At 29.5% G+C, this 54,983-nt stretch carries 45 protein-coding genes; 36 read left to right on the forward strand and 9 right to left on the reverse strand.

The annotated features are described in order from the left end of the window. Positions 1 to 335 precede the first annotated feature (335 nt). The 6 genes from V6137_RS10825 (at position 336) to mnmL (ending at position 7,727) form a co-directional block, all read left to right on the forward strand. Positions 336 to 1,517: an ABC transporter permease gene (locus V6137_RS10825; RefSeq protein ID WP_425447948.1), complete on the forward strand. Its 1,182-nt coding sequence runs from the start codon at positions 336 to 338 to the stop codon at positions 1,515 to 1,517. Positions 1,518 to 1,575: 58 nt separating this feature from the next. Next, entirely contained in the window at positions 1,576 to 2,736 is a 1,161-nt protein-coding gene (locus V6137_RS10830; protein WP_425447949.1) for an ABC transporter permease, read from the forward strand. A 320-nt stretch (positions 2,737 to 3,056) separates the two neighbouring features. Further along, positions 3,057 to 4,304, forward strand: coding sequence for a sensor histidine kinase (locus V6137_RS10835; protein WP_425447950.1), 1,248 nt, complete (start codon positions 3,057 to 3,059; stop codon positions 4,302 to 4,304). Then, entirely contained in the window at positions 4,305 to 5,135 is an 831-nt protein-coding gene (locus tag V6137_RS10840; RefSeq protein WP_425447951.1) for a response regulator, read from the forward strand. A 104-nt stretch (positions 5,136 to 5,239) separates the two neighbouring features. Further along, a complete protein-coding gene (locus V6137_RS10845; RefSeq protein ID WP_425447952.1) occupies positions 5,240 to 6,640 on the forward strand; it encodes an alanine/glycine:cation symporter family protein in 1,401 nt (466 codons plus the stop codon). Between the two features lie 163 nt (positions 6,641 to 6,803). Then, the gene (gene mnmL, locus V6137_RS10850; protein ID WP_425447953.1) at positions 6,804 to 7,727 is read left to right on the forward strand and encodes a tRNA modification radical SAM protein MnmL/YtqA; all 924 of its coding nucleotides are present in this window, start codon (positions 6,804 to 6,806) and stop codon (positions 7,725 to 7,727) included. A gap of 236 nt (positions 7,728 to 7,963) precedes the next feature. Here mnmL and V6137_RS10855 read toward each other — a convergent pair whose 3' ends face one another. Both V6137_RS10855 and V6137_RS10860 read right to left on the reverse strand, forming a co-directional pair. Further along, positions 7,964 to 9,664 (reverse strand): ABC-ATPase domain-containing protein, encoded by a 1,701-nt coding sequence (locus V6137_RS10855; protein WP_425447954.1) that lies wholly within the window; start codon positions 9,662 to 9,664, stop codon positions 7,964 to 7,966. 313 nt (positions 9,665 to 9,977) lie between these two features. Continuing rightward, positions 9,978 to 10,145 carry a hypothetical protein gene (locus V6137_RS10860; protein ID WP_425447955.1) on the reverse strand — a complete coding sequence of 56 codons (168 nt, stop codon included), beginning with the start codon at positions 10,143 to 10,145 and terminating at the stop codon, positions 9,978 to 9,980. Between the two features lie 337 nt (positions 10,146 to 10,482). On the opposite strand from V6137_RS10860, the gene blaOXA reads away from it, so the two are divergent. The 13 genes from blaOXA (at position 10,483) to V6137_RS10925 (ending at position 26,722) form a co-directional block, all read left to right on the forward strand. Next, positions 10,483 to 11,259, forward strand: coding sequence for a class D beta-lactamase (blaOXA, locus tag V6137_RS10865; protein ID WP_425447956.1), 777 nt, complete (start codon positions 10,483 to 10,485; stop codon positions 11,257 to 11,259). 49 nt (positions 11,260 to 11,308) lie between these two features. Beyond that, positions 11,309 to 11,686, forward strand: a complete 378-nt coding sequence (locus tag V6137_RS10870) for a BlaI/MecI/CopY family transcriptional regulator (protein WP_425447957.1) — start codon at positions 11,309 to 11,311, stop codon at positions 11,684 to 11,686. 14 nt (positions 11,687 to 11,700) lie between these two features. Then, entirely contained in the window at positions 11,701 to 13,506 is a 1,806-nt protein-coding gene (locus V6137_RS10875; protein ID WP_425447958.1) for a BlaR1 family beta-lactam sensor/signal transducer, read from the forward strand. A gap of 301 nt (positions 13,507 to 13,807) precedes the next feature. Next, entirely contained in the window at positions 13,808 to 14,413 is a 606-nt protein-coding gene (locus tag V6137_RS10880) for a TetR/AcrR family transcriptional regulator (protein WP_425447959.1), read from the forward strand. Between the two features lie 36 nt (positions 14,414 to 14,449). After that, positions 14,450 to 18,733 (forward strand): acyl-CoA dehydratase activase-related protein, encoded by a 4,284-nt coding sequence (locus tag V6137_RS10885; protein WP_425447960.1) that lies wholly within the window; start codon positions 14,450 to 14,452, stop codon positions 18,731 to 18,733. 308 nt (positions 18,734 to 19,041) lie between these two features. Then, positions 19,042 to 19,644 carry a TetR/AcrR family transcriptional regulator gene (locus V6137_RS10890; protein ID WP_425447961.1) on the forward strand — a complete coding sequence of 201 codons (603 nt, stop codon included), beginning with the start codon at positions 19,042 to 19,044 and terminating at the stop codon, positions 19,642 to 19,644. Between the two features lie 23 nt (positions 19,645 to 19,667). Next, positions 19,668 to 20,105: a hypothetical protein gene (locus V6137_RS10895; protein ID WP_425447962.1), complete on the forward strand. Its 438-nt coding sequence runs from the start codon at positions 19,668 to 19,670 to the stop codon at positions 20,103 to 20,105. Positions 20,106 to 20,110: 5 nt separating this feature from the next. Further along, entirely contained in the window at positions 20,111 to 20,851 is a 741-nt protein-coding gene (locus V6137_RS10900; protein WP_425447963.1) for an EFR1 family ferrodoxin, read from the forward strand. 211 nt (positions 20,852 to 21,062) lie between these two features. Then, positions 21,063 to 22,049, forward strand: coding sequence for an ABC transporter ATP-binding protein (locus V6137_RS10905; protein ID WP_425447964.1), 987 nt, complete (start codon positions 21,063 to 21,065; stop codon positions 22,047 to 22,049). After that, positions 22,042 to 22,752, forward strand: a complete 711-nt coding sequence (locus V6137_RS10910) for an ABC transporter permease (protein WP_425447965.1) — start codon at positions 22,042 to 22,044, stop codon at positions 22,750 to 22,752. The genes V6137_RS10905 and V6137_RS10910 overlap by 8 nt, the downstream gene beginning before the upstream one ends. 13 nt (positions 22,753 to 22,765) lie before the next feature. After that, positions 22,766 to 24,139, forward strand: a complete 1,374-nt coding sequence (locus V6137_RS10915) for a GldG family protein (protein ID WP_425447966.1) — start codon at positions 22,766 to 22,768, stop codon at positions 24,137 to 24,139. Then, positions 24,136 to 25,062 (forward strand): DUF4340 domain-containing protein, encoded by a 927-nt coding sequence (locus tag V6137_RS10920; RefSeq protein WP_425447967.1) that lies wholly within the window; start codon positions 24,136 to 24,138, stop codon positions 25,060 to 25,062. The genes V6137_RS10915 and V6137_RS10920 overlap by 4 nt, the downstream gene beginning before the upstream one ends. A gap of 430 nt (positions 25,063 to 25,492) precedes the next feature. Further along, positions 25,493 to 26,722, forward strand: a complete 1,230-nt coding sequence (locus V6137_RS10925) for an FprA family A-type flavoprotein (RefSeq protein ID WP_425447968.1) — start codon at positions 25,493 to 25,495, stop codon at positions 26,720 to 26,722. A 143-nt stretch (positions 26,723 to 26,865) separates the two neighbouring features. On the opposite strand, the gene V6137_RS10930 is transcribed toward V6137_RS10925, so the two are convergent. After that, positions 26,866 to 27,120, reverse strand: coding sequence for a cysteine-rich small domain-containing protein (locus V6137_RS10930; RefSeq protein ID WP_425447969.1), 255 nt, complete (start codon positions 27,118 to 27,120; stop codon positions 26,866 to 26,868). A 187-nt stretch (positions 27,121 to 27,307) separates the two neighbouring features. On the opposite strand from V6137_RS10930, the gene V6137_RS10935 reads away from it, so the two are divergent. From V6137_RS10935 to V6137_RS10955, 5 genes are all read left to right on the forward strand, one after another. Further along, on the forward strand, positions 27,308 to 28,165 hold the full coding sequence (locus tag V6137_RS10935) for a DegV family protein (RefSeq protein WP_425447970.1): 858 nt from the start codon (positions 27,308 to 27,310) through the stop codon (positions 28,163 to 28,165). A 245-nt stretch (positions 28,166 to 28,410) separates the two neighbouring features. Next, positions 28,411 to 30,006 (forward strand): spore germination protein, encoded by a 1,596-nt coding sequence (locus V6137_RS10940; protein WP_425447971.1) that lies wholly within the window; start codon positions 28,411 to 28,413, stop codon positions 30,004 to 30,006. Between the two features lie 2 nt (positions 30,007 to 30,008). Continuing rightward, complete coding sequence (locus V6137_RS10945; RefSeq protein ID WP_425447972.1) at positions 30,009 to 31,187, forward strand: Ger(x)C family spore germination protein; 1,179 nt, start codon at positions 30,009 to 30,011, stop codon at positions 31,185 to 31,187. Between the two features lie 12 nt (positions 31,188 to 31,199). Then, positions 31,200 to 31,409: a hypothetical protein gene (locus tag V6137_RS10950; RefSeq protein ID WP_425447973.1), complete on the forward strand. Its 210-nt coding sequence runs from the start codon at positions 31,200 to 31,202 to the stop codon at positions 31,407 to 31,409. A gap of 9 nt (positions 31,410 to 31,418) precedes the next feature. Then, positions 31,419 to 32,507 carry a GerAB/ArcD/ProY family transporter gene (locus V6137_RS10955; RefSeq protein WP_425447974.1) on the forward strand — a complete coding sequence of 363 codons (1,089 nt, stop codon included), beginning with the start codon at positions 31,419 to 31,421 and terminating at the stop codon, positions 32,505 to 32,507. Between the two features lie 19 nt (positions 32,508 to 32,526). Here the strand turns inward: V6137_RS10955 and V6137_RS10960 are convergent, their stop codons facing one another. Further along, complete coding sequence (locus tag V6137_RS10960; protein ID WP_425447975.1) at positions 32,527 to 32,718, reverse strand: H-type small acid-soluble spore protein; 192 nt, start codon at positions 32,716 to 32,718, stop codon at positions 32,527 to 32,529. Positions 32,719 to 32,836: 118 nt separating this feature from the next. Beyond that, entirely contained in the window at positions 32,837 to 33,427 is a 591-nt protein-coding gene (locus V6137_RS10965; RefSeq protein WP_425447976.1) for a hypothetical protein, read from the reverse strand. Positions 33,428 to 34,056: 629 nt separating this feature from the next. On the opposite strand from V6137_RS10965, the gene V6137_RS10970 reads away from it, so the two are divergent. Further along, complete coding sequence (locus V6137_RS10970; protein ID WP_425447977.1) at positions 34,057 to 34,812, forward strand: (S)-benzoin forming benzil reductase; 756 nt, start codon at positions 34,057 to 34,059, stop codon at positions 34,810 to 34,812. A 211-nt stretch (positions 34,813 to 35,023) separates the two neighbouring features. Here the strand turns inward: V6137_RS10970 and V6137_RS10975 are convergent, their stop codons facing one another. Beyond that, on the reverse strand, positions 35,024 to 35,848 hold the full coding sequence (locus tag V6137_RS10975) for a tetratricopeptide repeat protein (protein WP_425447978.1): 825 nt from the start codon (positions 35,846 to 35,848) through the stop codon (positions 35,024 to 35,026). A 200-nt stretch (positions 35,849 to 36,048) separates the two neighbouring features. On the opposite strand from V6137_RS10975, the gene V6137_RS10980 reads away from it, so the two are divergent. From V6137_RS10980 to trhA, 6 genes are all read left to right on the forward strand, one after another. Further along, entirely contained in the window at positions 36,049 to 36,756 is a 708-nt protein-coding gene (locus V6137_RS10980; RefSeq protein ID WP_425447979.1) for a hypothetical protein, read from the forward strand. A 265-nt stretch (positions 36,757 to 37,021) separates the two neighbouring features. After that, the gene (locus V6137_RS10985) at positions 37,022 to 39,376 is read left to right on the forward strand and encodes an ATP-dependent DNA helicase (protein ID WP_425447980.1); all 2,355 of its coding nucleotides are present in this window, start codon (positions 37,022 to 37,024) and stop codon (positions 39,374 to 39,376) included. 4 nt (positions 39,377 to 39,380) lie between these two features. Further along, the gene (locus V6137_RS10990) at positions 39,381 to 40,250 is read left to right on the forward strand and encodes a patatin-like phospholipase family protein (protein WP_425447981.1); all 870 of its coding nucleotides are present in this window, start codon (positions 39,381 to 39,383) and stop codon (positions 40,248 to 40,250) included. A 2-nt stretch (positions 40,251 to 40,252) separates the two neighbouring features. Next, positions 40,253 to 40,783: a signal peptidase I gene (lepB, locus tag V6137_RS10995; RefSeq protein WP_425447982.1), complete on the forward strand. Its 531-nt coding sequence runs from the start codon at positions 40,253 to 40,255 to the stop codon at positions 40,781 to 40,783. A gap of 277 nt (positions 40,784 to 41,060) precedes the next feature. Next, complete coding sequence (locus tag V6137_RS11000) at positions 41,061 to 41,702, forward strand: deoxynucleoside kinase (protein WP_425447983.1); 642 nt, start codon at positions 41,061 to 41,063, stop codon at positions 41,700 to 41,702. 115 nt (positions 41,703 to 41,817) lie between these two features. Continuing rightward, entirely contained in the window at positions 41,818 to 42,468 is a 651-nt protein-coding gene (gene trhA / locus V6137_RS11005) for a PAQR family membrane homeostasis protein TrhA (protein WP_425447984.1), read from the forward strand. 71 nt (positions 42,469 to 42,539) lie between these two features. Here trhA and V6137_RS11010 read toward each other — a convergent pair whose 3' ends face one another. The 3 genes from V6137_RS11010 to V6137_RS11020 form a co-directional block, all read right to left on the reverse strand. Next, positions 42,540 to 43,214, reverse strand: coding sequence for a hypothetical protein (locus V6137_RS11010; protein ID WP_425447985.1), 675 nt, complete (start codon positions 43,212 to 43,214; stop codon positions 42,540 to 42,542). Positions 43,215 to 43,230: 16 nt separating this feature from the next. Then, the gene (locus V6137_RS11015; RefSeq protein WP_425447986.1) at positions 43,231 to 43,650 is read right to left on the reverse strand and encodes a T9SS type A sorting domain-containing protein; all 420 of its coding nucleotides are present in this window, start codon (positions 43,648 to 43,650) and stop codon (positions 43,231 to 43,233) included. 215 nt (positions 43,651 to 43,865) lie between these two features. Next, positions 43,866 to 45,959 carry an ATP-dependent helicase gene (locus V6137_RS11020; protein WP_425447987.1) on the reverse strand — a complete coding sequence of 698 codons (2,094 nt, stop codon included), beginning with the start codon at positions 45,957 to 45,959 and terminating at the stop codon, positions 43,866 to 43,868. A 258-nt stretch (positions 45,960 to 46,217) separates the two neighbouring features. Between V6137_RS11020 and V6137_RS11025 the strand changes: the two genes are divergently transcribed. From V6137_RS11025 to V6137_RS11045, 5 genes are all read left to right on the forward strand, one after another. Continuing rightward, positions 46,218 to 46,775, forward strand: a complete 558-nt coding sequence (locus V6137_RS11025; protein WP_425447988.1) for a hypothetical protein — start codon at positions 46,218 to 46,220, stop codon at positions 46,773 to 46,775. A 223-nt stretch (positions 46,776 to 46,998) separates the two neighbouring features. Further along, a complete protein-coding gene (locus tag V6137_RS11030) occupies positions 46,999 to 47,265 on the forward strand; it encodes a 2Fe-2S iron-sulfur cluster-binding protein (RefSeq protein WP_425447992.1) in 267 nt (88 codons plus the stop codon). 98 nt (positions 47,266 to 47,363) lie between these two features. Further along, complete coding sequence (locus V6137_RS11035) at positions 47,364 to 49,784, forward strand: M28 family peptidase (protein ID WP_425447989.1); 2,421 nt, start codon at positions 47,364 to 47,366, stop codon at positions 49,782 to 49,784. Positions 49,785 to 49,874: 90 nt separating this feature from the next. After that, entirely contained in the window at positions 49,875 to 52,319 is a 2,445-nt protein-coding gene (locus tag V6137_RS11040; RefSeq protein WP_425447990.1) for a M28 family peptidase, read from the forward strand. A 77-nt stretch (positions 52,320 to 52,396) separates the two neighbouring features. Next, on the forward strand, positions 52,397 to 54,847 hold the full coding sequence (locus tag V6137_RS11045; protein ID WP_425447991.1) for a M28 family peptidase: 2,451 nt from the start codon (positions 52,397 to 52,399) through the stop codon (positions 54,845 to 54,847). Positions 54,848 to 54,983: the final 136 nt, after the last annotated feature.

Raw genomic sequence — 54,983 nt, forward strand, 5'->3', positions numbered from 1 at the left:
ATAAAACATTAACTTAATTAATGTATATATATAAGAATATATCTTGCTAAAGGACACCTAGAAGGAAAAGCCTTTAGCAGTATTAGATATAAGGTTAGGGAGAGGTAACACTTCTAATTTTGTTGGGCTTAGTTACTATATGTAACTAAGACTTATCGAAAGATATGCGGAATTTGTAGTCAAGGGGCTACACCCTAGTAGCTGAATCCTGTGATGCTACCACTTTTATAAGAAGTGAAAAACTATAATTAATAATTTCTTATGATGTTATTTGATATAGTTTTAGAAACCAGGAGTAGGATTTGTTTTTTACACTATTACATAAAGACCTGAAAATGCTGTTGAGATATAAGGGAATACTGATTTTTTCCTTTGTTTTTTTAATACTTATATTAGCCCTATTGGGATTTATATTTGATGATGTAATGGAAAAAAATCAGTTAACTAATAAGGTAAGGATAGGTTTAGTAAGCCATGATAAATCAACAGCTACAAATATGCTAATATCAAACTTCGATAAAGATGAAAACTTTAATAGATTATTTGAGATTAAACAATATAGTATTAAGGAAGCTAAAGAAGAATTAAAAAAAGAAAATATAACGGGAATAGTTGAAGTACCTGGAGGATTTGCCAAGAGTTTAATGCGCTATGAAAACAATAAACTGAAAGTGACACTAAATAGTAATGACCCGTTAAAAAGTATTATGCTAAAGGAAGTAATGGAAAGCTATGCTAGGTTTGTAGTATCCACTGATGTATCAATCTATACTTTATATAATCAAATGAAAGAGATAGAACTATCAGATAAATCAATAGATCAGATAAATGAAGCATTCTCAATAGAGATGGTTTTTACTGCTTTGTCTAGGGGAAAACTTTTTTCCCGTAATGAAATAACCATTATTCCATCATCTAGCTCGATTCAATACTTCATTATAGCAATAGGGGTACTTATTATTATGTACATAGGACTCATAGGAACCAATGTAATAATATACGAAAGGGATAAGATGTGTTTATCTAGATATAAAGTATCTCCAAGTTCCATAATGGTGTTTATTTTTAGTAAAGTAGCTGCTCTATTTATACTAAGTTTAATTCAAATAACACTTTTAGTTCTACCAGTTAAATTTATACTAGATATTGATTTAAGTATTTTTACAATGAATAGTTTTCTGTTTTTATCTATTTCCCTTATAACAATTATTAGTTTATCTCTACTGTTTGGGACTTTTATAAAAACAGAAAAAATAGCTACATTAGTTGGGAACGTAGGCATATTTATTTTTGGAATACTAGGAGGTAGCTTTATCCCCCTTAAATTGATGCCAAAGTTAATACAAGATATATCAATGGTTACCCCTAATCACTGGATAATAAAAGGTTTTTTGTATGTGTTAAATGGACACAAACTTGGAGATATAAAAACAAGTATATTAGTCTTATTATCAGCATCTATAATTTTTATAATGTTATCTATATATAACTTAAAGGGAAGAAGGTGGTCTTATTAGTAAGATATTAAGCCTTTTAATATTACGGATAAAATTATTAATAGATAATAAATGGTTTTTGGCAATAAGTATAGTGTTACCCCTTATGTTTTTTTATTTTATAGGATTGATGTATGGCAGTGGAGATGAATATAGCAAAATACCAGTTGTTCTTATAGATGAAGACAATAGTGAATTCTCTAAGAGAATAATAGGAAATATAGAGGAAAATAACTTGATTAAGTCAATAAAGGTTTCAAAAAAAGAGGGTTTTGATCTATTAGATGATGATATGATTGAGGGTATATATATATTTAAAAAAGGATTAGAAGATAATATATTAGAGGAAAAAATAGAAGGAATTATAGGAGCTTATTATTTAGAAGATAGTTTTATAGCACCCGCCATAACAGATCTAATCGCGGCGGAGGTACTTCCTATTTTAGGAGAAATAAAGGCAGCAAATAAGTTGGTGGCTATATATAAAAGTCAAGATATAAATAATTATGAAAAGGCATTTGATAAATCATTAAGATACTCTGAGAAATTAAAGGAGAAAGAAAAGTTTAGGCTACCTATTAGCATAAAGACAATATCATCAGATAATAGAATTAAAAGAAATATAAAAATAGAAAATAGTATATTAACTAAAAAGTTTGCTTTAGGAATGGGACTTATTTTTACCAGTGTCTATTTGCTCTTTTGTTCCACAACAATAATTAGGGAAAGAAGGACAAGTGTATATAGTAGACTTAAAATCATAGGATATACTAGGTTTCAACTTACCGTTGCTAATCTTTTAGGAATTATGGTAGTAGGTGTGTTTCTTTTTGTAATTCAGTTTTTGATTATGGTTAGGTATTTTAGTGTAGAGGGAATATCAGATATACTTACAATTATGTTAATATATATAATATTTACATTCACCATATCAAACTTGGTACTGTTATTTACCAATATATTCAAGAGTCAAACAATATTACAAACATTTTCTCCATTGTTTATAACTGTTATGGGACTATTAAGTGGATGTTTTTTCAGTATAGATATATTTCCAGAGAAAATACAAGCAATAGCAAAGGTAATACCTATGTATTGGACATTAGATAGTCTAACGAAAATGACTATATATAGTCGAGGTTTTAATAGTATATTGGGGAGTTTAATAGCTGTATTCATAATGGGAACAATTATATTTGGAGTTAACTATATGGTTACTAATATAAAAACTTTAGAGTAATTATAAGTTCATTAATATATAAGCCATGAATATATTCAGAACGACTTTAGAACCATATAATACAGCCTTTGGCATAATAGGTCTTCTAAAAGAAGCCCTACATATAATTATGGGATCTCGAACTCCCTGATCTCTGCACTTTGTACTCTGAAAAGAACAAAGGAGCTCCAACAGCTCCTTTGTTCTTTTTCTTGCTTTAATAATATTTGTATAATAAAATATTATTAAAGATGAATATAATATAGATAAAATCTATTGGAAGAAGTGGTAATTTGTTTGCTAATACTGGGACTTTAAAAAATAGAGTATTAAAATTTTCTATGGCTATATTATATATAACATTAGCTTCCCAAATAGATATAGGACTTTTATTAACAGATTTTAGAGTTTCCCTTGGAATTGTTATGCTTACTATATTAATATATAAGGATAAAAGTTTAAATTCCCCTTTTTTAGGAGTAGTATCGGGTGTTTCTATTTATTTTTGGAGAATTATTTTATATTCTATGGCAAATGGAAAATATGGGGATGTTATATTAGCATATTTCCCGGAAATATTTTTTTATACTTTTTATGGGATGTTTTTCTGGATTTTAATAAGAAAGAAAAACATAGAGAATCTAAATAAACTATTTCTTGTTACATTTACTAGTGATTTTGTTGGAAATATTATAGAGGTTATTATCAGAACAGAAAACAATCTTGGGAATTTTAATATAAAGATTATAGAGGTACTAATATTAGCTGCTTTTATAAGGTCATCGATAATATGGCTTATATTAAATGCCTTTAAGCATTATAAAATACTACTTATGAAAGAGCGACATGAAAAACGATATAGGAATTTATTGCTCCTGACATCCCAACTTAAAACAGAAGCCTATTGGATGGAGCGGAATATGGACTATATAGAAAAGGTCATGGGAAATGCCTATGGATTGTTTGAGAAAATTCAAACTAATAAAGAACGGGAAAGTTGGGCAGAAACTTCAATAAATATAGCTAGGGATATTCACGAGATAAAAAAAGAGTATAAAATGGTTGTACATGGGGTAACAGAAATAACCGATGATAAGTTTAAAGATAAAGGAATGAGGTTTAAGGATATAATAAAGATTTTAGAAGATAGTATGAAAATACAGTTAAGTCATGAAAAATCAAATATTCAATTAAACTTTAATCTGGAAAAAGATTTTTATACAGATAAACATTATTGTTTAATGTCCATATTTAGAAATATTATTATGAATGGAATAGATGCAATAAAGGAGAAAAATAATAATGGCATTATAACATTTAATCATAACATTATAAAAGACAGACATGTGTTTAAGATAGCTGATAATGGATGTGGAATAGAGGAAAATAAAAGGGATCTTATATTTTCATCGGGATTTTCAACTAAAATAAATTATGATACAGGAGAAATAAATAGGGGATTAGGTTTAAGTTTAGTTAAAAACTTAGTGGATAACAAATTGAGAGGAACAATAAATTTAAAATCTAAAGTGGGAGCTGGAACTACTTTTATTATTTCAATTCCAAAAGAGTTTCTGGAGGGAAATTAAATGGATATTTTAATTGTTGAAGATGATATAAATATCATCATGATACTGGAAAAGATTGTTAAAGAAAGAAATTTAGGAAATGTGATAGATTATGTTCAAGATGGTAGTTTGGCTAAAGAAAGAATAAATACTTTAAATCCTAATGTAGTACTGGTAGATGTGTTAATGCCTGGTAAGGACGGAATAACTTTAGTAGAGGAAGTAAAAAAGGAAAACCCCGATATACAATTTATAATGATATCCCAAGTGACTTCTAAGGATATGATTGGAAAGGCTTATGAAAAAGGAGTGGAGTATTATGTAACCAAGCCGATAAATGCCGTTGAGATAGAATCGGTTATAAAAAAGGTCAAAGAGAAAATAAATATTAGCAGTACTTTAAATAAGATTCAAAACTTAATAGGTGATAATAGTAAAAAAGATACTGTTAATAAAGAAAATTATGAGGTGAAAATAAAAAGAATTATGCATAATATAGGCATAATGGGAGAAGCGGGTAGTAAAGATATAATAAATATAACCAAGTATCTATTGGAAACAGAAAAAAGTATTTCAAATATAACGATGAAAGAACTTTTAAAGAAGTTTTCTGATAATCCTAAGTCTATGGAACAAAGATTAAGAAGAGCAGCTAAAAATGGAATGACTAATATAGCTAATCTTGGAATAGAAGATTATATGAATGAATATTTTATAGAATATTCTAATGGTCTTTATAACTTTGAACAGGTAAAGGCAGAAATGGATTATATAAGGGATAAAAGTAGTAAAAAGGGAAAGGTGAATTTGAAAAAGTTTATAGATAGTATGGTTTTTTACTGTAAAAGATAAAAATTTAACAAAATAATTTAACATATTGAAGTTTAAAGAAGTTTTTTGTAACTCCTAGTTTAAAATTATAATAAATAAATTTAAACTAGGAGGTTTTAATTTATATGGCTAATGACCAGATTATAAAAATTATAGAGGCCATTAATGGAGTTTTATGGGGGCCAGTAATGCTTTTCCTACTTTTAGGAACAGGAATTATATTTACATTTAGACTTAAGTTTTTACAGGTTACAAAATTAAAAACTATATTTAAAGAAACTTTTAGTAAAGAGGAAAACGATTCCCAAGAAGATAATGATGAAGAAGGTTTATCTTCATTTCAATCCCTTGCAACAGCCATAGCAGGACAAGTTGGAACAGGAAATCTAGCAGGGGTTGCAACAGCCATAGCAGCCGGTGGACCTGGATCAATATTTTGGATGTGGATAAGTGGATTCTTCGGGATGGGAACAATATTTGCAGAGGCAGTATTAGCTCAGATTTTTAATAGGAAGAAGGATGGAGAATTAGTAGGAGGACCTGCTTACTATTTGAGAAATGGGTTAAAAAGTAAGTTTTTAGCAGGATTCTTTGCCATATCCATAGTTCTTGCCCTAGGAATCATGGGAAATATAGTTCAATCTAATTCTATAGCCCTTGCTGTTAATAATGCTTTTAATGTTCCTAAGATAGCCGTCGGAGTAGTAGTTGCTGCATTAGCGTCATTAATACTTGTAGGTGGAGTTAAACGTATAGGTAAATTTACAGAGAAAGTGGTGCCAATTATGGCAGCTTTATATATATTAGGTGGTATTACAATAGTTATAATAAACTTTGAGCACTTCTTACCTGCATTAAAGATGATAGTTTATGGGGCTTTTAATCCAAAGGCAGCAACTGGTGGATTTATTGGTGCAACTGTAAAGGAAACCTTTAGATATGGTATAGCTAGAGGATTATTCTCTAATGAGGCAGGTATGGGTTCTACACCCCATGCCCATGCAGTGGCTAAAGTAAAACATCCAGTAAAACAAGGTTTTGTTTCTATGTTAGGGGTTATAATAGATACTGGCATAGTTTGTACATTGACGGCCCTAGTTATTCTAACAACTGGAGCAATGGAAACCGGTTTAACAGGGGCAGAGTTAACCCAAGAAGGTTTTTATTTAGGATTTAGTAGCTTAGGTAATTTTGGAACATATTTTATTGCAATATGTTTATTCTTCTTTGCGTTCTCTACAATAATAGGATGGTATTTCTTCGGAGAGTTAAACATAAAGTTCCTATTTGGTAAAAAAGGTGTAAAAATTTATATGCCCATAGTACTTATAGGTATAGTGATAGGTACCATATTAGATGTGGAACTTGTATGGAGTTTAGCAGATACCTTTAATGGTCTTATGATAATACCTAACCTAATAGGACTGGTAGCATTAAGTGGAATGGTAATTAAAGCAGTAAATGACTATAAATCCAAATATGAAGATAATTGTGAAGAGGATGAATATGAAGAAAAAGTAAGTTAATTGTTTTGATTAAAGAATAAATAATAGAGAATAAAAAATAGATATGAAACTATGCACATATTGTTGTTGGGGGATTTGTAATCCCCCAACTTTTTTTTTATTTCTCTTTAACTATCTGATAAAATATAAACTGAGTCAAATAATATACTAAAAAGGTGATATCATGAGATGGAATGATAAAAGATACCATACATTAAACTACGAGCTAAGAAAGAAGTTCGGTTGTAAAGTTTTTAAATTATCATTAGATGGTGGATTTACCTGTCCAAACAGGGATGGTACCATTGGAAATAGAGGTTGTTTATTTTGTAGTGAAGAAGGTTCTGGAGAGTTTGCAGCCCCTAAAGAACTAGATATAAAAGAACAAATAAATGATCAAATAAAATTTTTAGCTCCAAAGTGGAAAACAGGAAGATATATAGCATATTTTCAGAACTTCACCAATACCTATGGGCCAATTGGAAAACTGCAAAGAATATATAATGAAGCTTTGGAGTGTGAAGGAATAGTAGGCATAGCCATAGCAACAAGGCCAGATTGTTTAACAGAAGAAGTATTGAACCTACTAGAGGAATTGAATAAAAAAACTTATCTTTGGATAGAACTTGGTCTTCAAACTATTCATGAAGATACAGCCAGATTAATAAGACGGGGATATGATATATATTGTTTTGAAAAAGCAGTAGAGAATTTAAGAAAAAGAGGTATAGATATAGTAACTCATCTGATAATAGGACTTCCAAATGAGAGTAAAGAAGAGATATTAAAATCAGTTAAATATATAGCAAATAAAGGTATACAAGGAGTTAAACTTCATCTTATGCATATACTAAAGGGGACTGACCTTTATAATTATTACAAAGTAAATCCCTTTCCCTTATTAGAAAAAGATGAATATATATCTATTATCGCAGATGCCTTAGAGTTACTACCACCGGAAATGGTTATTCATAGAGTAACCGGAGATGGAGCAAAGGATTTACTTGTGGGACCAAGATGGAGTCTTCATAAATTAGCAGTGATAAGTGGAATAGATAGGGAGCTTAAGGATAGAGATAGTTATCAAGGCAAAAATTATAATAAATAGTCGCCTAAGTAATAGAAAATATCCGGCAATCCCTTATTACAGTTGAGAATTGACAGTTGACAATGGAAAGTTAAGGTGCAAATCGGCTAAGGACGATTTGAATATAATATTTTACGAATGAAGTGAGTAAAATCACCTTTAACTGTCAATTCTCAATTGTCCACTGTCAATTATTTAATACTCTCTGCTCAGTCTAAAGTCATTTATAGTTGCTGGGAGCTTGGTAATCCCTGGGCTTATTTAACTTTCAAACTCCTAAGCCTGTTAATTGCCGATGCCAGTTCTTGTTTTCTAGGTAAGGCTAAGTTTCCTGGATGTTGTCCATAATAGGGTGATACCACATCTAAACCATTTTTATCTATCTCACTATAGAGTTTATCTATAAGTGCATTAATGGGAGTTCTTTCGTCATTTAGATTACTTGCAATATAATCTATCATATAGGCGATAGCATTTGTTTGACTACTATCTATAACTTGTTCCACAAAGGACAACTCTATTGAATCTCTACCATATATAATAGTATGGAGTCCCTTATTTGCAACCTTCTTTTTTCTACCTTTAAAGGGTTTAAAGCTATGTTTTGATAGTATACGGTTAGATAAATCACCGAAGCTTCCTCCACCTTCTTTTATTCTCTTATTATCTAACCTTTCAGATATGGATTTAGCTTTTTCAGTTACATCAATAGGTTTATACTCATCCATCATGATAATATTATCGGCCACATCAAAATAATCACCGGAACCACCTATAACCAATATAGTGGAAACCCCATAATCTTCATATAATTGTCTTACCTTATCAATAAAAGGTGTAATAGGCTCCTTATCCTTAGCAACCAGTTCTTGCATTCTTCCGTCCCTTATCATAAAGTTAGTTGCACTGGTGTCTTCGTCAATAAGTAATAATTTGCTTTGTACTTCCAAGGCCTCCATTATATTAGCTGCCTGGGAGGTACTACCACTGGCATCTTCAGAGGAAAATCTCTCAGTATCTTTACCAAAGGGTAGTTTTGAGATAAAAGGTGATATATTCACCTTTTCAACTCTTCTTCCATCTTCAGCTCTAATTTTAAAAGCACTAGATTCAGTTATAACATATTCTCTACCATCACCTAAAATGTGATTATATATTCCCCTTTCTATAGCTTTTAAAACTGTACTTTTACCATTATAGCCTCCACCTACTATAAGACTTACACCCTTAGGTATAGCCATGCCTTTAATAGGTTCACTATGGGGTATAGGAATCTCAATTTCTAAGGATTTTGGAGAAATAAAAGGTATAACATTATTCCCTTCTAAAGGTCTATTACTAATCCCACTTTTCCTAGGCAAAATAGAGTTGTTTGCTATAAATGATACATAATCATTTTCTTTTAAAAACTCTCTAATAGCATGCTGCTGGTCTATTAATTTAAGTTGCTTGATTAAATCATCTTTATTAAACTTTAGCACTCCACTTCTAACAATATTAGGTATATTGGTACAAAGCATTTTTATAGCTTCAGAAGATATTATTCTTCTTCCCTTAGCCGGTAAACCTAGGGATAATCTAATCTCTATTTTATTATCATCAACTTTAGCCGATGTCCTATTTAATATCTCTTGACCCGGGGAGTCTATTAAAATAAGTCCACTTTTTCCAGAACCCCGTCTACCTTTTTTTTCTTTTTTTATTTCCTTTGATATTTCCCTGGTAATGAAGTCCTCAAAGGCTATTTTTCTATGGGGTGAATCATACCATTCTTTATTATATTGTGCCACTTTTTTAGGAACTTCCACCCTAATTCTAGATGGATTTGCAAAGGGATCAGGCTGAACATAATCTATATGAAGGGTAAAATCCCTATCTTTATAAGTGCCTTGAATACTTTTATATGCCTTATATCCCCTTTTATCGATTTGTCTTAATCTTTCTTGTAAGTGTTTCAAAAAAATCCTCCTTTTAAATCTGTTGATATCATAGTTGCTGAGAAATTCCCAATCCCCCAGCTTATTAATATTATAACAAATAGACGGGGAATTATAAAAAATATATGGATATATATATACTTATAATTAAAAATTGTAACTGTTTTGTTACTATTTATATACAAATTAAATATATAATGGAGATATCCCGAGGGAAGATATATTAAAATTAATAAACTTTGTTACTTACTAAAAGAATTCTACTTTTAGAATTCCCTTAGTTTGATAAACCCCATTCGAAAACAAGGAAAACCAATTGGTTTCCCTTGTTTTTTTATTTTCTTTCTTCATATGTAACGGTAGCTGTATACATACTTCCATATTGTTGATAATCAATATCTATTACTTCTAATATCTCTTCTTCATGCTCTTCAATCCAGTTATTAATTAAATCATTTAAAGTATTCCCATCAGTATTATCCACTATGGTTACATGTTTCATAAGATACGCCCCTTTAATTTATTTATTAATATAAATATATGAATAATAGATGAAAAAAGTCATTATTTTTTATTATTGTTTAGAAAAGTTAAATTTTTTATAAAAATTTTGGTTGCTGGGGGATTCGTAATCCCCCAGCTTATTGAAGTCCTACATAAATTTATGGATTCACCAACTCACTGCATCTTCCATTCTCCAAAGAACAAAGAACGGGCAAAGGCTCCTTTGTTAAATATTTTAGAAAAATACCTCTTGACTTTTTAATATTACAGTTGTAATATTAAAACAAGATAAATATTACAACTGTAATACTAAAAAATATTAAGGGGGAAATTTGATGAAGATTAAACTTGGAATTTTATTTTTAGGAGTTTGTTTATTATGTTCATGTGGACAAAAGAACTTTATGGAGGAGTACTTTGATAAAAACGAGGTGGATGGAACAATAATTATATCTTCGTTAAAAACAGATAAAGAATATGTGTACAATTCTACAAGAAGTGAAAAGAAGTTTTTACCGGCTTCTACCTTTAAAATATTAAATACTTTAATAGCTTTAGAAGAGAATGTAGTTAAAGATGAATATGATATTATTAAATGGGATGGTAAAGATAAGGGATTAAAACAATGGAATAAAGATCAATGCATTTCTACGGCATTACCTGAAAGTTGTGTGTGGTTTTATCAAGAGATAGCTAAAGAAGTAGGGCTAGAAAAATATGGCGAATATTTGACAAAGTTACAATATGGCAATAGTAAAACTGGGGATAAAGTAGATACATTTTGGCTTGAGGGAGATATACGTATATCAGCAAGGGAACAAATAGATTTTTTAAAGAATATATATAATGAAAGCTATGAATTTGATAAAGAAAATTATAAAATATTAAAAAAGGCAATGATAGTGGAAGAAACACCGAAGTATGTTATAAGGGCAAAAACCGGTTGGGCTTTAAGGGTTAGTCCTCAAATAGGCTGGTATGTAGGATATGTGGAAACAGAGAATGATGTGTGGTTTTTTGCATGCAATATTGATATTGAAGATAAATCATATAGTAAATTTAGAAAAGAAATTGTTTATAATGGACTAAAGGAATTAAAAATAATAGAATGATATGGGAACACTTACTCCCTATTTATTATAAGTTGAGGAGGATGATAGGATGAAGAAGGGCACCCAGATATCTGATACAGAGTGGACTGTGATGAAAGTAATTTGGAAAGACTCACCTATAACTGCTAATGAAGTCATTGAAGGGTTAGAAGAGTCTACCGATTGGAGTGATAGGACTATTAGGACTCTATTAAATAGACTTGTGAAAAAGAAAGTAATATCCTACAAAAAAGATGGGCGAAGATATTTGTATTATCCTATTGTTACAGAAAATGAATGTATAAAAAAGGAAAACAAGTCTTTTTTAAATCGGGTTTATAGCGGAGCAGTAACTTTAATGTTTGCAAAGTTTTTAGAAGAGGAGTCCTTAAGTGACAAAGAGATTGAAGAACTTAAAGAAATTCTTGATAAGAAAAAAAAGAGATAAAGGGGTAGCTAAAAATGAAAGATGTCTCTATAGGGTTAATTTATTCTTCATTAATGGGAAGTGGGTTAGTAGTTTTTATTTTGCTAATTAGGAGAATATTTAAAGGTAAGTTTGGAGCAAGATGGAATTATTACATTTGGTTTTTGGTGTGCTTTAGACTTATAATCCCATATGCCCCCCAAACAAGCTTTAGTATATTTAATGTTTATAGGTACTTTAAAAACTTAATCACAATGAACAATCGTGGTGCTGGTATAAATAATGTTTTTAAAGGGAGTCAACAATCCAACATTAATACATATGTAGATAAATCTATGAATTTAGGACCTGACTATTCATTATCCATTGGCAACGAACAATCTATAGATTATTTGAAATTGTTTTTTATAATTTGGTTGTTGGGAACTATAACATATTCTATAGTTTTATTAGTACATAATATACGAATATATAAAGAGGTGGAGAGGGACAAGGGTAGTTTGGATAATAATATTATTAGAGTTGTTGAGAATTGTAAATCTAAAATGGGAATAGAAAAATACATAGAAGTAGCCTGTACTACCAAATTTAAAACACCTATAATATTTGGTGCTTTAAGTCCCATATTATTACTACCCAAGGATGCCATAAAGAAGTTGAATAGAGAAGAGTTAGAATATATAATATTTCATGAACTAGCCCACTATAAAAGAAAGGATGTATTAATTAATTGGATATCTATTATTATTCAAGTAATTCATTGGTTTAATCCAGTAATATGGTATACTTTTTATAAAATGCGACAGGATAGAGAAATAGCCTGTGATGCATATGTTCTTTGTTACTTAAAACCTAAAGAATACAAGAAATATGGTGAAACTATTATTACCATGTTGCAAAATATATCTTTTTCACCTTCTATACCCATGATAACGGGTTTTAGTAGTAATAAATATCATATCAAGCAAAGAATTAGTATGATTGCAAGTTTCGATAGAGAAATAAACAGAATAAGACCTGGTAAAATAATTGTTTTTATATTATTAGCATGTATTTTATTAACCAACGGCAAAGGCATGTCTGATGCAGCTATAGGAGAAGGTACATCAGAAAGTCCCATAAATGTTCAATATGAAGATTTAAGTAATTACTTTACAGGTTATGATGGAAGTTTTGTTATGTTAGATAAGAGAGAAAATAAATATAGAGTATATAATAAAATTAAAAGTGAAAAAAGGGTTTCTCCATGCTCTACCTTCAAAATAATAATATCACTAATTGGGTTAGAATATGATATTATAAACGACAAGGATAATAAACTAGAATGGAATGGTTATAAGTATCCCATTAAGCCTTGGAATCAAGATCATACTCTTTTAACTGCAATGAAATACTCTGTAAATTGGTATTTTGAAAGGGTAAGTGGAGATATAGGGAAAAAAATTATGAAGGATAATATTGATATTATGGGATATGGAAATAAAGATATTTCCGGTGGAATAAGGGAGTTTTGGGCACAGTCATCATTAAAAATATCTCCAATAGAACAGATAGATATACTTAAAAAGATATATAATTATAAAGTTCCTATTTCACCTGAAAACATTGATATAGTAAAAGAAACATTAAAAATTTCTGATGATGGAGAAACTATTCTATCAGGGAAAACAGGTTCAGGAACTATGAACAATAAAAATGTAAATGGATGGTTTATAGGTTATGTAGAAAAAAATAACAATGTATATTTCTTTGCTTTAAATATTGAAGGAAAGGATAGGGCTGATGGAGCTAGCGCTCGTAAAATAGCTTTAGATATTTTGAAAGATAAGGGATTATACTAGAATTACTAAAATTTTTTAGCCTCAACTTTGTAGTATGTTTATATATTATAGAGGAGAGGCTATGATACTTTTACTATCTATTATTTTTGACTTTGGGTATATTTGTAAATGTCTATTCATAGTATACAGTATATGTTGTCTGGTATTAAGAATATAAGTCTAACTAAACCTTGTACTTTGCATTGAACAAAGAAGGAAGAAAGTCGCCTTTGTTCTACTTGACATATGAACGAACGTTCACTATAATGGAATTATTATGAATTAATGAAATAAAATCCACTAGATTTGGAGTGAAAATAAGATGGAACAACTTAGTGACACTAAGCAAAGGATTTTAGATGTGTCCCTTAAATTATTTTCTCAAAATGGCTATAGTGCCACATCTGTTAGGGAGATAGCAAGAAATGTTGGTGTAAGAGAAAGTGCTATATACAATCATTTTAGAGGTAAGGACGATATAATAGAGACACTTTTTAATATTTATGGTTGGGGAAAGGCCCAAAGATATATAGATAAGTTAAAGGATGATAATAAACTTTTAGATGATCCTAAAAATTATTTTAAATCAATAATATTAGATGGAATTTTAGACATCGTATGCAATGAAGAAGGGAATAAATTCAAAAAAGTAGTTATGATGGAAATGTTCTGTACCGATACAGCAAGAAATATAGTAAATAAAGAACTATTTTCAAAAGCTAGAGAATACTTGTCAGAAATTTTTAATGAAATGATGTCGGCAGGGGTAATTAAAAGATGTAACCCATTTACATTATCAAATCAGTTTTTAGCACCACTTATGTTTATAAATTTAGAGTATTTACTTAATGAGAAAAAAGGAGTAAACTATTTTAAAAAGGAAATAGAAGCACATATTGATTTTTTCTGGCAAACTGTTAGTCTATAAATATAAAGTACGGAACTTTGTGGGGGTGCAAAATTAATGTATAATACATTAAAAGTTGGACTAGACGTTGGTTCAACAACTGTAAAGTTAGTAGTATTAAATCGAAATAATAATATAATTTTTAAAGAATATAAAAGACATTATTCAGATATTAAAAATGCTGTTATAAATATTTTTAAAAATGCAGAAAAAATTCTAAGAAATAGCAGTATTGATATAGTAATAACCGGTTCAGGAGGACTGGGTATATCGGAAAAATTAGGTGTAAATTTTGTTCAAGAGGTTATAGCATGTACCACTACTGTGGAAAATATTATTCCTGAAACCGACGTGGCTATAGAACTTGGTGGAGAGGATGCTAAAATAACATATTTTGGAGAGTCCATAGAACAAAGAATGAATGGAACCTGTGCAGGGGGGACTGGAGCCTTTATTGATCAAATGGCTGTATTACTTCAGACCGATGCAGAGGGGCTTAATAATCTGGCTAAGGAGTATAATACTATATATCCTGTGGCCTCAAGATGTGGAGTATTTGCTAAGACAGACATCCAACCATTATTAAACGAAGGGGCAAATAAAGAGGATATAGCTGTATCGGTTTTACAGGCTGTAGTAAATCAGACAATAAGTGGTCTTGCCCAAGGAAGACCCATAAGGGGAAATGTTGCTTTTTTAGGTGGTCCATTATATTTTATGTCAGAACTTAGAAAAAGGTTTATAGACACATTAAAATTGGAGGATCAAAATATAGTATTTCCAGAGAATTCACAGTTTTTTGTGGCATTAGGAGCTGCACTATCGGCAGATAAGGAAAATGCTATCAAGTTTAAAGATTTCTATAAGCGCATAGCAGATATAGATAAGGTAGAAAGTGATAATAAAACACTAGATCCCCTATTTAAAGATGAAGATGACTATAAAAGATTTAAGGAAAGACACAATAAGAATAAAGTAAAAAGAGTTGATCTATCAACTTATGAAGGAAATGCATTTTTGGGTATAGATGCGGGTTCAACGACTACTAAGGTTTCCCTTATAGATGAAAATGGAGGTTTATTATATTCATATTATGATAGTAATAAAGGTAGGCCTTTAAAATCTACAATTGAAGCTTTAAAGGAATTATATTCAAAACTTAATAATAAGACTAAAATAGTCAACTCTGCAGTAACCGGCTATGGAGAACATCTAATAAAATCAGCATTAAAGATAGACATAGGAGAAATAGAAACCGTTGCCCATTATAAGGGAGCAGACTTTTTCTTACCAGGGGTAGACTTTGTCCTTGACATAGGTGGACAAGATATGAAGAGTTTAAAAATAAATAATGGTGTGATAGATTCTATCATGTTAAATGAGGCTTGTTCATCAGGATGTGGTTCTTTTATTGAAACCTTTGCAAAATCTTTAAATATGGATGTGAAGGAATTTGCAAAGACTGGGATAAAATCTAAAAATCCTGTTGATTTAGGAACTAGGTGTACCGTTTTTATGAATTCCAAGGTAAAGCAGGCACAGAAAGAAGGCGCAACCGTTGCAGATATATCTGCTGGAATTTCAACTTCAGTTATAAAAAATGCACTATATAAAGTAATAAAGCTGAGAAGTCCAGAACAATTAGGAGAAAAATTAGTAGTACAGGGTGGAACTTTTTATAATGAAGCGGTGTTAAGGTCATTAGAAAAGATATCCGGTAGAGAGGTTGTACGTCCAGATATAGCAGGTATTATGGGAGCCTTTGGAGCAGCCCTTATTGCCAGGGAAAGATATAGAGAAGGATATGAAACTACATTGCTTAATAAAGACGAGTTAAAAGAATTTAAAACAGAAACGGATATGGAGCGTTGTGGATTGTGCGGCAATAATTGCCTTTTAACTATAAATAAATTTTCCGATGGACGTAGATTTATATCGGGGAATAGATGTGAAAGGGGAACGGGAGTAGAAAAGAAAAATAATGATGCTCCAAATATATTTGAATATAAATATAAAAGGCTATTTTCCTATAAGTCTTTATCAGAAAGTGAAGCTAAAAGGGGAACTATAGGGATACCTAGGGTATTAAACATGTATGAAGACTATCCATTTTGGCACAAACTATTTACAGAACTTGGATACAGGGTGGTTATCTCTAGGCGTTCTTCCAAAGGGGTTTATGAACTTGGAATGGAAACTATACCATCGGAATCGGTTTGTTATCCTGCGAAAATATCCCATGGGCATATACAGGATTTAATAAATAGGGGAGTAACAAAGATATTTTATCCTTCAATACCATATAACAGTAAAGAGGACAAAGAAGCTAATAATAACTATAATTGTCCCATTGTAATATCCTACCCAGAGACTATAAATGCGAATATGGACGTTTTGAAAGAAGATAATATAACCTTCTATCATCCATTTTTACCAATTGATGATGAAAAAAGGATGACAAAACGGCTTATAGAAGAGTTAAGTGTTGAAGGAATTTCTAAATCTGAAATAGTAGAAGCAACTAAAAAGGCTTATGGGGAACGAAATAGATATAAAGAAGATATAAGAAATAAAGGTGAAGAAATATTAAAATATATAAATGACAATAATATTAAAGGGATTGTACTTACAGGGAGGCCCTATCATCTTGATCCAGAAATAAACCATGGAATACCTGAGATGATCAATTCCTTTGGTTTTGCCATATTAACAGAAGATGCCATAAGTCATCTAGCAAAACCAGAAAGACCCCTTAGAGTTGTTGACCAATGGGTATATCATTCTAGGATGTATTCGGCGGCCACCTATGTGGCTAAAAGTAAAAACCTGGAGTTAGTTCAGCTAAACTCCTTTGGCTGTGGACTAGATGCTGTAACAACTGATCAAGTTGAAGAGATTTTAGAGGGATATGGAAAAATATATACATTACTTAAAATAGATGAAATTAATAATTTAGGGGCTGCAAGAATTCGTATCCGTTCCTTAATGGCTGCAATAAAAGAACGGGATAAGAAAGCTTTTGAACCTAAGAAACTATACAATCTACCGGAAAAAGTGAAGTTTACAAAGGAAATGAAGGAGAAACATACCATATTGGCACCCCAGATGTCACCGATTCATTTCCAATTTTTAAGAACTGCTGTGAAAAAGGCTGGATATAATATGGAGATACTACCTTCAGTTGATAAGAAAGCTATAGATGAAGGTCTTAAATATGTTAATAATGATGCTTGTTATCCTTCCATTATAGTTACCGGTCAACTTATGGAGGCATTAAAGTCGGGGAAATATGATCTAGACAATACCTCAGTTATAATAAGTCAAACTGGAGGGGGATGTAGGGCTACTAACTATATAGCATTTATAAGAAAAGCCCTTAAAGATTCAGGAATGGAACATATACCTGTAATATCATTAAATGCATCGGGACTTGAAAAGAATCCAGGTTTTAAAATATCACCGTCCATGGGAAGGGATATGCTTATAGCATTATTATATGGAGATATATTAATGAGGGTGCTATACAAGGTAAGACCCTATGAAAAGATACCCGGGTCTGCCAATAAGCTTTATGAACAGTGGGTTAAAAAATGCAAAAAATCTATGGAAAAATGGAGCATGAAAAGGTTTAAAGAAAATCTCTATGGTATAGTTAATGATTTTGATAACCTAGAGTTAGATAATAATATAGTGAAGCCTAAAGTGGGGGTAGTTGGAGAAATACTTGTAAAGTTTCATCCTACTGCTAATAATGATATTGTGGGAATTTTGGAAGAAGAAGGGGCAGAGGCTGTTGTTCCTGATTTAACTGATTTCTTCTTATATGGAGCATATAGTAAAGATTTCAATCATAAAAAGTTATCTGGGAGTTTTAAACAAAAAGTATCCGGTAGCCTTTCTATTAAGGCTATAGAATATTTTAGAAAGCCCATGAGAAAAGCTTTAGAGAAAAGTAAAAGATTTGAGGCACCAAAACCAATAGAGGAATTGGCAGAAGGTGCTAAAAGACACCTATCTATTGGAAATCAAACTGGGGAAGGTTGGTTTTTAACAGCAGAGATGGTGGAACTTATAGAAAGTGGAGTTAATAATATAGCATGCTTACAACCCTTTGCTTGTTTACCAAATCATATAACAGGCAAGGGTATGATTAAGGAGTTAAGAAGGGCTTATCCAAAGTCCAATATAGCTGCCATAGATTATGATCCTGGAGCCAGTGAAGTGAACCAGATTAATCGTATAAAATTAATGCTTTCCGTTGCATTTAAAAGCTTAGAGGAAGAGGAAAAGGATAGAAAGGAAATACAGGAAGCAGAAGAGAGTATAGCAGCGACTAGATAAAGAAGAAAGTAGAAAGAAGAAATTTAAAGGCAAAGAATAAAGAATAGAGAGTAAAGAATAGATAAGGTAACCTTCGACTGAAGTCGAAGGTCTCTATATTAAAGAAGATAGGGACTGGGCATGGCTAGTTTAAATTTTTAAAAGGACTGTAGATAGTTGAGTGTAAATCACTAACTTTCTAAGGTCCTTTATTTTACATATTTATTGGCGAAGAGGAATATAATAGAAATAAAAAATTGACTCTAGTCAGTTTTTATGATATTCTATAAATAACTAAACTGACTAGAGTCAAAATAGGAGGTGATATGATGGGTAAAAGTGATAGGACTAAGGAAGGGATAGTTCAGAGTGCCATTGAGCTTTTTAGAGACAAAGGATATTATAACACAAGTATAGATGAGATTGTTAATAGGGCTGGAATTGCAAAAGGGACATATTATTACTATTTTAAACAAAAAGATGATGTTTTACTAAAGATAATAAACAATGACTTTAATAAATATTTTGAGTCCCCAGAACAAATAGCTTTTTCAGATAAATATAATGCTGTAGAGAAATTAGAAAAGGTATTAAATAGTTTATTTAGTGCACCAAATAGTCCTTCAGGAATAGAGCACTATTTTTCCAAAGGGATACCAAGGCAATTCAAAGCTGCAATAGATGAAATAAGAGTGAATAAATTACTACCATTGGTAAATAAGATTATAAAACAAGGGAATTTTGAAAAAAAATTTGATGTTGTAAATGTTGAAATAGTAGCATCGATAATGACTAGGGGTATAACAGGTCATGTGGATAGTGTTTTTTCAGATTTTAATGAAATATGCTATTTAAAAAAAACAATAGAGGGAATAGAAGAGTTTATAAATAATACACTTAAGACTAAAGAACGGCTAAGAATTAAATTATAGGGGGTTAAAACATGAAGCACATTTTGAATAATTGTTTTTTATTATTAATTCCAATACTTATTTGGAATTTAATTTTTACACCAAAACTGACTGGAGTCGGTTATATGGTAGGGGCAAAAGATATAAAAAGTTTAAAGGTGTTTGAAGAGATTTTAAGAATGGCTATTTTTATAATTCCTCTATTTATGAGATTTGATACCTTTGATAAGTATTTTAAAAATCATATTTACTTATTTTTTATTGGAGTTGTAATTTATTTTGGCTCATGGTTAATGATCATATATTTTCCAAATAGCTGTTGGAGTACCAGCATGATAGGTTTGTTGGCACCAGGATACACACCTCTTATTTGGCTAATCGGAATTGGATTACTAGGAAATTTTAAAGCTTATAATTATTTGGCTGTATTATTTATTGCTATACATGTTCTGAGTTCGTATTTTAAATTGAAAGGGGTGTAGAAAAAATGAAAGTTAAGATATATTATTTTTCAGGGACAGGAAATACAAAAAAAATTTTAGAAAAAGTTCGAAAGGTGTTTGAAAACCAAGATGTTGATACTAAATTAACCCTAATTACCGATAAGACAAAAGTTGATATAGAAGAGGATAGTATTATGGGATTAATGTTTCCAGTCAATGCTAATGCAACTTCTCCCTTTATATGGAGGTTTATAAAAGGTCTTCCTAAAACAAAAGGTCAGCCTATATTTGTAATTTATACATTTAATGATTCAGCGGCAATTGGAAATCCGGTTATAAATAGCTTAAAAAAGAAGGGATATAGGGTAATCGGGATAAAAGGAATACAAATGCCTAATCATTTAGTTTCAGATATACAACAAGTAAAGGATAATGAGAAAAGATTTTATAAGGGTATGCTGGAAGCAGAAAACTTCGCCAATGATCTTGTAAAGGGGAAGGAAATAATTGATTATCAAAATAGTGGGTCAACATTATTATCATTTTTAACTCGGAACACAGGGATACCATGGTTTTTAATGAGGTTAGGGTTTAAGGTAATAACTGATCATAGTAGATGTGAAGGATGCAAAATGTGTATTAAAGATTGTCCAGTACAAAATATCGAGATGAAAAACAATAGGGTTACCCATAAGTTTAAGTGTGATTTTTGTATGAAATGTATGGCCAATTGCCCCAATAAAGCAAAGTTAATTAAAGGAAACAAAAAAATTAAAATAGTATAGTACATGTAAAACCCCTTTATCAATAACCGATAATATACATTAATTATATTAATTAAAGAAGGAATTATAACTAAAATATAGAACATAATAGAGTGGAGAGGGGGTTGTTCATAATTTGTTCATAATTTCGTAACAGTATTGTTATATACTGAGAAAGAGATATTATAAAATGGATATAATAAAATTTGTAAGTATGGAGGGGAAAGTATTTATGATTGAAATAAAGGGACTTACTAAACAGTACGGTAAAGTAAGGGGAGTAGAAGATATAAATTTTACTATAAACAAAGGAGAAGTTTTAGGTCTTTTAGGTCCCAATGGTGCCGGTAAATCCACAACTATGAAGATGATAACAGGATTTATGCCTTCCACGGAGGGTACTGTAATAATAGATAATCTAGACATTATAGATAATGATAAAGAGGCGAAAAAGAAAATAGGATATGTTCCTGAACATCCACCGTTATATCAAGATATGACGGTAACTGAATATTTATATTTTGTAAGTGAATTAAAGGGAGTTACTAAGAAAGAAAGAAAAGAAAATGTTGATTATGCAATTGAAAGATTACAACTCCATGAAATGAAGGATAGACTTATTAGAAACCTTTCAAAGGGATATAGACAGAGGGTTGGTTTAGCCCAGTCAATTATTGGAGAATCTCAACTATTGGTTTTAGATGAGCCTACAGTTGGTCTAGACCCAAGACAGGTGATAGAAATAAGGGAATTTATTAAAGAACTTGCTAAAGATCACACTATAATAATAAGTTCCCACGTATTATCTGAAATAAGAGCGGTATGTAATAGGGTGGTAATTATGAATAAGGGAAAAATAGTTGCCATAGATACTCCAGATAATTTATCTAAGACATTATCTAAATCATCAAGATTACATGTTAGAATTGCAGGTGAAGAAGATAAAGTGGTTAGTACTATAAAAGAGATACCAGGGATTCAAAGTGTTATAGTAGAAGGGGAAATTGAAGAGGGAACTGTTGATTATGATATATTAACAGATACAGATTATGATGTTAGAAAAAGGCTATTTTTTGATATGTCAAAGGCAGGTTTCCCTATATTAGAAATGAGAACTATAGAGTTAAGTCTAGAGGAGATATTTATTGAACTTACTGATGAAGATAAAGAAATAAAATTAAATAAAGAAGATGTTAAGGAGGGGCATAAAGATGAATAAAACCGCTACCATATTAAAAAGGGAAATTAAATCATATTTTGTATCTCCCCTTGCATATGTTATTATTTCTGCCTATTTAGTAATATGTGGATACTTTTTCACAACATCTATTCTTTTATCCAAGTTATCCACTATGCAGGAAGTTTTTACAAATATGATTAATGTAATGATATTTTTAACACCACTTTTAACAATGGGACTTTTAACAGAAGAAAGAAAACAGGGAATAGATCAGTTGCTGTTTACTACACCGTTGGGAGTTACAGAGTTTGTTATAGGGAAATATTTGTCAGCAATCATTGTATATATTACGATGCTAGTAATAACATTTTCTTATCCATTAACACTACAAATATTAGGGGATCCTGATATGGGGTTAATAATTAGTTCTTATATAGGAGTATTATTAGTTGGGGGAGTTTTCATATCAATAGGATTATTTGCATCCTCTCTAACTGAAAGTCAAATTATAGCTGGAATAATATCCTTTGGAATATTACTATTTTTATGGATTTTAACTTTAATAAAGAGTACTTTTACAGGAGCAATAGCTCAGTTTATATATAATATTGATTTATTTGTATATTTTACCGATTTCCAAAAAGGAATAATTGATACAAGGGCTATAATGATATGTTTAAGTTTTATTTTTATATTCCTGTTCTTAACAACTAGAGTAATAGATAGAAGACGTTGGAGTTAAGGGGGCGATAATTGTGAAAAAGCGAAGGTTAAAATATGGTAGTAATTCTATTGTTCTAACTATATCAATAATTGGAATAGTTATTATATTGAATGTATTGTTATTTAATAATAATGCCAGACTGGATATGACAAAAAATAAACTAAATTCATTATCGGATCAGACGGAAAAGGTACTTTCCGATTTAGATAAGGAAGTAAAGATAATAGGATTTTTTAAAGAGGATTCGAACTTACTTCCAGATATAGCTTCACTATTAAAGGAGTATAAACATGAAACCGGGAAAATAACATATTCTTTAATAGACTTAGATGCAAATCCCATTGAAGCTAGACAATATGGAGTTACAGAGTATGATACAGTTGTTGTAGAGAGTGGAGATAACACTATAGAAATCCCAGCAAATAACTTTTATCAAGTAGACTTTAGATCTGCTCAAAAAGTATTTTCAGGTGAAAAGATATTAACCCAAGGGATTATAGATGCAACAAGTGAGACACAAAATAAAGTGTATATGATTGGTGGCCATGGAGAACTATCAAATGATAAGACCCACTGGTTTAGAAAGTCTATAAAGGGAGAAGGCTATAAGTTGGAAGATCTAAATATAGCTGAAGCAAATGGAATCCCCGAGGATACTGATCTTTTAGTTATACCAGGACCTACTAAGGACTATACACCAGATGAAATTTATCATTTGATTCAGTATGCAGAAAAGGGTGGTAGAATATTATTATTAATGCAACCCTTTGAGGAAAAGGAAAAGATATCTAATCTAGCGATGTTTGTTAGTACATTAGGTGTTGACTTAAATAGTAATATTGCCATAGATGCACAAAGAAATGCATTTCAAGATCCCTTTAGTATAATACCAGAATATAAGATTCATCCAATTACCAATGAACTAAAAGAAGCTGGTCTTGCAGTTATAATGCCCTTTTCTCTAGGACTTGAACAAAGTGATAATATAAAGAAAGGCTTTGTACCAATGTTGTCAACAAGTTCAAACTCATGGGGAGAGACTAACTTTAAAACAAAGGAACCAAAATTTGATGAAAATGATGATAAGGGCCCATTAACAGTTGCAGCTTATGTGGAAAAATCAGGGAAAGAAAAGCCCATGAAGGCCATTGTTATAGGAAATGCCTTTATAGCTACAAACGAAATAATAAACTTAAATGGTAATGAAGATTTACTAATGAACTCTATAAATTACTTGCAAGATAAGGAAGATAAATTATCAATAAGACCTAAAACGAGACAAAGTGAACCCCTAACTTTAAAGGGCAATGAAGGTAATTATTTATTCGGTATCCTTGTAATAGGTATTCCTGCTATAATACTTATAATAGGAATGGTTATATTCATAAGGAGGAAGAATAAATGATGAAGAAGTTTAAGGGCACAATTATTATAGCAGTTATATTTGTATTATTTTTAGGTGGATACCTTTTATTAGGGAAAGATGAAAATGTGGAAGATGATGTCCTTGATGAAATGATTAGTGATATATCTAAAGAAGAGATTAAGACAGTAGATATTAGATTAGAGGATGAAGAATTTGATATAGTAAAGGAAAATAACAAATGGTATATAAAGCAGGAAAATAAAAAATATATTGGCTATCAGAAAAAGGTTGATGAGGTTATAAGAAAACTTGCAGAATTATGGTCAATAACAACAATAGACAGGAAAGAGAAAAGTTTAGAGGATTTTGGTTTAAACAAACCTAAATATAAAATTACCATTAAGACCGATAATAAATCAAAAGAAATAAACATAGGTAACGAAACACCTGCTAAGGATTCCTATTTTGTTGTTATGGATGATAAGGATTTAATATACAAAGTAGGTAAAGGGAGATTTAGTGAGTTAATAAATGGAGTAGATGGATTAAGACAACCTCAGATATTCACAGGAAATATTGAAGACATTAATAAGATAGAACTAATAAAACAGGGAAAAAAGGTAATCTCACTGACTCAAGATGAAAAGTGGAAATCAGAAGATAATTTAGTTATTGATGAGGAAAAAGTAAAGGAATTTGTAGATAACATAAGGGAAATAAAGGTTGCAGATGTATTTCCTAAAAATGAAGACTTAGAACTTGACTTTTATGGCTTAGATAAACCTTCAATAGTTTTAACAGTAACATATGATGATAAAGAAGAGAAACTTATACTAGGTCAGTCAGCAGGAGCTGGTCAAGTATACGGTATAAGAGATGAGTCGGAATGGGTAATAGCAGTATTACATGAAAAAGTTAATTTCTTTAATGGATTTACAAAGGATTTCTTTGTGAAAGAATAAGTTGAAGTTTGAGTCTGAGTTTAAGTAAAAGAATTTTGCCAAAAGGCAAAATTCTTTTTTTGGTGTGTAGAGAAAAAATATATTTATCTCTACAATCTCTGTACCCTGAACAGAACAAAGAAGGGGCTTTAGCCGCCTTTGTTCTTTCTAAAGTGCAATAAATAATGCTATTAATATTACTATAACTGCTATTACGATATATAGTATCCTTTTACGTATGAAGAATATCTTTGACATACTTATCACTCCTTAGTCCTATTGCCAGTAGAAAGAATAGTATTTCATATTATAATCTATTTAAAAAAAACTATATATATGCTAATATTTTAAATTTGATTACAATCAATTTATTATTTGACTCCAATCATAGTGATAAAGAAAATAAAGTCATATAATTAAATTAACAAAACACAAAAGGGAGGAAATAATAATGATAAAGAGAAAAGAAATAGCAGAAAAATCATATTGGATAGGAAAAGTAGATGATAGAAAGGTTCCATTTCATAGGTTAACATTAGAAAAGGGAACAACTTACAATTCATATTTGCTAGATACGGAAGAGCCTACTATTATTGATACAGTGGATATATTATACGGAAGAGAATATGTGGAGAATTTACAAGAACACACCGATTTAAACAGTATAAAATATATTGTAATAAATCATGTTGAGCCAGACCACGCAGGGGCATTACCAGCTTTAATAAATAAAACAAAAAATGCCACTATAGTAACTACAGAAAAGGGAAAAGAGTTATTAAAGGATATGTTTAGGTTAAAGGATAAAAAGTACTTGGTGGTTAGGGATGGAGATAAATTAGATATTGGAGGAAAAATATTACATTTTTATGAAACACCATATTTACACACAGAAGAAACAATGATTACCTATTGTGAAGAAGACAAGATACTTTATCCATGTGATATATTTAGTACCCATATAGCAAATGAAGAGTTATTTAACGACCTAGCTACCAATGATATCACAGAGGATTTTAAGGTATACTATAAGCTTATAATGCATCCCCATAGACCATATGTAAGGGATATGTTAAAGAAACTTAAAAATCTAGATATAGATATGATAGCACCATCCCATGGATATATATTAAGAAATAATCCCGAAAAATATATTAAACTATATGATGAAATGAGTGATGTAGGAAATATAAACAAGAATGGATTAATATTATTTACATCCATGACGGGAAATACTGCTAAAATAGCACAAAATATATCAAAGGGACTTGAAAACTTAAACATAAATACAGATATTATAAATGCTAAAAATACAGATATGGAAGTAATAAAAGAGAAGGCAGAAAAAGCAGATGTCATTTTTATAGGAACATCAACAAGATATGCAGATATGATTGGTAATATTGAATATATATTAAATGAATTAATAAAGTTAGACTTATCAGATAAATTTGGTGTGGCATTTGGTTCCTATGGATGGAGTGGTGAAGGTGTTGAGATTATCAATGATTATATTAGAAAAAGTAATATGACCCTTTTAGATAAATCATATTTAATAAAAACAACTGGAGTAGATGATGTAGACCTACCACTAAGGGTTAAATTTACACCTAATGAAGATAGTAAGGCTATTTGTGTAAAAGTAGGTAAAACAGTGGGAGAGGTATTATTAAGTAACTAGATATTATAAAAAAATACTGATAAAAAGAAAACCATGCCAATAGGTTATTGGGGGATTCGTAATCCCCCAATTTATTAATCTCTGCTCTCTGTACTTTGCCCTTTGTACAGAACAAAGAAGAGCTAAGGGCACTCTTGTTTTAATTATTTTTTCGCCAGCTCCATAACCTTTTCCATTTTTGACATAATATGATCATATCCCCCCTTACTATGGGGTATGAGACAATCACTACAGTCTTTAATTCCATTTTTATATTTAAAATTTCCACCGCAATCTTCTTTTAATGTATATAAAGGACAATAACAAAATAGGCAATTAAAATTATCGGGAGTTTTAATATCATGACATGGGAAAAATTCACACTTTTTATGTTGGTTAAATTTATAATTTTCAGTCATACTTTCATCTCCTTAAAGATTATTTCTATTTAGATAAATACTTCTCTATTTATTATATATTAAATAGAAATAATATCCAATATATATAATGGAATTGTATATGATACAATAGATGTAGATATTAGTTATTTACATGGTAGACATAATTATAATATAATTATATAAAATGGGATAGGAGTGATATTTAATGACTATAAAGATAATTACCGATAGTGCATCTGACTTGCCACAGGATATAATAAAGGAATATGATATAGATGTAATGCCATTATTAGTTTATTTAAATGAAGAAGAATATCTAGATGGAGACACTTTAAAGTCAAAAGAATTGTTTGATGGTATGAGGGATGGAAATGTATATAAAACAGCCCAAATATCTCCTGCAGTTTTTAAGGAGAAGTTTACAGATATTGCTAAGAAAAATCAAAGTTGCATATATATTGCCTTTTCATCAGGACTATCAGGTACATACCAAACTGGGGAATTAATGAAAAATGAAGTATTAAAGGAACATCCCAATCTGGATTTAGATATAATAGATACTAAATGTGCATCTACAGGTTTTGGGTTAGTTGTACATAAAGCTGGGAAAATGGCTAAAGAAGGTGCATCAAAAAAAGATATTATTAACACAGTTAAATTCTACTCTGAACATATGGAACATATATTTACAGTGGATGATTTGGAGTATCTAAGAAGAGGGGGCAGAGTAAGCCGAGCTGCAGCATTTATGGGGGGATTATTAAATATTAAACCGGTATTAGATGTAGAAGATGGTAAACTTATACCGATAGAAAAAGTAAGGGGTCGTAAAAAGGTTCTAAAAAGAATGATCGAAATCATGGAAGAGAGGGGCACTGATCTAAAAAATCAATTGATAGGAATAAGCCATGGTGATGATTTAAAGGGAGCAACTAAATTAAAGGAAATGATGGAGGAAAGGTTTGGATGTGACAAATTTTTAATTAATACAATAGGATGTGCAGTTGGAGCCCATTCAGGTCCTGGAACTCTAGCTATATATTTCTTAAACGAAAAAAGGTAGTGTGTCTATAGACACACTACCTTTTTTATGCTCTGCACCTTGCTCTTTGAACCTTGCACTCTGCACAGAACAAAAGAGCGACAAAGTCGCCTTTGTTCTTATAGCATGTGGACGATAATATTAGTATTTCCAAATAAATAATATTTAAAATAATATTATAAAGTTTTAAAGGTTTATATTATGAAGTATTGGTTATACTCATTAGAAGGATGTATCATATAGCGTTTTAAAGGTGGACGGTTCTAATGTTTAAAAAGATAAATAATTTAATAAAATATCTAAAAACTGAAAGGACGAGATCAAGAAAAGACAAAATAAATAATTCTAACTATAATAAAGAAATAATACCTAAAAAATTAGAGGTTTTAAATGGAGAACTAAAGGTATTATTTGAAGATAGTAATGACTTTGTATTAAGAAATATAACTTTAGGTAATGACCATGGGATAAAAATAGCAATATCCTATATTGATGGGTTAGTTGATAAGCAAATAATAAATGATAATATTCTGAGACCTTTAATGATTGAATCAAAGAACACAAGTTCCAAGAACAATATAGATAAAACTTTTTTAATGGGAATACTTGAATACAATATCATAACATCATCGGAAATAAAAAAAACATCAAACTTTAAAGAAACTATAGAAGCTACTTTATCAGGAGATACTATTATATATATAGATGGGTCAAGTCAAGCCTTCATGGTGTCCACAAAGGGGTGGAAGGCTAGGAGTATAACTGAACCAAAGACAGAATCAGTAATAAGGGGACCAAGGGAAGGCTTCGTTGAAACATTAAGAACAAATACATCTATGTTAAGGAGAAAAATTAGAAATCCAAAGTTAAAGTTTGAAAATGTAGAGTTAGGAGTAAGAACTAACACTGAAGTATGTATATGTTATATTAAGGGAATTGCAGACGAAGATGTTATTAAAACTGTAAAAAGAAGATTAAGTTATATTGATACTGATGCAATATTAGAATCGGGATATATAGAGCAATTTATAGAAGATGCCCCATTATCGATTTTCCCTACTATCGGTAGTAGTGAAAAGCCCGATAAAGTCGCAAGTAAGCTTTTAGAGGGAAGGATAGCTATATTATGTGATGGTACTCCATTCGTATTAACTGTACCATATTTATTTATAGAAAGTATTCAAACAAGTGAAGATTATTATAATAGAACTATATTTGGATCTGTTAGTAGATTTTTAAGATTTATAGCACTCCTTATAACCACGTTGTTACCAGCAATATATGTTGCTTTAATCTCATTTCATACCAATGTGATACCAGTAAAACTTTTATTATCTGTGGCGGAATCTAGAGAAGGAATACCATTTTCCCCATTATTAGAAGCCCTATTTATGTTGATAGTCTTTGAATTATTAAGGGAAGCTGGATTGAGGATGCCAAGACCTATTGGCCAGGCTGTAAGTATAGTCGGAGCTTTAGTATTAGGTGATGCAGCAGTTAAGGCTGGATTAGTAAGTAATATAATGATAATTATAGTAGCATTAACGGGCATTTGTAGCTTTATAGTTCCTGCAATATCAAATTCAGTATTCACTATAAGAATCTTAATACTAATAGGTGCTAATATTTTAGGGTTTTTAGGAATGCTTCTTGTTTTATTATTTCTATTACTTCATATGTGTTCATTAAGATCCTTTGGAGTGCCTTATATGGCTCCGTTTGCCCCTTTTACCAGCAATGATTTAAAAGATACACTGATACGTTTACCTCTATGGTTAATGCTAAAAAGACCAAGGGCATTAACATGGAAAAACTCAGATAAATATAGAATGGAGAAAAAAACTGTAAAGAAAGAGGATTAACAATGATAAAGTTTAGAAAAATAATATTTTTAATAATTATAAACTTGATGTCAATGTTTATATTGGCAGGGTGTTGGGACAATGTGGACTTAACGAAACAAGCTTTTGTTGTAGGGGTAGGGTTAGATAAAACTAAAGAAGGGAAGTTAGAACTAACTTTACAAATAGTTAAACCAAGTACAGTAGCATCAAAGGAAGGACCGAGTACAGGGGATAAACCTGTGTGGGTATATTCTACAGAGGGGCATACTATTTTTGAAGCAGTAAGAAAACAATTAGAAACAATTAACAGAAAGCCCTTTTATAGTCATGCTCAGATAATAGTAATAGGAGAATCCTTAGCTAAGGATGGGATACAAGAGTCCATAGATTTTTTTGAAAGAGATGTAGAGCCAAGGTTAACATCTAGTGTACTAGTGGCTAAGGGAACTACAGCTAAAGAAATTTTAAAAGCTAAAAGTGGTCTTGAAGACATTCCAGCTATGCATTTTAAGGAGATATTACAAAATGAAAAAAATAATTTAAATATATTAAATATAAAACTAATTGATATTTTAGAAGATTTAAGCTACCCTGCTGCAAATCCTGTGATTGCTTCAATTGATATTGTTAAAAGAAATAAAGTTTTAAGTATTAAAGATACGGCAGTTAAGGGGTGCGGAGTTTTTAAAAGGGATAAACTGGTTGGTTGGCTGGATACCGAAGGAACTAAGGGAATGAAATATATAAAAAACAAATCTAAAGATGGAATAATAAATGTAGAAAATCCTCTTAATAATAAATTAAAAGTTGCAATAGAACAGTTAGATTCAGAAACTGAAATAGATGTTAATATTGATAATGAAGGTTTGAAGTTTACAATTGGTGTGGAAGGTAAAGGTAATATAGGGGGACAACAGGGAACAGAAGATTTAACATCATCAAAACAATTAAAGTCTTTAGAAGAAGAGGTTCAAAATAAAATAAAAAGCCAAATAGAGCATGTCGTTAATGAAGCACAGAAAAATTTCAAAAGTGATATTTTAGGGCTTGGTTTAAAGGTTAGTAAAAAATATCCTTATTATTGGGATGAGTTAAAAAAAGATTGGAGCAAGGCATTTGGTAAAGCAGATATAAAGGTGGATGTAAAGTTTAATATTGTTAGAACCGGTTTAATTAGTCACCCAACAGATATTAAATAAAGGGGAAATCATATGATAATTGGCTTAATAGTATTGTTTATAATAGCTATAATTATAGGCTTACCCTATATATTAAAAACCAATAAACCCAAAAGAACAGCAATAGTATATTCATGTCTTATTGTTATAGGGTTTGTAATGAGTCTACTACAAATAATAGATAAAATGCCCCCTAGTCCCGTCATTCTTATTGAAAAAATAGTAAAAGGTGTATTTTATTGAGGTGATAATATGTTAAAAAAGGAAAAAATATCTAGCACCCAATTATTTATATTAGTGACAGGATATTTATTTGGAGATGCAATTATAATAAGTCCTGGCTCGGGAGCAAGGCAAGATGCCTGGTTGGCTTTTTTATTTGGATGGATAGGGGGATATATTTTAATAGGAATGTATGTATATATAGCAAAGTTAAATCCATCTAAAACGTTAATTGAAATATCGATAGATATATTTGGCCAAATTATAGGTAGGATAATAGCTATTATGTATATATGGTATTTTTTGCATTTATCAGCTTTGACATTTAGAAGTTTTGGAGAATATATGGTGGTTGTGAATTATGTTAATACACCTAGGATTTTTATTGGTATAGCTTTTGCGGTCGTAATTGCTATTGGATTAAAATATGGGATTGAAGTTATAGCTAGGACCATTACTATAATGTCTTTAATAGTTCCATTTACAATAACTCTAATGACAGTAATGTCAATTAAACATGTAGACTTTAGTAATTTATTACCATCTTTAAAAAACGGGGTTAAGCCTATAATCAAATCAGGCTTTGGTGTTATGACATTTCCCTTTGGGGAAACTATAGTTTTTCTTATGGTTTTCCCAAATTTAACAGAAAAAAAGTTATTTAAAACCTCTTTTAAAGCTGTTACTATTGCAGGAATAGCTTTTATTCTTATAATAATAAGAAATATAGTGGTTTTGGGGCCAAATATTTTAGAGAGATCTTACTTTTCTTCCCATGTAATTTCAACTATTATAGAAGGTACAATAATAGACCCCTTTATATCAGTTAGTTTAATAATCCTTGGAGGGATTGAGTTATTTATACTTATATATGCTACTTTAGTAGGAATAGCCCAAGTATCTAATCTGGATGATTATAAACCTTTAATATTACCTGTCATTATAATAAGTTTATCACTATCAAATTGGATTTATGATAATCTACCAGATATGTTTAGAGTTGCAAAAGAAATATATCCATATTATGCAATTCCATTTCAAATAATAATACCATTGATAGTATTAGTTGTATCTATAATTAGAAATAAAAAGGGAAATAAAAAAGTTTTAAATGAATAAACCCATAAAAGTTATGGGTTTATTTTAATTCTCTACCGGTTTCATAGAGATCTTCTAAAGGAACTTCTATGTTTTCTAAAGTTTCTAGAACTTTAACTATTGCAGTATTACTATCTTCTTTTATATGTTCAATCCAAACCGAGGTTCCTTTATATAATACTTCCACATTTTCTGACATATCAATTACTTCATTTGCTTTCAAACTATTCATAGAATCTTCCTTTCAAGATTTAAAAAGTATAAAAGTAGTTTGCTCAAAATACAAGAAAAAAATGTAGGACTAAATATATTCAGTCCTACATTTTTAGGAATAAAGAGGATAGTAGCAACTATTCAGCTTTATTTATATTAGTTATAACCGTTTGACTGTCAGTATTAACATAATAATCTAATTTAATCTTCATTCCTCTTTTTAGGGAATCTAACTTGCTCTTATCAAGCTCTTCTCCTAATTTGAATGAAAGGCTGGTATCATTAATTTTAACTTCTATGAAGTTGGAATCGATTTGGCCTACATATTCTCCCACAATATTTTTACTTTCCCAAGTTAAGGTGTTTAACAGTAATTGTTTATTATCTGTGTCTTCATAATCAATAGAAACCTGCTGATTAGATTCAGGTTCTATATAGGGTAATAAATTTTTTAATGGTTCAGAAAGTCTAAAGGACTTAGCTTCTCCATTTACTAAGATCTCTGCAGAATTATTATCGATTAAACCTACATATTGATATTTGACTTTAGTATTAACATTATCTTCATTGTTTTCACCATTGTCAGTGTCATTTGAAATATCTCCATCCTTATCTAGATTATCAATATTGTCCTGGGAAGGTTGGTCATTATCTTCGGAATCATCACCACAGGCAACTAACGAGAAAGTGATAAGTAATATTAACATTAAGACTAAAAATCTTTTCATACAATCATCCCTTCTTTATATTAGTTTTGTATAAGACTTTATTAATTAGATTAAAGAAATAAAACTATCTATAAGATTATTCTAATATAATTGCAAGAAAATATCCAACATTATTATATTAGGATTTCAATTATATTTAAATAATACCCATTCTTTTTATTAATATTAGTTAAAGGGATATAAAATATGAAAGGTAAAAGAAATTTAAACTAAGAAAAGTTAGTTTTTTATAAAAAAATTAGGAGATCATGACTTATGGTCTCACCAATTCCTTGCTCTCTGTACCTTACACTTTGAACAGAACAAAGGAGCGCCTAAGACGCCTTTGTTCATTTATGGAGTGTTTATAGGTTTTATAATATATCAGAAAGATAGTAGAAAAAAGCTAATTATTAAGCTTAATCCACCAATGACGGAACTGTAAATGACAATATTCTTTTTATAGGAGTTAAATGAACTCATGACTTCATCTCCTTTCAATATTTATTATACTTTAATGATATTTGATAAATATAATGGTTGTGTTAAGGATGTGAAAATAACATGTTAACTATATTGTCACTTATTTATATTGATAAATATTTTAATATGGGTATAATATCACTATAACTAGAAAGGGAGATGGTACTTTGAATTATATTATTATAACGGGAGCATCTAAAGGACTGGGAAAGGCTCTAGCTGAGAATATGATGGATGAAAATAATCATTTATTTTGTATTTCTAGAACTGTAAATGAAGAATTAGTGGAAAAAGCTAGAGAAAACTGTACAAATCTAGATTATATTAAGTATGATTTAAATAATGTTACAGGAATAGAAGGATTAATTGATGATATTTTTTCAAAAATAGATGGAAAAAACGTTGAATCTATATACTTAATAAATAATGTAGGTATTGTTACTCCAGTGAAACCCGTTGAGAAATGTAGTGCTGATGAGATTATTAGTAATGTTAATATTAATTTAATGGCACCTATGATAATGACCTCAGCTTTTATCAGAAAAACTAAAGATTTAGAGGCCAAGAAAAGAATTATAAACATATCTTCTGGGGCAGGAAAGAGACCTATATTTGGCTGGGGACCGTATTGTACATCTAAAGCAGGTTTAGATTTATTCACTAGATGTGTAGGGTTAGAACAGGAAGAAAATAATTATCCTATTGAAATACTATCCTTTGGACCTGGTATAATGGATACTGATTTACAAAGAGAGGTAAGGTCATCTAAAAAGGAAGATTTTGTACAGTTAGATGATTTTATAGGATTTAAAGAAAACGGGAAATTAGCTACACCGGAATCAGTAGCAAATATAATTATTGATTTACTTGAAAAAGATGAGTTTCAACAGGGTGGAGTTGTTGATGTGAGTGATTTTAGATAAAAATAATAGGGAGCTCCCTATTATTTTTTTTGCTCAAAAAAACATGATATGGGTATGAGAATAGAAAAGGCCAAGCCTACACTTTAAAGGGTAACACCGATGTAGCATATTATAAGTTGTTTAAGCCTAAATATAGAAGATAAAATAAGTGTAACAGACTTAAAGGATCCCTTTAGCGGGCAGTGCTGGTTGCTAAGGAATACATAATCATTTAATCTATAAAACTCTCTAACTTCTTATTATTAGGAAATTTTTTTCTTAAACCTTGTAAATACTTTTGCGTATACTCATATCCTTTTGTTGAATTATATATAAGAGCAGTACCTAAATAGTGCTTTAATTTATCTGGTTCTATTTCTTTTAGTTTTTCATTAATTGTAAATGCTTTATCATAATTTTCTTTCTTAAGATAACAATCAAGTTTAGTTTCATATAAAAATACTAAGTAGTCTTTGTCATGGTCTTTTTTCAATTCTAATAAATAATCTACTTCTTTAATACACTTATCATATTCCATAGCCTCAAAATAAGAATTCAGTAAATAAGAACTTGATAATTGAATAAATGCTGAGTTGTTTTCTTTTTTCTTATATTTTTCCAAATGCTTAATGGCCTTATCATAATCTCCTGTTTCAAAATATGAAATACCCAAATTCATATATATCCACTTTATTTCTTTACTATATTCATTCTTTTTATTACTTTCTGCAGACTTTTTTGCTAAAGTAAAAGTATTTATTGCCTTATTGTAGCTAAGAAGTTTTCGTTCACAAATCCCTTTTCTAAGCAATGTAGGTACATCTAATTGTCTTTTAGTTTGTATTTTATTATAAATTTTCAGAGCCTTTTTATGTTTTCCATTTTCGTAGTATATATTAGCATCTTCTAACGTAAACCTTTTATTATCTTTTATTGTAATATCTTTATCATCCTTCATAGCAACTTCTTTATAAAAAGGGTTAAAGTATATAAAAGCACAACTTATTAATACGAATATTGATATTAAATATATATAATTCTTGTATATTTTACGCATTGTTTACCACCTTTCATCTTTTTGTTTTTTATTGTTGACAAATATATTATATTATATTATATTATATTATACTCTTTGTTGTCAACAAATGGTTTAACATATTATTTTTTCCTTTCATTTATTGTAATCACTATATAATATTTATATAATATCAGTACCTAAGTTAACTTATGGAAGTAAAATAAGGGAGGAGTTTAAAATTGAAAAAAGCATTTAAAAAATTATTTATTTTGAGCATGATTTTTTGTATCACAATAGTTCCATTCATAGTAAATGCAACTTCTATCTCAGTATTAGATGATCCGAAAGGAACACATTCTATTAAAACAATTTTTCCTAGAAAATCAAACTCAAATAGAAATACTATTATGCCTATGATAGATGGATTTGGTACAGAGGTAAGAAAGACAGATTCTGATTCGGATCCTTTGTATGTATGTGGTATAAGAACTAATGCTTCATTAGAGGTAAAAGTTATAGATGGATTATTTAGAGAAAACTATAATCCTAATACTGGTGAAGTTTATGATACTCAGTTGTTTTTGGATGATAGAGGAGACATATATATAAACACTCTTAATTCTGAAATAATAAACACTCCTAAATGGGAGGAATATCGTAATAATACAGAATTCAGTACAGTTGCAAAGATACAGGGTGAAGAATATTCTAGTGAATTTTCAAGAACTTTAACTTATGAAGAAGCTCACGACTTTCTGCTAACAGGAGGTATAGATATGTCTATACCAGGATTTGGTTCTATTAGCAGTACTGCTGAGTTAAAAGATGCTTATAAATCTTCTGAAACAAAAAGAGTCAGTGCCAAAATGACTCATAACTTTAAAGCTTACTTTGACGTAGATATGGAGGTAAGGGGATTAGGTAAGATAAAAATATCTGTTAAATAATATATTTTTTTAGTGACTACAAAATGAAAGGAATCAAGCTGTCTTTGAGTATAAAGTACTTTATACTCAAAGACAGCTTTTTTATAAGAAAGAAACCTTGGAGATGATGAATGTATATTATTGAAAAATAAAGGATCAAAATCAAAAAAATATAATAATATAATTTAAGCTTTAGGGGAATTTTAATTAGACACATATTATTTTACTTAGAAATACAAAATATGGTATCATAGTAGTTAGATAAAAAAAGTAGAGGCTGATTAAAATGGAACAAAATATAAGGATAAAGATGTCAGTAAGAAACTTAGTAGAGTTTATAATGCGTTCCGGTGATCTAGATAGTAGGTTTATGAGTGCTTCTAGAGCAGTGGAAGGAACCTTTGCCCATCAGAAGGTTCAAAACTCGGGTATAGAGGGATATACTCCAGAAGTGACTTTAAGATATAATGAAGAATACAAAGGCTTTTTATTTAGTATTGACGGAAGAGCAGATGGTATAATAGAGAGTGATGATAATATAACAATAGACGAAATTAAAAGTACTACTAGACCGTTAGAAATTATAGATGAGGATTATAATATGCTTCACTGGGCCCAGGCGAAATCCTATGGATATATATATTGCAAAGATAATAACTTAGATAATATTGATATACAGTTAACATACTTCCATCTTGATACAGAAAATATAAAATATATAACTAAGACCTTCACAATAGAAGAGCTAGAGAACTTTTTTTATGGATTATTAGATAAATATCTTACTTGGGCAGAGTTTACAAGGGATAGACAACTGGATAGAAATAATTCAATAAAAAATTTAAAATTTCCCTTTGATAAATATAGACAAGGACAAAGAGAATTGGCAGTGGCATCCTATAGAACCATAATTGAAAGCAAAAACCTATTTGCACAAGCCCCAACAGGAATAGGGAAAACAATATCTACAGCATTTCCATCTATAAAGGCAATCGCAGAAAATGAAACTTCTAAAATATTTTATTTAACAGCTAAGACAATAACTAGACAAGTTGCTGAAGATACGGTGGAGATTATGGTGGATAAAGGCTTAAAGGTCAAAACCATAACCATCACAGCTAAGGATAAGATATGTTTTAAAGAGGAAAGTAATTGTAATCCAGAATACTGTGAATATGCAAAGGGACATTTTGATAGGATAAATGATGCAATATTAGATATCTTAACAAATGAACATATTATTACTAGAGATAAAGTAGAAGAATATGCTTTAAAACATAGGGTATGTCCATTTGAGTATTCTCTAGATTTGGCTATATGGGCAGATTTTGTAATATGTGATTATAATTATGCCTTTAATCCCACAGTGTATTTAAGACGATTTTTTGATGATAATGAAGGGGATTATGTATTTTTAATAGATGAAAGTCATAATTTAGTTGACAGATCAAGGGAAATGTTTTCTACTGAACTAAATAAAGAAGACTTTTTAAATTTAAAAAGAATAATGAAGGATAAAGATAAAGAAATAACAAAAGTACTTAAAAGATTAAATAAATTTATGTTAGATATGAAAAAGAAATGTGGCGATGAGTATAGTTATATACAAAAGGAACATCCAGAAAAGATCTGTGGTCTACTACGAAGATTAACCTCAGAAGCTGAGGACTGGTTAATAGATAACGAGAAGACTGAAGGGTATCAAGAATTATTAGACTTATATTTTGATGCTATGGCATTTTTAAAGATATCTGAATTTTATGATGAAAGATATGTAACTTACGTTGAAAGGGATAGAAAAAATGTATTATTAAAACTATTTTGTTTAGATCCATCTTATCTTCTTAGGGAAGCAATAAAGCGAGGAAAATCAGCTATATTTTTTTCGGCTACATTAACTCCCTTAGAATATTTTAGCAATATACTAGGGGGAGATAAAAAGGATTATAAAATGGCATTGGCTTCTCCCTTTGATAGAAATAACTTAGGTTTGATAATTGCTGATAATGTATCAACAAGATACAAAGATAGAGAAAAAACATATGATATTATAGCTGATTATTTATACAATATGGTTTCTAGCAAGAAAGGAAATTATATAGTTTTCTTTTCATCCTATAAATATATGAATACAGTGTATGAAATTTTTACAGATAAGTATAATCAGATAGATACAATAATACAAAATAAGGACATGACAGAGATTGAAAGAGAAGAGTTTTTAATAAATTTTAAGGCAAATAGTGATACTACATTATTAGGATTTGCAGTATTAGGTGGCATATTCTCAGAAGGAATAGACCTTAAAGGGAAGAGATTAATAGGTACAGTTATAGTGGGGGTAGGTCTTCCAGGTTTGTGTTTAGAGAGGAATATAATTAGGGACTATTTTAATGAAAAAAATAATATGGGATATGAGTATAGTTATATGTATCCTGGAATGAATAAGGTTTTACAGGCAGCAGGACGGGTAATAAGGTCTGATGATGATATAGGTACAGTTCTTTTAATAGATGATAGATTTTCATATACAAGCTATAAAAGGTTATTTCCAAAACATTGGAATTATTATAAAAGGGCTAGAAACATTAAACAGCTTTCAAATTATTTAAATAATTTTTGGGATAAGAAAAGGAAGTGAGAATATGAAAAATATTGGACTAGTACTAGAAGGCGGGGGTATGAGGGGAGTATATACAAGTGGTGCTTTAGATTTCTTTATGGATAAAGGATTATACTTTCCATATACCATAGGAGTTTCAGCAGGAGCATGTAACTCATTATCATATATATCTAGACAAAGAGGAAGAAATAAGATTGTTACCATTGATTATATCGATCATCCTAGATATATAAGTTATAAAAATTTAATAAAGAAAAAGTCTATTTTTGATATGGATTTGGTTTTTGATGAAATACCAAATAAGTTAGAACCCTTTGATTTTGATAGGTTTCATTCTTCCAGTGAAGAAGTAGCCATAGGAGTTACAAATTGTATAACAGGGGAACCGGATTATTTTTATAAAAGTAAATGTAAAGATATTTTAAAAGTAGTAAGGGCATCAAGTAGTTTACCGTTAGCTGCTCCCATGATAAACATAGATGGAAAAGAATATTTAGATGGTGGCATAGCTGATCCGATACCTATAAAAAAATCCATTTCTGATGGGAATGATAAAAATATATTAGTTTTAACCAGAGATAAAACATATAGGAAATCCCCTGTTAAATTAAAGAAACTAATTGAGTTTAAATATTCTGATTATCCAGGATTAATTGAGGCCATGACCAGCAGATATGAGAGGTATAATGAAACATTAGATTATATAGAAACATTAGAAAAAGAAGGTAAGGTTATAGTAATAAGACCTTCAGAACCTCCAAATGTTTCAAGACTTGAAAAAGATAAAGGGAGGCTAACTGATTTATATACTCAAGGTTATAATGATGCTAAGGAATTATATGATAAAATTAAGTTATTTATAAAAGAAAAAGGGGTTTGTAAAGGGGAATAATCATGAATATAGAGACTAAAAGAGAGGTTTTTTCTTGGGTTAAAGCTATAGGAATAGCTCTAGTAATAGGTTTTATTCTAAAGTATTTTGTATTTAGACCTGTAGGGGTGTTAAGTTATTCTATGGAACCAACCCTTAAAGAAGGGGATGTGGTTATCCTATGGAAGTTTGGTTATAATTTCAAAGAACCTAAGAGGGGAGATATAATAGTTATTAATAATGAAGATAAAATACAAGATAAAAGTTTGGTAAAGCGAATTATTGGATTACCAAAGGAGAATATAAAGATAAAAGATCAGAAGGTTTACATAGATAGTAAAGAATTAAAACCAGATTATACTGATAAAACTACAGATAGTTCAAAGAAAATAGATATTGTTATACCAAAGGAAAAATATTTTGCAATGGGGGATAATAGACCCAATAGCAGAGATAGTCGAGATAAATCAGTTGGACTTATTGATGAAGATAATATAGAAGGAAAAGTTATATTTAGAATATGGCCACTTAATAGATTTGGTACAGTAAAATAAAAATTTTTATGATAGCTATTAAAAATTTTATGATTAAACTTATTACTTTAGTTTATGATTAAACTTATTACTTTAGTTTATGATTGAACTTGTTATTTGAATTATGATTGCAACGGTTGTTGGGGGATTCCTAATCCTCCAACTTATTTCTTTATTCCTAAGACAAAATTGACAAAATATGATACAATGGACATACAACATATGGTGGTTAAAAGTTCTGAAATGAGTCTTGACAACTATATATAGTATTACAAAATATTGAATCTAGGAGGAGGCTATGAAACAAGTGATATTAATAGATGGAGTAGTAGGAGCAGGAAAAACAACCCTGGGAAGAATATTAGAAAAAGAACTTAATACGGAATTATATGAAGAATTAACAGATCAAGATACCCATAGACTATTAGATAAGTTTTATGCAAATAAAAAAAGATGGGCATTTACACTTCAGGTGCATTTTTTAAATAAAAGGTTTCATATGATAAAGGAAATACATAGAAATAATGGAGGTATATTAGATAGAAGTATATTTGGAGACAGGATATTTGCTTCTATGCTTAATGAGGATGGGGAAATGTCTGATGAAGAGTACAGAACATATTCAACATTACTTGATAATATGTTAGAACACTCTAAAAATCCAACTATTCTTATATATCTAAAGTGTAGTGTTGACAAAGCGGTTGAAAGAATAAAACTTAGGAATAGAGGGCTAGAGGCAACAGTCCCTATAAGGTATTGGGAAAGACTTAATGAAAAATATGAAAATTGGTATCAGGAATATGACTATTCTCCAAAGGTCACTATAGATATGGATAGAATTGATTTAAAAAATAAAAATGATAGAAGAGAAGTAATAGACAAAATAAAAAAAGAAATATTATTGATAGAAGATCATAAAGTAGTAGCAAAGCTATAAAAATAGAGATATGAGATTAAAATTACTTTACTAAATGAAAGTATAGTAATATAATTTTATTATAAGAGGTTAATATTGGTTAAAAGATAAAATTATATTATAAGGGGATGTTAGTTTGATCAAAAGAATTAAAGAGCCTGTAAATTGTCTAACCCATTTATTTGGGGCTATATTGTCCATAGTCGGATTAGTATTATTAGTCTATAATGCGGCGGAAACTGCTACGGTTTGGCATATAGTAACTTTCTCTATATTTGGAGCCAGTCTTATTGCCCTATATACCGCAAGTTCTGTGTACCATATGCTTGATATATCAAAAAAAATCAATAGGATACTTAGAAAAATAGACCATATGATGATATATTTTTTGATAGCAGGTACATATACTCCCATATGCTTAGTTGCCCTTAGGGGAGCTTGGGGATGGACTATCTTCACTATTATATGGACAGTTGCAATAGCAGGGATGATTATAAAAGCAGTATGGATAAATGTACCTAGAATAGTATCAACACTTTCTTATATTATAATGGGGTGGATAGTTGTTATTGCATTTTTCCCCCTTGTAAAGAATCTATCCTTAGCAGGGGTAACATGGTTAATCCTTGGAGGGGTAATGTATACGGTAGGTGGAGTTATCTATGCATTAAAGAAACCTAATATTACAAATAAATATTTTGGGTTCCATGAGATATTTCACATATTTATAATACTAGGTAGCATATGTCATTTTATAGTTATGTTTAATTATATATTATATATTTAGAATGAATAGCTGGAAATTTTGAATGTTAAAAAGGCACTTTCCAGCGCCTTTTTATTTATAATTAAATATTTTTAAGCATTTTGTAAAACAAAACTTTTAAGTTTATTTATTCGATGAATAAAGTCCCTATTAGATAATAAAGAATATTTTAAATGTAGTAGCATTTTTTGATTTGGACTATTATTTGGACTATTATTTTGTGACTTATTTGTTCTACCTTGATGTTCTTTTAAAATTTTAATAAATTCATCATCTAAAGAGTTTCTAAATGAAGATTTTTTATTATTAACATTTCCCAATAGATTAACTTGATCTTCAATTACTTTTGAAATATTTAAAAGATATATATCTATGTCATTTTGAAATTCTTTTAGACTTAATAGATTACCAGATCTACCAAAAGTTTTACCTTTCTTATAAAATTGTTTTGCCATTTCTTCCGCTTTTGAATAAATGTCAACACTAATTTTATGTTGAAGAGAACTAGAACTATTTTCAATACTATAATGTGAAGGAAACCTAAGATTGTTAGAATGTAATTTTAAAATATTATTACATAAAAAATCTATATCAAGAAAGCTATAATTCTCTTCATAAAAATTATTTATATCCATAGATAAATCTAGTGTGTCTGTAGTTTTGTGTTTTGAATTATTGTAGACCTTTGTTGCTTGAGGGTTACTAATTTTATGGGTGTAGTTATAAGGATTAACTTTATTGGTTTGTAAACTTTGGAAATGTATCATAAAATCCTCCTAACATCTAAATGGTTACACTTACTTCATAGCTACTTTGTGAAGTGCCACTAGCAGATTTAATTTTTACAAAATATACTCCACGTGATAGATCATTGAAAGTAACTGAATTCATAACTTTATTGCTAGATTCGTCATAACCTATACGGTTGCCATATTCATTATATACATAAATATCGTAATCACATTCAAAGGGCATATTAGTTAATATAAATGTACATTTTCCTCCTTCATGATGATATTCATAATAATCATCACTACTGTCTTTTGAAGTTATAGTTCCCTTCTTCCACCTGTTTGCCCCAATAGTATCTGCTGTCCTAAAGTCATTATTAGGCTCAGATTCCCATAAATTTTGATTACCGTACACATTAGATGCAGTTAAGAATAATAAACAAACAATAAATAAACTAATAAATTTTTTCACTTCACCATCTCCTTTTTTCTATTTTTTATAGCAATAACTTACAACATGATATTACCAAAAGAATAAATATATGTCAAATATATCTAGACATACAAAATATTTTGTCAAAAGAAAGTTATTTCATAAAAATTAAGATACAGTTAATAAAGTACCTGTAAAAAATTTAGTTTATGAATATTAAAGGAGATGACTATAAGATAGTCATCTCCTTTAGATTAAATAACTTTTAATAAATTATTTTCAATACAGATATCCAACGATAATTCCTTTTTACCATTATTGTCAAATATAATAACCACAGTATTATCATATATTCCATTTATTTTTCCAAAACCAAACTTTTTATGATTAACAGAGTCACCCACTTTAAATCCACCTGATATTACATTATTATCTTCATTTACTATAGTTTCTATTTCAGATATAAATCTAGATTGGGAAACCCTATCACGGTTTTTTTCCTTTACAGTTATTAAATCTAAATTTTCCTTAGCCCTAGTCATTGCAACATAAAAAAGTCTTCGTTCCTCTTCTAAATCACTTATATCACCTATATTGTAATTTTCTATGGAACTCGAAGACGGGAAATCCCCGTCTATTAAATCAATTATAAAAACATTATTAAACTCTAAACCCTTGGCAGAATGGATGGTGGATAAAGAAATAGCATTTTTATTAAAGTTATCTTTTGAATTTAACATTATGCTCTTTAGATTATCAAGTCTATTTAAAAACTCAATAAATGATGTTGTTTCAAGGGCAATGGTTTTCAATGTTGATAATATATTTTTTATATTGTCATAGGAATAATTAAACTTTTCACATTTATCTAATAGATGTTTTTTATATTCTAGGTTGTCTTCAATAAATAAGATACCATGGTAGGGTCTTTTTTTAGATAATTTATGAAAATCCCTCTTTAGATTTGATATATTGTTTCTTTGAAAGGGTTTAAAACCAGGATAATCCATTAATCTATCAAAAACAGATGTATTTCTATCTCTATTTTGAATGTAGTTTAGTGAAGCCTTAGAAAGGTAGCCCTTCATTTTAAAATATATATGTTCAAATGAAGTAGTATCGCTATTATCTAAAGTTAACCTTATAAAAGATTTTATGTCATGAACAATCCAATGATTAAAAAAGCTAAGTTTGGAATCCCTGTTATAAAAAGGGATATTGTTTCTATTAAGAACTTCTGCCAATGTTATTGCCGAGATATTATTTCTAAATAATATGGCGGTATCAGAAAAGTTAGTATCTTTAGCTAGTTTATTTATTATATATTCATATTGTTTAAATTCATCTTTAAGTTTAATTATATTTATAGGTCCTTTGCTGTCGTTATTAGTAAATATGTTTTTATTGTATCTTGTTGTATTACTTTTAATAAAGTCATTACATACAGATACAATATTTTTGGTTGAACGGAAGTTTTCTTCCATAAAAAAAGTTTTAGCATCTTTATATGTGTGTTTAAAATTAAGAAGATCTTTAGGACTTGCTCCCCTAAAGCCATATATAGATTGATCATCATCGGCCACTACAAATAAGTTGTTTTTAGGATTAACTAGGGTTTGTACTATCTTATTTTGTATTTTAGAAGTATCTTGTCCTTCATCCAGCTGTATATATTTATATCTGTTTTGATATTTCTTTAATAGACCAGGGGTGTTTCTTAAGATATCCAATGTCATAGTAAGCATATCATCAAAATCAATAAGGTTATTTTCCCTTTTATAATTTTCATATAGCTTAAATATTTTATCAAAGTTTTTAATATTAAAGTTATCATAGTCTTTAAAATTAGAAATATCTATCATCATATTCTTTACAAAACCTATGGAATTTAACAATTCCTCTAGTTTATCATCATTGATATAGTTATTATTAAATTTGCGGTATATTCCCTTTAAAATATGGGTCTTATTAAATTTACCCTTTATACCTTCTATTAATTTGTAAGTTATGTTATTAAGATATGCATATTCCTTTATAAGCATAAAAGCGAAGCTATGGATAGTGGAAAATTTTACACGTTTATTTATGGTATTACCAAAAATATCGCTAAATCTATTGTTCATATCCCTAGCTGAAGCTTTACTAAAGGTAATAGATAAAATGTTTTTAGGGTTTATGTTATGGTTCATTATTAAATTAGCAGTTCTACATATTAAAACAGTGGTTTTACCAGCACCAGGGACTGCCAATATAACAGCAGGTCCATCTTTATGGGATACTGCTGATTTTTGTTGGGGATTTAAATCTATATTAAAATTATCATTAAGAAGATTAAAAAAATTATTCAAAATTATGTCCTCCTTAAATATCTTTCATTATGTTATTGTAACATACAGTTTAATATCAATAAATAATAATCTATATAGGGTATCAATAGATTCAGCTTGGTCTATTTATATTTATAGACAAAAAACTAAAAAATAACACCTGAAAAATAGATATATTCTAAACTTTGGGAGATATTATTTTGTATAGAGTAATAAAATGTGATATAATTTAATATAATTAATACTAGGTACTAATAACTGATGCTAGGAGGTGGTTAGTTGACTAAGGAACTATTTAAAGCTCAAGATATATATAATAAAAATATCCTATTTACCGGGAAAAACAATAAAAAGATAGAGGCTTATATAAAAAAGTATATAAAGGGATTATCTAAAGATGGAAATTATATTTTTCTATTGGATTCCTTTTGGTCCAAAGAACGGTATCATAGATTTAAAGGTTCTAGATACTTAAAGGAAATAGAGCGGAGATATCATATTAAGTTATCGGTGGATGATTTTATGCAAAAAGAAAACATATTTGATTATATGGATAATAAGGAAATTAACATACTAAAAGTTAAGTCAATAATAGGATATATGAGTGCAGCGGAATTATTTCCTGTTATAATATCTAAAATAAATAATGATATAAAGGGGAATAATGCATATATATTAATAAATGATTTTGTACTTGAAGAGTTAGATGATGATGCCTTTTTAGATCTTTATACATCTATAAATAATCAAAATATAAACTTCTTTGTTTATAATAAAAATAAGTCACTGCCTAAGAATTTAACAATGATAATTGATGATATTATAAAAGCGGAGTAAATGATTAACAAGACTTCTATCTATTCTATTGCATAATTAAAAACTTATTCTTTTTTTTATATCTTCTATAGAACAAAGAAGCATTAAAGCTGTCTTTGTTCCTTTATATTTTTTATATTTATTGATTCCGCCTAATCTCTTAACTATTTTTTTATATTTTCTATAACTTTGATAAACACTAATACATATTAATGGGAAGGGGTGGGTTAATATATATATAACTATAAAATTTAAAAAATCTAATAAAGAGGTAAAGGTGTTTCCGGGACAGACACTACTTTCTATTGCCAGGGAACATGGAGTAAGGATACCTTCACCATGTGGAGGGAATGCATTATGTGGAGGTTGTAGAGTGAAGATATTGGAGGGAAATGATACCTTTGATGTAAGTGCAGAAGAATATAATAAGTTGTCAGATGAACAGATTGAAGCAAATTATAGGTTAGCATGTAGTTTTATACCATATAATGATATAACGGTAAATATATAAAAGCTGGAACATTTTGTGTTCCAGCTTTTATATATTTATAAAAAAATTGAACCTATTATAGTACTTAATACTCTAATAGATAAAGGGAGGGAAAATAGATGAAAACAAGAAAAATAAATTATCCATTATTAATAGGTAGTATTATTCTAGTATTATTTAGTATCCTTATAATATTTAGAGAAGACATTATAAAGTATGATCCCTACGGGATGAGTTTAAAAACTTTAAAAATCGAAAATGGTGAGTTTATTAGTAAGGACCCCGATATGCCGCCAAATTTTAATCATTTATTTGGTACTGATTTAGTAGGAAGAGACATATTTAGTCAGATAATATATGGCGCTAAATATACTCTAGGTATTGGTATAATTGTGGCAATATTTAGACTTATTATTGCTCTACCATTGGCTTTAATATCTGGATTTGGTAATAAAAAGGTTAGTAAAATAATTGATTTTTTTGATAGCTTTTTTAGTACTATACCCACATTAATATTTTGTATTATAATACTAAGTTTTAATAAAATTAGAGATACTGAGTTCAGTCAGTCAGTAACTATGTTTATTATTGTATTAACAGTAGTAGGTTGGGCAAGGCTTAGTAAGCTACTTAGGGAAAGAACAAAAGAAATTTTAAACGAGGGTTTTATAACTGGAGAAGTAGCTACAGGGAAAAGTAGGATGTTGATAGCTACACAAAATGTAGTACCCCATTTAACTGCTAATATTATAATAAATACTTTCTTCGAAGTAGGTAGGGCTTTAATGCTTTTAGCCAGTCTAGGGATATTTAACATATATGTGGGAGGTACAATTTATCCTTATAGATTATTGGGAATAGAAAATCATCCCCTTAAGGCAACCTTTGAGCCAGAGTGGGGTGGAATGTTAGGAGATAGTATACATGCTTTAATGTCAAAGAAAAGTTGGATTGCTTTTTTTCCAGCCTTAGCATTTTTTATTAGTATATTAGGGTTTAACCTTTTCGCTGAAGGATTAAAAATAGAAGTAAATAAAAGAGATTCAAGGTTTATTTCCCATTTAAGAAAAATACCATTTCATTTATCACCTAAAACATTTGTATATGAAATTAAAAATATAAATAAATGTAAAAAGCATGTGGCTATAAAATTCATTTTAATAATAGTAATAGTTATACCAATAATAATACCTCCACCAGAGAGTTTACTTAAAGTAAATGTTAATACCGCTTTTGGCCATATAATGGAATTTGATAAAGATAAATATCAAGGAAGAATGGTTGGGACTAAAGGCAGGGATATGGCATGTAAATATATAGTAGATAATCTGCGGGAATATGGATTGGAGTCATATTTTAAAGAAGGCTATATAAAAACAGTAGATTCAATTGATACAATTGGAGATATCGGTGAAAATCAACTATTAGTATTAGATGATAATGGAGAGAAGATTAAAGATTTTAAGTTTAGAAGGGATTATAGTTATACATTTTTTAATACCTATAAGGCTAGTTATTATACTAAAGAAAATTATGGAAACATATTGACTTTAAGAAATTTAAAGAGGAAAAATTTTGATAGATATAAAAGATACTTTCTATTATTAGATGATAATAAATTTACTGATACATATGAATTATATGATTATATCTATAATCTAGAGGACAAAGTTAACATTAGAGGGATAATAATGCCTAGAAGTCCAATGTTTAATTATTCCTTTAACAAGAAGTTTAATCTATTAGAAGCCTATAAAGAAGAGCCTAAATTTAATGCTCCCATAGTTTTGGAAACAGATAGAGAAATTATAGAAGAGTTAAAAAAACTAGAAGGTAAAAGAATGATTTGTAAAAATGATATAGAAAAAATAAGTGGTTTTAAATATAAAAATATAGCAGCCGTAATAAAGGGAAAAGATAGTAGCAAAGAAAAGCTAATAGTATCTACCAATTATGACTATCTAGGATACGATGGAGATATTAAATATAAAGGATTGCTGTACAATGGAACATCTATATCGGCTACATTAGAAATGGCAAAAGAATTATCACGATTAGAAGAGAAACCAGAACAAGACATAATTTTCTTATTCTTTGATGGATCAACATTTAAAGGAAATACTGGTGCTAGTATGTATTTAAAGGAAGAGGGGCTAGATATATTTAAAAATTCATTTGTTATTAGTATGAATAGTCTTGGCTTAGGGAAGAGTGATTCACTATTTTTTGATACCTCGTTTGCAGGAACGGTGGAAAAACGATATTTTGAGTATTCCAAATATATAGAAAAGAGAGGAGAAGAACTGGATTTAATAGTAAAAAGGCAGCGCCTACTATATGGAGATGAAGATCTGTCAAGTATACATACTTTTGGGGGAAAGGGTATATTCTTTAGTTCTATGGGTTTTAATTCAGATATAGAAAAGTTTAAAGATGAGATGTATGCTACAGAACAAAGTGATTTAAACTTAATCGATAAAAAATTGCTAAAAGAACAAATACAACTTATACTAGATACTATTATATATATAACATATTAAATAAATACAATATTCAGAAAAATGCCGCAATAGCATGGTATAATAAAATAAAATACAAAAACATACAATAGATGGAAATGGGGGAGATGTATGAATGTAAAAAAGATAAATTATCCATTGATAATTGGAGTTATTATTGTACTATTGCTAGGGGTAATAGTGGTGTTTGGAGATCGTATTATTACATATGATCCCTATGGAATGCAATTACAAACATTTACTATGGAAGGAGGAGAACTTAATGTTGCAGATATTGACGTACCACCTAATAGGGACCACTTATTTGGTACAGATATAGTAGGGAGGGATATCTTTAGTCAGATAATATATGGAGCTAGATATACTTTAAGTCTTGGGGTTCTAATAGCATTATTTAGACTTATTATAGCATTACCATTATCTTTAATAGCTGGATTTGGAAATAGGGTAGTTAGTAAAATAATTGACTTTTTTGATAGTTTTTTTAGTACAATTCCAACACTAATATTCTGTATTATCATATTAAATTTTAATCATATAAAGTCTCTTCGATTTGATCAGTCTGTTGTGGCTTTTACAATAGTACTGACCTTTGTAGGCTGGTCAAGACTTGGCAAATTACTTAGGGAAAGGGTTAAAAATATTTTAGATTTAGAATTTATAAGTGGTGAGGTAGCTATAGGGAAAAGTAATTTTTTGATAGCTATTCAAAATGTATTACCCCATTTAACTGTAACAATTATAATTGAAATATTTTTTGAGATAGGAAGGGCCCTTGTACTTCTGGCCAGTCTTGCTGTATTTAAAGTATATGTAGGACATACGATTTACCCATATAGACTATTAGGTTATAGATCGGATACTTTTAAAGCAACCTTTGACCCAGAATGGGGAGGACTCTTAGGGGATAGTGCCTATGCACTAACAGCTAAGAAAAGCTGGATTGCTATTTTCCCAGCCCTTGCTTTTTTTGTTAGTATATTAGGTTTTAATTTTTTGGCTGAAGGATTAAAAATAGAAGTGAATAAGAGAAATTCAAGGGTGATTTCACGATTAAGAAAAATTCCTTTTCACCTATCCCCCAAAACCTTTATTTATCAAATTAAAAACATAAAAAAATATAGAAAACAGGTAATGTTTAAAACTAGTATAGTGTTGGTAATCTTAATACCTTTATTTATTCCTACACCAGAGAGTTTATATAAAATAAATGCTAAGTTAGTTTTTAGCCAAGTGGAAGAGTTTAGTAAAGATAAATATGAAGGAAGAATGTTGGGAACTAAGGGAAGAGATAAAGCCTGTGAATATATAGTAGATAGTCTAAAGGGATATGGATTAAAACCCTATTTTGAAGAAGGTTATATAACTACAATAGAAAGTGGGGACTCAATAGGGGATATAGAAGATAATAAGTTGTCTATATTAAAAGATAATGGCGATATAATAGATAAGCTACAGTTTAAAAAAGATTATAATTATGCTTTCTTTGATGCATATACTAAAAACTATTATAGAAAATTATATTCTGGCAAAATATTAACAGTAGATAAATTGGACAAAGGAGAGTTTGATAAAACATTAGAATACTTTCTTTTACTAGAAGAGAATAGTTTTAACACTATATACCATTTATATAATTATATTAATACATTAAATGAAACAGTTAAACTAAATGGAATAATAATGCCTCAAAATCCTATGTTTAAATATCCCTTTAAAAAGAAGGTAACCTTAATGTCAGTTTTTACTGACAGCATTAAAGTAAATCAAAATGGTCTATTTAACTATAAAGGTGATGTAGAGAATAAACCTATAATCTTAGAGGCAACTAACAATACCTTAGAAAGGTTAAAAAAGTTTGAAGGGCAAAAAATGGTATTTAGAAACAATATAAAAATTATAGATAATGTTAAGTATAAACATATAGCTGCAATGATAAAAGGTAAAGACAGTAGTAAAGAAAAATTAATAGTAACTACAAATTATGACTATTTAGGGTACGATGGAGATATTAAATACAAGGGATTATTATATAATGGAACTTCAATATCAGCTGTATTAGAGATGGCTGATAAATTCTCAAGTGCTAAAGAGAAACCAGAGCGGGACATAATTTTTTTGTTTTTCGATGGATCTAAACATTATAGCAATGTAGGTTCTATGGCTTATTTCTTAAAAGAAGGTTCAGGTCCTTTAAGGGATTCATTCATTGTCAGTATGAACAGTTTAGGGTTGAAAGATAGTGATTATTTATTTTTAGACACTTCTCTGGGAAGAACTATTAAGAAAAAATATTTTGGATATACCCAATACATAGAAAAAAGAGCTGAAGAACTAGGATTAGATTTAAAACGGGAAAAATTATTATATGGTAGTGAGGATATTTTTAATATGCATTCCTTTGGAGGAAAGGGGTTTTTCTTTAGTTCTGTAGCATTAAGTTCATATAACAAATTACACTCCACTCCGCAAAATGATATGAAAATAATAGATAAAGGACTATTAAAAGATCAAATACAACTTATATTAGATTCTATAGTATATATAGCTTATTAAAGATGGTGATAAAAAAGTTAAAAAAAATGAACTTTTTTTAATTCTTTTTACTCTTATAGATAAAGGGGGAGAGAGAAATGAAAATAAGAAGAATTAATTATCCATTATTAATTGGTGGAAGTATTATGGTATTGTTAATGATTTTAATGATATTTGGAGACAATTTGATTACATATGATCCATATGGAATGCAGTTAAACACATTAGAAATGAAAAACGGTGAATATGTTAATGAAAATCCTGATATGCCACCTAATAAGGAACATCTATTTGGAACCGATATAGTGGGAAGGGACATATTTAGTCAAATTATATATGGAGCCAAATATACTTTGAGTTTAGGCATTTTAGTGGCATTATTTAGACTTATAACCGCATTGCCCCTGGCATTAATATCGGGATTTGGAAACAAAATAATTGGTAAAATAATTGACCTTTTTGATAATATCTTTAGCACTATACCTACTTTAATTTTCTGTATCATAATACTAAGTTTTGGCCAAATAAATTCTCTTGAATTCAACCAATCTATAATTGCTTTTATAGTTGTATTGACCTTTGTAGGGTGGGCAAGATTGGGGAAACTCCTTAGGGAAAGAACTAAGGAAATACTGAATACAGATTTTATAAGTGGTGAAATTGCCATAGGAAAAAATAAATTTTTAATAGCCACACAAAATGTGTTGCCCCACTTAACAGCCACTATTATAATAGAGACTTTCTTTGAAATCGGTAGAGCATTAATGCTTGTGGCAAGCATGGGAGTCTTTGGTGTATATGTTGGTGATGTTTTTTATCCATATGAGTTGCTGGGAAAAGAAGGAAGCATCCTTGAAGCTAGCTTTGATCCAGAATGGGGAGGCTTATTAGGAAGTAGTACATATGCTTTAATGGCTAAAAAAAGTTGGATAGCCTTTTTTCCAGCTTTGGCATTCTTTATTAGTATATTAGGATTTAACCTTTTTGCTGAGGGACTAAAAAAAGAGTTAAATAAAAGAAATTCAAGGTTTATTTCCAACTTAAGAAAGATACCTTTTCACTTATCTCCTAAAACATTTATATATCAGTGTAAAAACATGGGGAGATACAAAGGACAAGTTATATTAAAGGTTATTATTATAATAGTAATTGTTGTACCATTATTAATACCTCCACCAAGTAGTTTATATCAAGTGGATACACAAAAAGCTTTTAGCCATGTGCAGGAGTTTGATAAAGACAAATATGAGGGAAGAATGCTTGGGACAGCTGGAAGGGATAAGGCAAGTGAATATATCATAAATAATCTTAAGAAATATGGTCTTAAATCCTATTTTAAAGAGGGATATATAAAGGAAATGGAGTCTAATAATAAGATTGGTGATATTGAAGAAGTAAACTTATCCATAATAGACACTAATGGGGATATAATAAAAAAATTAAAATTTAAAGAAGATTATAAATACACGTCTTTTCATACCTATAGTCCCAGTTATTATGATGAAAAATATTCTGGTGAAATATTAACTGTAAAAAGCTTAGAGGAAGGAAAGTTCATCAATAACAATAAGTATTTTTTATTATTGGATAACAATAAATTTTTTGGTATATATGATCTGTATGATTATGTTGAGAAGATAGAGAAAAAAGTAAAATTAGCTGGTTTAATAATGCCTGAGCATTCTAACTATTCATATAAAAAGAAGGTCAATCTATTGCAGGTTTATGAGAGTAATAAGGAAGAAGAAGAACAACAACTTTATTATAGAGGAAAGGGGACTAAAAAACCGATAATTTTAGAAGTTAATAAAGAAGTCCTAAAAGAGTTAAAGGGATTAGAGGGAAAAAATATGGTCTCTAAAAATGATATAAAGATTTTAGACGGATTTAAATACAAAAATGTAGCAGGGGTAATTAAAGGAAAAGACAGTAGTAAAGAGAAACTGGTTATAGCAACAAATTATGATTACCTAGGATATGATGATGAAATTAAATATAAGGGATTATTATATAATGGGACATCAATATCAGCTACATTAGAGATAGCTAAAACTTTAGCCAATGCCAAGGAAAAACCGGAACAAGATATAGTCTTTGTATTTTTTGATGGTTCAAAATTTAGAAAAGATACAGGTGTAGATATGTACTTAAAAGAAAATGGCTTAGGGTTTTTTGAAAACTCATTTGTAATAAGTATGAACAGTCTAGGATTAAAAGATACCAATACATTATTTTTAGATACTTCTGTAGCTAGTACTAACAAGAGAAAATATTTCGAATATATAAAATATATAGAAAAAAGAGCTGGAGAATTGGGAATAACTCTAAAAAGACAACACTTATTAGATGGATATGAAGACATTTCGAGAATCCATACCTTTGGAGGGAAAGGCATGTTCTTTAGTTCCCAGAACCTTAAATCCTATATAGAAAAGTTACAAGATGGATTATATGGTATGGAACAAAAGGATATTAATGTTATAAGTAAAGAGATGCTTAAGAATCAAATACAACTTATACTGGATACAATTGTATATATATGTTACTAAATTTACTATTGGTAATGTAAAAAGTTCTATGAAAAACTAATGTTATGGATAATACTGGGATAAACCAGTGGAATTATACTAAGTCCACCGTAGCCGCCCTTGACAAACAGTAATCAAATGATATTTAAAATATAAC

Origin of the sequence: Dethiothermospora halolimnae (genome assembly GCF_037577855.1) — a bacterium.
In the GTDB taxonomy this organism is placed as follows: domain Bacteria; phylum Bacillota; class Clostridia; order Tissierellales; family VENL01; genus Dethiothermospora; species Dethiothermospora halolimnae.

Coding starts and splice junctions, on each gene's coding strand:
- V6137_RS10825 (WP_425447948.1), top strand. CDS start 336: ATGCTGTTGAGATATAAGGGAATACTGATTTTTTCCTTTGTTTTTTTA.
- V6137_RS10835 (WP_425447950.1), top strand. CDS start 3,057: ATGGCTATATTATATATAACATTAGCTTCCCAAATAGATATAGGACTT.
- V6137_RS10840 (WP_425447951.1), top strand. CDS start 4,305: ATGGATATTTTAATTGTTGAAGATGATATAAATATCATCATGATACTG.
- V6137_RS10845 (WP_425447952.1), top strand. CDS start 5,240: ATGGCTAATGACCAGATTATAAAAATTATAGAGGCCATTAATGGAGTT.
- mnmL (WP_425447953.1), top strand. CDS start 6,804: ATGAGATGGAATGATAAAAGATACCATACATTAAACTACGAGCTAAGA.
- V6137_RS10860 (WP_425447955.1), bottom strand. CDS start 10,145: ATGAAACATGTAACCATAGTGGATAATACTGATGGGAATACTTTAAAT.
- blaOXA (WP_425447956.1), top strand. CDS start 10,483: ATGAAGATTAAACTTGGAATTTTATTTTTAGGAGTTTGTTTATTATGT.
- V6137_RS10870 (WP_425447957.1), top strand. CDS start 11,309: ATGAAGAAGGGCACCCAGATATCTGATACAGAGTGGACTGTGATGAAA.
- V6137_RS10875 (WP_425447958.1), top strand. CDS start 11,701: ATGAAAGATGTCTCTATAGGGTTAATTTATTCTTCATTAATGGGAAGT.
- V6137_RS10880 (WP_425447959.1), top strand. CDS start 13,808: ATGGAACAACTTAGTGACACTAAGCAAAGGATTTTAGATGTGTCCCTT.
- V6137_RS10885 (WP_425447960.1), top strand. CDS start 14,450: ATGTATAATACATTAAAAGTTGGACTAGACGTTGGTTCAACAACTGTA.
- V6137_RS10890 (WP_425447961.1), top strand. CDS start 19,042: ATGGGTAAAAGTGATAGGACTAAGGAAGGGATAGTTCAGAGTGCCATT.
- V6137_RS10900 (WP_425447963.1), top strand. CDS start 20,111: ATGAAAGTTAAGATATATTATTTTTCAGGGACAGGAAATACAAAAAAA.
- V6137_RS10905 (WP_425447964.1), top strand. CDS start 21,063: ATGATTGAAATAAAGGGACTTACTAAACAGTACGGTAAAGTAAGGGGA.
- V6137_RS10910 (WP_425447965.1), top strand. CDS start 22,042: ATGAATAAAACCGCTACCATATTAAAAAGGGAAATTAAATCATATTTT.
- V6137_RS10920 (WP_425447967.1), top strand. CDS start 24,136: ATGATGAAGAAGTTTAAGGGCACAATTATTATAGCAGTTATATTTGTA.
- V6137_RS10925 (WP_425447968.1), top strand. CDS start 25,493: ATGATAAAGAGAAAAGAAATAGCAGAAAAATCATATTGGATAGGAAAA.
- V6137_RS10930 (WP_425447969.1), bottom strand. CDS start 27,120: ATGACTGAAAATTATAAATTTAACCAACATAAAAAGTGTGAATTTTTC.
- V6137_RS10935 (WP_425447970.1), top strand. CDS start 27,308: ATGACTATAAAGATAATTACCGATAGTGCATCTGACTTGCCACAGGAT.
- V6137_RS10940 (WP_425447971.1), top strand. CDS start 28,411: ATGTTTAAAAAGATAAATAATTTAATAAAATATCTAAAAACTGAAAGG.
- V6137_RS10945 (WP_425447972.1), top strand. CDS start 30,009: ATGATAAAGTTTAGAAAAATAATATTTTTAATAATTATAAACTTGATG.
- V6137_RS10950 (WP_425447973.1), top strand. CDS start 31,200: ATGATAATTGGCTTAATAGTATTGTTTATAATAGCTATAATTATAGGC.
- V6137_RS10955 (WP_425447974.1), top strand. CDS start 31,419: ATGTTAAAAAAGGAAAAAATATCTAGCACCCAATTATTTATATTAGTG.
- V6137_RS10960 (WP_425447975.1), bottom strand. CDS start 32,718: ATGAATAGTTTGAAAGCAAATGAAGTAATTGATATGTCAGAAAATGTG.
- V6137_RS10965 (WP_425447976.1), bottom strand. CDS start 33,427: ATGAAAAGATTTTTAGTCTTAATGTTAATATTACTTATCACTTTCTCG.
- V6137_RS10975 (WP_425447978.1), bottom strand. CDS start 35,848: ATGCGTAAAATATACAAGAATTATATATATTTAATATCAATATTCGTA.
- V6137_RS10985 (WP_425447980.1), top strand. CDS start 37,022: ATGGAACAAAATATAAGGATAAAGATGTCAGTAAGAAACTTAGTAGAG.
- V6137_RS10990 (WP_425447981.1), top strand. CDS start 39,381: ATGAAAAATATTGGACTAGTACTAGAAGGCGGGGGTATGAGGGGAGTA.
- lepB (WP_425447982.1), top strand. CDS start 40,253: ATGAATATAGAGACTAAAAGAGAGGTTTTTTCTTGGGTTAAAGCTATA.
- V6137_RS11000 (WP_425447983.1), top strand. CDS start 41,061: ATGAAACAAGTGATATTAATAGATGGAGTAGTAGGAGCAGGAAAAACA.
- V6137_RS11010 (WP_425447985.1), bottom strand. CDS start 43,214: ATGATACATTTCCAAAGTTTACAAACCAATAAAGTTAATCCTTATAAC.
- V6137_RS11035 (WP_425447989.1), top strand. CDS start 47,364: ATGAAAACAAGAAAAATAAATTATCCATTATTAATAGGTAGTATTATT.
- V6137_RS11040 (WP_425447990.1), top strand. CDS start 49,875: ATGAATGTAAAAAAGATAAATTATCCATTGATAATTGGAGTTATTATT.
- V6137_RS11045 (WP_425447991.1), top strand. CDS start 52,397: ATGAAAATAAGAAGAATTAATTATCCATTATTAATTGGTGGAAGTATT.